Origin of the sequence: Variovorax sp. LjRoot130 (assembly GCF_964253755.1) — a bacterium.
Classification (GTDB): Bacteria; Pseudomonadota; Gammaproteobacteria; order Burkholderiales; family Burkholderiaceae_C; genus Variovorax.
In genome coordinates this window covers 726346-782375 of the sequence record NZ_CAXURM020000002.1, presented here as the reverse complement: position 1 = coordinate 782375, position 56030 = coordinate 726346, and the positions used below count along the sequence as shown (strand labels likewise).

General features: G+C 66.1%; 54 protein-coding genes and 2 pseudogenes (1 of these 56 running past the window's edge). 18 read left to right on the top strand and 38 right to left on the bottom strand.

What is annotated here, in order from left to right:
• The 20 genes in view from ACSQ86_RS33530 to ACSQ86_RS33435 are tightly spaced (at most 59 nt apart) and all read right to left on the bottom strand, a layout consistent with a single transcriptional unit that may run on beyond the window.
• Positions 1–29 carry the 5' portion of an NADP-dependent oxidoreductase gene (locus tag ACSQ86_RS33530; RefSeq protein ID WP_436306912.1) on the bottom strand. 874 nt of this gene lie to the left of the window's left edge, so only the first 29 of its 903 coding nucleotides appear in the window; it begins with the start codon at positions 27–29; the stop codon falls past the left edge of the window.
• 31 nt (positions 30–60) lie between these two features.
• Positions 61–1035 (bottom strand): NAD-dependent epimerase/dehydratase family protein, encoded by a 975-nt coding sequence (locus tag ACSQ86_RS33525; RefSeq protein ID WP_436297658.1) that lies wholly within the window; start codon positions 1033–1035, stop codon positions 61–63.
• A gap of 2 nt (positions 1036–1037) precedes the next feature.
• Positions 1038–2027, bottom strand: coding sequence for a fumarylacetoacetate hydrolase family protein (locus ACSQ86_RS33520; protein ID WP_436310582.1), 990 nt, complete (start codon positions 2025–2027; stop codon positions 1038–1040).
• A 23-nt stretch (positions 2028–2050) separates the two neighbouring features.
• Complete coding sequence (locus ACSQ86_RS33515) at positions 2051–2629, bottom strand: cupin domain-containing protein (protein ID WP_436297656.1); 579 nt, start codon at positions 2627–2629, stop codon at positions 2051–2053.
• Between the two features lie 59 nt (positions 2630–2688).
• The gene (locus tag ACSQ86_RS33510) at positions 2689–3480 is read right to left on the bottom strand and encodes a cyclase family protein (RefSeq protein ID WP_436306915.1); all 792 of its coding nucleotides are present in this window, start codon (positions 3478–3480) and stop codon (positions 2689–2691) included.
• Positions 3481–3508: 28 nt separating this feature from the next.
• A complete protein-coding gene (locus ACSQ86_RS33505; protein ID WP_436310581.1) occupies positions 3509–4729 on the bottom strand; it encodes an MFS transporter in 1221 nt (406 codons plus the stop codon).
• Positions 4726–5856, bottom strand: a complete 1131-nt coding sequence (locus ACSQ86_RS33500) for an FAD-dependent oxidoreductase (protein WP_436310580.1) — start codon at positions 5854–5856, stop codon at positions 4726–4728. Before ACSQ86_RS33500 ends, ACSQ86_RS33505 begins: the two co-directional genes overlap by 4 nt.
• The gene (locus ACSQ86_RS33495) at positions 5853–6254 is read right to left on the bottom strand and encodes a Rieske (2Fe-2S) protein (protein WP_436306918.1); all 402 of its coding nucleotides are present in this window, start codon (positions 6252–6254) and stop codon (positions 5853–5855) included. Before ACSQ86_RS33495 ends, ACSQ86_RS33500 begins: the two co-directional genes overlap by 4 nt.
• Complete coding sequence (locus ACSQ86_RS33490) at positions 6247–7188, bottom strand: VOC family protein (RefSeq protein WP_436306919.1); 942 nt, start codon at positions 7186–7188, stop codon at positions 6247–6249. Before ACSQ86_RS33490 ends, ACSQ86_RS33495 begins: the two co-directional genes overlap by 8 nt.
• 27 nt (positions 7189–7215) lie before the next feature.
• The gene (locus ACSQ86_RS33485) at positions 7216–8385 is read right to left on the bottom strand and encodes an alpha/beta hydrolase family protein (protein WP_436310579.1); all 1170 of its coding nucleotides are present in this window, start codon (positions 8383–8385) and stop codon (positions 7216–7218) included.
• Between the two features lie 7 nt (positions 8386–8392).
• Positions 8393–8563 (bottom strand): hypothetical protein, encoded by a 171-nt coding sequence (locus ACSQ86_RS33480; protein ID WP_436310578.1) that lies wholly within the window; start codon positions 8561–8563, stop codon positions 8393–8395.
• A gap of 17 nt (positions 8564–8580) precedes the next feature.
• Positions 8581–9537, bottom strand: coding sequence for a PDR/VanB family oxidoreductase (locus ACSQ86_RS33475; RefSeq protein ID WP_436310577.1), 957 nt, complete (start codon positions 9535–9537; stop codon positions 8581–8583).
• Positions 9534–9944, bottom strand: coding sequence for a universal stress protein (locus ACSQ86_RS33470; protein WP_436306922.1), 411 nt, complete (start codon positions 9942–9944; stop codon positions 9534–9536). Before ACSQ86_RS33470 ends, ACSQ86_RS33475 begins: the two co-directional genes overlap by 4 nt.
• A gap of 13 nt (positions 9945–9957) precedes the next feature.
• Positions 9958–12336, bottom strand: coding sequence for an efflux RND transporter permease subunit (locus tag ACSQ86_RS33465; protein ID WP_436306923.1), 2379 nt, complete (start codon positions 12334–12336; stop codon positions 9958–9960).
• Complete coding sequence (locus ACSQ86_RS33460; protein WP_436310576.1) at positions 12333–13367, bottom strand: WD40/YVTN/BNR-like repeat-containing protein; 1035 nt, start codon at positions 13365–13367, stop codon at positions 12333–12335. The genes ACSQ86_RS33465 and ACSQ86_RS33460 overlap by 4 nt, the downstream gene beginning before the upstream one ends.
• Positions 13364–14401 (bottom strand): Rieske 2Fe-2S domain-containing protein, encoded by a 1038-nt coding sequence (locus ACSQ86_RS33455; RefSeq protein ID WP_436310575.1) that lies wholly within the window; start codon positions 14399–14401, stop codon positions 13364–13366. Before ACSQ86_RS33455 ends, ACSQ86_RS33460 begins: the two co-directional genes overlap by 4 nt.
• Positions 14402–14416: 15 nt before the next feature.
• A complete protein-coding gene (locus ACSQ86_RS33450; RefSeq protein WP_436297643.1) occupies positions 14417–15166 on the bottom strand; it encodes an EthD domain-containing protein in 750 nt (249 codons plus the stop codon).
• 25 nt (positions 15167–15191) lie between these two features.
• Positions 15192–16547 carry a DUF1329 domain-containing protein gene (locus ACSQ86_RS33445; RefSeq protein ID WP_436310574.1) on the bottom strand — a complete coding sequence of 452 codons (1356 nt, stop codon included), beginning with the start codon at positions 16545–16547 and terminating at the stop codon, positions 15192–15194.
• Positions 16548–16563: 16 nt separating this feature from the next.
• Positions 16564–18255, bottom strand: a complete 1692-nt coding sequence (locus ACSQ86_RS33440; RefSeq protein ID WP_436306927.1) for a DUF1302 domain-containing protein — start codon at positions 18253–18255, stop codon at positions 16564–16566.
• 45 nt (positions 18256–18300) lie between these two features.
• Entirely contained in the window at positions 18301–19470 is a 1170-nt protein-coding gene (locus ACSQ86_RS33435) for an FAD-dependent oxidoreductase (RefSeq protein WP_436310573.1), read from the bottom strand.
• 232 nt (positions 19471–19702) lie between these two features.
• On the opposite strand from ACSQ86_RS33435, the gene ACSQ86_RS33430 reads away from it, so the two are divergent.
• From ACSQ86_RS33430 to ACSQ86_RS33380, 11 genes are all read left to right on the top strand, one after another.
• Positions 19703–20617, top strand: a complete 915-nt coding sequence (locus ACSQ86_RS33430) for a LysR substrate-binding domain-containing protein (protein ID WP_436306929.1) — start codon at positions 19703–19705, stop codon at positions 20615–20617.
• A 214-nt stretch (positions 20618–20831) separates the two neighbouring features.
• Entirely contained in the window at positions 20832–21347 is a 516-nt protein-coding gene (locus tag ACSQ86_RS33425; RefSeq protein ID WP_436297638.1) for a hypothetical protein, read from the top strand.
• Between the two features lie 10 nt (positions 21348–21357).
• Positions 21358–22980: an FAD-binding oxidoreductase gene (locus ACSQ86_RS33420; protein ID WP_436310572.1), complete on the top strand. Its 1623-nt coding sequence runs from the start codon at positions 21358–21360 to the stop codon at positions 22978–22980.
• On the top strand, positions 22977–23390 hold the full coding sequence (locus ACSQ86_RS33415; protein ID WP_436297636.1) for a c-type cytochrome: 414 nt from the start codon (positions 22977–22979) through the stop codon (positions 23388–23390). The genes ACSQ86_RS33420 and ACSQ86_RS33415 overlap by 4 nt, the downstream gene beginning before the upstream one ends.
• The gene (locus ACSQ86_RS33410) at positions 23390–24424 is read left to right on the top strand and encodes a quinone oxidoreductase family protein (RefSeq protein ID WP_436310571.1); all 1035 of its coding nucleotides are present in this window, start codon (positions 23390–23392) and stop codon (positions 24422–24424) included. The genes ACSQ86_RS33415 and ACSQ86_RS33410 overlap by 1 nt, the downstream gene beginning before the upstream one ends.
• Positions 24425–24468: 44 nt before the next feature.
• On the top strand, positions 24469–25176 hold the full coding sequence (locus tag ACSQ86_RS33405) for an EthD domain-containing protein (protein ID WP_436310570.1): 708 nt from the start codon (positions 24469–24471) through the stop codon (positions 25174–25176).
• Between the two features lie 44 nt (positions 25177–25220).
• Entirely contained in the window at positions 25221–26060 is an 840-nt protein-coding gene (locus ACSQ86_RS33400; protein ID WP_436310569.1) for an SDR family NAD(P)-dependent oxidoreductase, read from the top strand.
• A gap of 80 nt (positions 26061–26140) precedes the next feature.
• Positions 26141–27001 (top strand): NAD(P)H-binding protein, encoded by an 861-nt coding sequence (locus ACSQ86_RS33395; protein ID WP_436310568.1) that lies wholly within the window; start codon positions 26141–26143, stop codon positions 26999–27001.
• A 66-nt stretch (positions 27002–27067) separates the two neighbouring features.
• Complete coding sequence (locus tag ACSQ86_RS33390) at positions 27068–27451, top strand: c-type cytochrome (protein ID WP_436310567.1); 384 nt, start codon at positions 27068–27070, stop codon at positions 27449–27451.
• On the top strand, positions 27448–28005 hold the full coding sequence (locus ACSQ86_RS33385) for a BBE domain-containing protein (RefSeq protein ID WP_436306933.1): 558 nt from the start codon (positions 27448–27450) through the stop codon (positions 28003–28005). Before ACSQ86_RS33390 ends, ACSQ86_RS33385 begins: the two co-directional genes overlap by 4 nt.
• A 28-nt stretch (positions 28006–28033) precedes the next feature.
• Entirely contained in the window at positions 28034–29731 is a 1698-nt protein-coding gene (locus ACSQ86_RS33380) for a CocE/NonD family hydrolase (protein ID WP_436306934.1), read from the top strand.
• Between the two features lie 64 nt (positions 29732–29795).
• Here the strand turns inward: ACSQ86_RS33380 and ACSQ86_RS33375 are convergent, their stop codons facing one another.
• From ACSQ86_RS33375 to ACSQ86_RS33335, 9 genes are all read right to left on the bottom strand, one after another.
• On the bottom strand, positions 29796–29999 hold the full coding sequence (locus tag ACSQ86_RS33375) for an alpha/beta fold hydrolase (protein ID WP_436297627.1): 204 nt from the start codon (positions 29997–29999) through the stop codon (positions 29796–29798).
• Positions 30000–30300: 301 nt separating this feature from the next.
• Entirely contained in the window at positions 30301–31341 is a 1041-nt protein-coding gene (locus tag ACSQ86_RS33370) for a Rieske 2Fe-2S domain-containing protein (protein WP_436310566.1), read from the bottom strand.
• A gap of 149 nt (positions 31342–31490) precedes the next feature.
• Complete coding sequence (locus tag ACSQ86_RS33365) at positions 31491–32594, bottom strand: Rieske 2Fe-2S domain-containing protein (RefSeq protein ID WP_436310565.1); 1104 nt, start codon at positions 32592–32594, stop codon at positions 31491–31493.
• Between the two features lie 97 nt (positions 32595–32691).
• A complete protein-coding gene (locus tag ACSQ86_RS33360; RefSeq protein WP_436310564.1) occupies positions 32692–33741 on the bottom strand; it encodes an AraC family transcriptional regulator ligand-binding domain-containing protein in 1050 nt (349 codons plus the stop codon).
• A 14-nt stretch (positions 33742–33755) separates the two neighbouring features.
• Positions 33756–34709: a Bug family tripartite tricarboxylate transporter substrate binding protein gene (locus tag ACSQ86_RS33355; protein WP_436310563.1), complete on the bottom strand. Its 954-nt coding sequence runs from the start codon at positions 34707–34709 to the stop codon at positions 33756–33758.
• Between the two features lie 23 nt (positions 34710–34732).
• A complete protein-coding gene (locus ACSQ86_RS33350) occupies positions 34733–36202 on the bottom strand; it encodes an NAD-dependent succinate-semialdehyde dehydrogenase (protein WP_436297622.1) in 1470 nt (489 codons plus the stop codon).
• A gap of 13 nt (positions 36203–36215) precedes the next feature.
• Positions 36216–37235: a dihydrodipicolinate synthase family protein gene (locus ACSQ86_RS33345; protein WP_436310562.1), complete on the bottom strand. Its 1020-nt coding sequence runs from the start codon at positions 37233–37235 to the stop codon at positions 36216–36218.
• Between the two features lie 17 nt (positions 37236–37252).
• Entirely contained in the window at positions 37253–38263 is a 1011-nt protein-coding gene (locus ACSQ86_RS33340) for an ornithine cyclodeaminase family protein (protein WP_436306940.1), read from the bottom strand.
• A 113-nt stretch (positions 38264–38376) separates the two neighbouring features.
• The gene (locus ACSQ86_RS33335; RefSeq protein ID WP_436310561.1) at positions 38377–39342 is read right to left on the bottom strand and encodes a LysR family transcriptional regulator; all 966 of its coding nucleotides are present in this window, start codon (positions 39340–39342) and stop codon (positions 38377–38379) included.
• A 117-nt stretch (positions 39343–39459) separates the two neighbouring features.
• Between ACSQ86_RS33335 and ACSQ86_RS33330 the strand changes: the two genes are divergently transcribed.
• The 5 genes and pseudogenes from ACSQ86_RS33330 (at position 39460) to ACSQ86_RS33310 (ending at position 42909) form a co-directional block, all read left to right on the top strand.
• Positions 39460–39684 (top strand): hypothetical protein, encoded by a 225-nt coding sequence (locus ACSQ86_RS33330; RefSeq protein WP_436297618.1) that lies wholly within the window; start codon positions 39460–39462, stop codon positions 39682–39684.
• Positions 39685–40234: 550 nt separating this feature from the next.
• Positions 40235–40621, top strand: coding sequence for a molybdopterin-dependent oxidoreductase (locus tag ACSQ86_RS33325; protein WP_436310560.1), 387 nt, complete (start codon positions 40235–40237; stop codon positions 40619–40621).
• Positions 40622–40632: 11 nt separating this feature from the next.
• The gene (locus ACSQ86_RS33320) at positions 40633–40842 is read left to right on the top strand and encodes a hypothetical protein (RefSeq protein WP_436310559.1); all 210 of its coding nucleotides are present in this window, start codon (positions 40633–40635) and stop codon (positions 40840–40842) included.
• 11 nt (positions 40843–40853) lie between these two features.
• A pseudogene (locus ACSQ86_RS33315) lies at positions 40854–41685 on the top strand (ABC transporter ATP-binding protein).
• A 282-nt stretch (positions 41686–41967) separates the two neighbouring features.
• The gene (locus tag ACSQ86_RS33310; RefSeq protein WP_436310558.1) at positions 41968–42909 is read left to right on the top strand and encodes a LysR family transcriptional regulator; all 942 of its coding nucleotides are present in this window, start codon (positions 41968–41970) and stop codon (positions 42907–42909) included.
• Between the two features lie 173 nt (positions 42910–43082).
• On the opposite strand, the gene ACSQ86_RS33305 is transcribed toward ACSQ86_RS33310, so the two are convergent.
• The 7 genes and pseudogenes from ACSQ86_RS33305 to ACSQ86_RS33275 all read right to left on the bottom strand — a co-directional run bounded on the left by ACSQ86_RS33305 (position 43083) and on the right by ACSQ86_RS33275 (position 50388).
• Positions 43083–44171 carry a phenylacetaldoxime dehydratase family protein gene (locus ACSQ86_RS33305; protein WP_436310557.1) on the bottom strand — a complete coding sequence of 363 codons (1089 nt, stop codon included), beginning with the start codon at positions 44169–44171 and terminating at the stop codon, positions 43083–43085.
• 23 nt (positions 44172–44194) lie between these two features.
• Positions 44195–44896 (bottom strand): ABC transporter ATP-binding protein, encoded by a 702-nt coding sequence (locus ACSQ86_RS33300; RefSeq protein WP_436306945.1) that lies wholly within the window; start codon positions 44894–44896, stop codon positions 44195–44197.
• Positions 44897–44926: 30 nt separating this feature from the next.
• The gene (locus ACSQ86_RS33295; RefSeq protein ID WP_436310556.1) at positions 44927–45697 is read right to left on the bottom strand and encodes an ABC transporter ATP-binding protein; all 771 of its coding nucleotides are present in this window, start codon (positions 45695–45697) and stop codon (positions 44927–44929) included.
• Entirely contained in the window at positions 45694–46698 is a 1005-nt protein-coding gene (locus tag ACSQ86_RS33290; protein ID WP_436306947.1) for a branched-chain amino acid ABC transporter permease, read from the bottom strand. Before ACSQ86_RS33290 ends, ACSQ86_RS33295 begins: the two co-directional genes overlap by 4 nt.
• A 22-nt stretch (positions 46699–46720) precedes the next feature.
• Positions 46721–47602, bottom strand: coding sequence for a branched-chain amino acid ABC transporter permease (locus tag ACSQ86_RS33285; protein ID WP_436297611.1), 882 nt, complete (start codon positions 47600–47602; stop codon positions 46721–46723).
• 24 nt (positions 47603–47626) lie between these two features.
• Positions 47627–48820 (bottom strand): ABC transporter substrate-binding protein, encoded by a 1194-nt coding sequence (locus tag ACSQ86_RS33280; protein WP_436310555.1) that lies wholly within the window; start codon positions 48818–48820, stop codon positions 47627–47629.
• A gap of 703 nt (positions 48821–49523) precedes the next feature.
• A pseudogene (locus ACSQ86_RS33275) lies at positions 49524–50388 on the bottom strand (IS5 family transposase).
• A 628-nt stretch (positions 50389–51016) separates the two neighbouring features.
• On the opposite strand from ACSQ86_RS33275, the gene ACSQ86_RS33270 reads away from it, so the two are divergent.
• Entirely contained in the window at positions 51017–52294 is a 1278-nt protein-coding gene (locus ACSQ86_RS33270) for a hypothetical protein (RefSeq protein WP_436310554.1), read from the top strand.
• Between the two features lie 78 nt (positions 52295–52372).
• Here the strand turns inward: ACSQ86_RS33270 and ACSQ86_RS33265 are convergent, their stop codons facing one another.
• Positions 52373–53611, bottom strand: coding sequence for a RidA family protein (locus ACSQ86_RS33265; RefSeq protein WP_436310553.1), 1239 nt, complete (start codon positions 53609–53611; stop codon positions 52373–52375).
• The gene (locus ACSQ86_RS33260) at positions 53608–54933 is read right to left on the bottom strand and encodes an amidase (protein ID WP_436310552.1); all 1326 of its coding nucleotides are present in this window, start codon (positions 54931–54933) and stop codon (positions 53608–53610) included. The genes ACSQ86_RS33265 and ACSQ86_RS33260 overlap by 4 nt, the downstream gene beginning before the upstream one ends.
• 106 nt (positions 54934–55039) lie before the next feature.
• Between ACSQ86_RS33260 and ACSQ86_RS33255 the strand changes: the two genes are divergently transcribed.
• Complete coding sequence (locus ACSQ86_RS33255) at positions 55040–55939, top strand: LysR family transcriptional regulator (protein WP_436310551.1); 900 nt, start codon at positions 55040–55042, stop codon at positions 55937–55939.
• Positions 55940–56030: the final 91 nt, after the last annotated feature.

The following is a 56030-nucleotide window of genomic DNA, read 5'->3' as shown; positions in this document are numbered from 1 at the left end:
CCGTACGAGTGGAGACGAGCAGCTTTCATGGATTGGTACCTCGAGAAGTTGGGAGTGTTGTCAGACGCCGCTGGCGTCGCCCTGCAACGCCAGCCTGACCAGGTCGGCCAGACTCGCATCGCGCTCGAAGCCGGCGGCCAGCGCGGCGTCGGTGCGCAGCTCGCCGAACGACCCGAACAAGGCCTCGATGTGCGGCTCAGGCTGGTAGGTGACCAACGGGTGCACAGCCGCTCCGCGGACCTCGCCGATCGCCGTGACGAGCTGGCGCATCGAGAACCGCGACGTCGGCAGCGTGAACGTGCGCCGGCTCTCCAGCCCCGGCAGCGACGGCGCCGCAGCGTGAAGCAGGTTCGACACCACGTTGGGCAGCGACGAAGCCCAGGTCGTGGCTTCGGCCGACATCGGGCATGTGAAGGGCCGGCCGGCAGCAAGCTCGCGGATGATGTCGCTGAGAAAGGCCGAGAGCTGGCCGGTCCGTGCCGGCGGCCGCGCGAGCACGCCGGGGATGCGCAACGAGCGCCCATCGATCCAGCCGCGGCGGCTGAAGTCGTCGATCAGGATCTCGCCCACCAGCTTCTGTGCGCCGTAGGTCATTGCCGGCCGCGGCAGGGCGTCGTCAGTCACCAGGGGCGGCATGGCGCCGAACACCGCGATCGTGCTCGCGAACACGAACACCGGCGCCGGGCCACCGGCCGCCGCTTGCGCCTGCCCGCGTTCCAGCAGGTCGATCGTCGCATTCAGATTCACGCGGCGGGCCAGCGCGTAGTTGGCCTCGGCGCTGCCGCCCGGGATGCTGGCGAGGTGGAACACCACGTCCACTGGCCAGGCTGCCAGCACGGACGTCAGCCACGCCGGATCGGCCAGGTCGCCGGCATGGCGGCGCAGGACGCCTTGCGCAGACGGCGCGTCACCGAAATCGAGATCGAGCGCGCTCAGGCGCTCGATGCGGCGCCCCTGCAGCGTGCCGTCGGCGAGCAGGCGCGCGCCGAGGGCTCGGCCGACAAAGCCGTTCGCACCGGTGATCAGCACGTGCATAGTCATTGCTCCTGCGCGCGCACGACACGCTGGTCAATGACGCCGAACGGCCCCTCGCGCCCATCGGCGAAGCGCGCCTGCATGCGCAGGCGGTCGCCGAACTTCATGAAGCCGGTGAGGATCTCGCCCACGTCCAGCTTCTCGATCACGCGACGTTCCGCGATGCACGCCGATCCGGCCGTGCGCGCGACGTTGGAAACCGTGCCCGAGCCCAGGATCGTGCCGGCGGTGAGCTTGCGCGTGCGCGCGGCATGCGCGACGAGCTGGCCGAAGTCGAAGTTCATCTCGCCGCCCGAAGGTTCGCCGAAGCGTTCACCGTTCCACTGCACGTGCAGCGGCATGCACACGCGCCCACCGTTCCAGGCGTCGCCCAGTTCGTCGGGCGTGATCGCGATGGGGGCGAAAGCGGTCGATGGCTTGGCCTGCAGGAAGCCGAAACCCGTCTTCATCTCGCGCGGGCCCAGCACACGCAGGCTCCAGTCATTGGCCTGCACGATGAGGCGGATGCATTGCAGGGCCGCCTCGGGCGTGACGCCCATCGGCACCGGGCCGCAGACCACGCCGAACTCGCCTTCGAAGTCGATGCCGTGCGCTTCGTCAGGCAGCGGCACGTCGTCCATGGGGCCGAGGAAGTCGTCGCTCGCGCCCTGATACATCACCGGCACGTTCTCGAAGTCGGGGATGGGCGGCGTGTTGAAGGCGCGCTCCATCAGCCGGCCATGGTTGAGGAAGGCCGAGCCGTCCAGCCATTGCGGGCTGCGCGGCAGCGGCGCAGCGCACGCGGCGGGGTCGAAAGGAAACACGCCGTCGACGACGCCCGCGTTCAGCGCATCGGAAAGATCCTGCAATGCCCGGCGCACGGCGTCCCAGCGCTGCAGTGCGTCGAGCAGGCTGGGCGCGACCCTCGGCGCGGCGACGGCATGCTTCAGGTCCTGCGAGACGACGACCAGGCGCCCATCGAGCGAGCCGTCTTTCAGTGTGGCGAACTTCATCGTGATTGCTCTTTCGCAGCGGCTCAGCGCCCGGCCAGCGCAGTCGCAATCGACGGCTCGTAGGCGCCGTCGATCAGCACGAAAAGCATCCGGCAGGGCCGGCCCGAGCGGTTGGCCCACGCGTGGTTGGTGCCGCGCTGAATCACGACGCTTCCCGCCTTGAGCGACACCTCGGAATCGTCGAGCACCAGCGTCATCTCGCCTTCGATCACCACGCCGTAGTCGATCGACTCGGTGCGATGCATCAGGGGGTGCGGCGAGTCGCGCTTGACGGTGGAGGCGGCCACGTCACCCGCCTGCGTGAAGGCATCCTTCATCTGCGCGGCGCCTTGCGCCAGGAACTCTTTGGTGTCCGGCGGGATGTCGACGAAGCGAATGCGCGTGCCGAGCTTGGGCGGCGGCAGCTTCAACGGACCGGTGGTGGGGTCCGCCGCGTTGGTCAAAGGCGCCGGCGTGGCGTGCGTCTCCCACACCTCATGGAAGACGGTGCCGGGGATGGCCTGAAGCTCGATCACGGTGGGCAGCGGGCCATTGCTGGTGACGATCGCCTTGCCTTCGGCATCGTGGCCGGTGACGACGCGGTGGATCGGGGGAAAGCTCATGGTGGACTCCTGGAGAGATGTGAGATGGGAGACGCTTCGTGAACGCAGGTCAGCCCTGGTCACTCTTCGAAGATGGCGACCGCGCGAGTCCATCCGGCGCTCGCGCCGCGGATCTTGTGCGGGAAGCAGCTGATCGTGAAGCCGTGTGGCGGCAGCGCCTCGAGGTTGTGCAGCTTTTCGAGGTGGCAGTAGCCGATGTCGCGGCCCGCCTTGTGCCCTTCCCAGATCAGCGCCTTGTTGCCGGTCTCGGCGACCTTCTTCGCGGTGTAGGGGAACGGCGCATCCCAACTCCACGCGTCAGTGCCGGTGAGCCGCACGCCGCGCTCGAGCAGGAACATCGTCGCCTCGTAGCCCATGCCGCAGCCCGAGGACACGTAGTCCTTGTGGCCGTAGCGCGAGCCGGCGCGGGTGTTGACGACGACGATGTCCAGCGGCTCCAGCACGTGGCCGACGCGCTTCAGCTCGGCCTCGACGTCGGCCGCGGTCGCGACGTAGCCGTTGGGGAAGTCGCGGAAGTCGAGCTTCACGCCGCGCTGGAAACACCACTCGAGTGGCACCTGATCGATCGTGATCGATGGCCGACTGCCGCCAAGCTTCGCATCCTGCGTCGAATGAAAGTGGTACGGCGCATCGAGGTGGGTGCCGTTGTGCGTGGCCAGCGTCACCCACTCGGCGGCCGCGGCCTCGCCGTCCGGATAGTCCTCAGGCTTCGTGCCGGGCAGCATCGCGATGAACTCGGGCAGTGTGTCATGCTTCTGGTAGGTGATCTTCGGCGCCAGCGGCGGCGGATCCGACAGCACGTCGTTCTCGAGGTAGATCGACAGGTCGACGAAACGGCGCCGAATCTTCATGGCGAGGGGACCTGAATGAAGGAAGAGTTCAGGCCTGCGCCGGCGCAGGCGTGGGCCTCGGCGCGGCAGCGCTCTGGCGTGGCAGGCGCGAGTAGCACAGCACCGCGCCGCAGCACAGCACGATCGCGGCGATGCCGAGACTGCCGTAGCCGAAGAACTTGATCAGCGTGCCTCCGAGCACCGGCCCGATCGCCGCGCCTGTCATCAGCATGGCTGGCGTGGCCGACAGCGCGCGGCCCGTGGGCTCCAGCCGCGCGAGCAGGCCGAATGCGAAGGTGTGCGAAAAGATCGCGACCGCGACAATGACCGACGCCGCGGCGCCATAGGCGAAGAAGGCGGTGGTGTTCATCACCGTCACGGCCAGCGCCGCCTGCACGACCGGCGCGCTCACCAGCACGAGGCGCGCCGGCAGCCGCCGCTCCAGCAGCGCGGCGAGCGGGGCTGGCAGCAGGTTGACGAAGCCCAGCGCGATCAGCACACCGGCGACCGCCTCGGCACCGAAGCCGCGCGCGTTGCCGACGCGCTCGACGAAGCTGAAGACCATCGCCTGCGTGACCGTCACCAGCGCGATGCCCGCGATGCCGAACCACACCGCGCGCCCGAAGCGCGCCGGCGCCTGCATCGTCGGCGCGCCGGCGACAGCGGCAGCCGCCGGTGCGGTCTCGGCGGACGGGAATGCAAAGAGGCTGACCAGTGCGGCCAGCGCCATCACGGCGCCGAACACGAGGAACAGCGCCGGGCCGCCCGCCTTCGCGACAATCTGGGGCGTGATGCCGAGATAGAAGACGGCGGCGATACCGAGCGCGGTGTTGACGATCGCGAACAGCCGGTGCGGTCGCGCGCTCAGCGCAATCGTGCCGTGCGTGACGCTCAGCGCCGCGCCGGTCGCCGCGCCGCACAGCGCGTGAACGAGCGCGAGCATCACGAAGTCGGTCGTCAACGACGCCGCGCCGAAACCGAGCGCGCACGCGAGGAAGCCCAACGTCGAAACCGCACGGCCCGACAGGCGGTTGAAGCGCGGCGCGAGCAGCACGCTGGCCACCACGACGCCGCCGAGAAAGAGCGTGACCAGCAGGCCCGCCTGCTGCGGGTCGAAGTGGTACGCCGCCACCAGCGTGCCCACCCAGACGGGCAATGCCACGGTGTCCAGCATGCCGGCGCAGTGCGCCACCATCAGCCCAATGCGGCCGCGGGTCGAATCGGTCTTGATCATCGTCTTCTCCTGCGGCACAGGGGCCGTGGTTTTCATATCGGCTGCGCCAGCGCCATCAGCGAGTTGCGCATGATCCCGGTGTGCTCCTCTTTGTCGCCGCCGTCGATCTCGATCTCGCCGAGGCGGGCCGAGTTCTCGACGACCATTCGGCAACGCTCCCAGCGCCGTGCCTCGAACGCCGACAGCGCGGCTTCGACACGGTCGTGCCGTCCGACCTCCTCGGCCAGCACGAGTGCATCCTCGATGCCGATGCAGGCACCCGACGCCAGGTGCGGCGTGGTCGCATGCACGGTGTCACCGATCAGTACGATGCGGCCCTTGGACCATGGTCGCGGCATCAGCAGCGCTTCGAGCGGGCGGAACACGACCTGAGATGTCGGCCCGAGTCCTGCGCGAATCGCCTGCAGCTCCGGCGCGGGAAAGTCGGCGAGCAGGCCGCGCAACTGATCGACAAAGGTCGCCGGATCGACATGCTCGTTGACCGGCCGCGGCTCGAGAAGGAAGAGGTACATCTCGGTCTTCGACACCGGGTTGACGCCCGGCTTGACCTGCGGACCGATCCACATGGTCGCGTTGCGGATTTCCGGCGGACGCGGCACCACGGCGCGCCAACAGGCCTGGCCGGTGTAGCGCGGCTTGGGCGCGTCGGGGACGAGGGTCTCGCGCAACTTCGAATACAGGCCGTCGGCTCCGATGACGAGGTCATAGCGGCGGCGCTGTCCGTCGGTGAAGCTCAGCTCCACGCCTTCGGCATCCTGCTCGATGGAAGTGAAGGTACAGCCCAGGCGCACCGTGGTGCCGGCGGCACGTGTCGCGTCGGCCAGCAGCCGGCCGAGCACCGGTCGCATGATAGCGCCGCCTCCTGGCACGTCGGGGCCTGCGATGCGCGGCGTCGGCAGCTCGGCGACCTGCGCCCCATTGGGCAGCCGCAGCGAGACGCCGTCGTGCGCGGCGCCGTGCTCGAGGAAGGCGTCGAGGATGCCGAGCTGGCGGAACGCGCGCAGCGTCGCGCCGCCCAGGCTGATACCGGCGCCGTAGTTGCGCCAGCCTGGGTCGATCTCGACGAGGTCAACCTCGGCGCCGAGCTTGCGCAGCTCGATCGCGGCCGACATGCCGGAAAAGCCTCCGCCGACGATGAGGATGTGTTGGGCTGCAAGGGTCATGCCGAGTCTCCTGAAGTGGTGATGTTGCTTTGCATGGCGGCTGCGACCAGCAGCAGCTCGCCCTGATCGGTGAGCGCGAACGGTATCGGCCACAGCCGATCGCCGAGGCACGGGCCGTGGACGCACAGGCCGCTGTCGATCTCGAACAGCGCGCCATGCGCGGCGCAGACAATACGGTCGCCGGCCGCGTTGAGGTAGGCATCCTTGCGCCACGGCAGCGGCGTGCCGTGGTGCGGGCAGCGGTCGGCCCATACGCGCACCGTGTCGCCGCGTCGCACGGCGAACACGGTGTGGCGCCCGCGATCCAGCGGATCGAAGCCGCGCGCGCCGCCGTCGGGCAACTCGGCGAGATGGCACAGCCGCCGTGGCGGCGGCGTACGGTCACCGGCCTCAGGCATAGTCGCCGTCCTCCGTCGTGCCCGGCCCCGGCGACCACTTCTTGCGGTAGCCGAGCAGGAAGGCCTGCGAGTTGTCGGCACCCATCGCCATCTCGCGCGGCGTCCAGGTCGCATCGTGCAGGTCCATGTCGGCGTCCATCTCCATGTGGCAACCGAATGGGCTGTTGAAGTACCAGAACCAGTTCGAGCCCAGCTGGTGCCGCCCCGGGCCCCAGAACGGCTGGTAGCCCTTGGCGACGAATCGCCAGCCGTTCTGCAGCATCTCGCCCGGGCCGGCGAAGTGGAAGGTGAAGTGCTCGCAGCCCTTCATGAACGCAGGCGCCTCGATGAAGAAGTGGGTGTGGTGATCGAGCGTGCCGGCAGGCTGCAGGAACGGGCCGACGCCGGTGAAGCGATCAGTGCAGCGGAAGCCGAGGCGTTCGACGTAGAAGGCTTCGGCCTTTGCCGCGTCGACGACGAAATAGACGACGTGAGAGAGCGTGCGCGGCTTGATCTGCGGCGCATCGGCGTCGACGCCGAGCTGGTTGGCCGGCCGCCTGAACGGCGAACCCGGCGCGTTTGCGATCTCGCCGGCTCTCTCGAACGAACGGCGCATGCTGACCTGGAAGGCGATCGCGAATCCTTCGTCATCAATCGACTCGATCGAGCCGTCGGGCCGCTCGCGCACCTCGCGGTCGCGCTTCAGTTCGGCGGCGATCGCGTCGAGGTCGGCGCGACTGGCAACGCCCATCACGGTGCGGCGCAGGCGGCAGCCAGGTGCCGGCGGCGCCGGCAGCGTCGGGTCCTTCTCGTCGATGATGACGATCGCGGTGCCGTCCATCGCCTCGAAGCGGCCGCCACCGGCGTCGGCCAGGCCATAGTCGCGGAGGTACTGCGCGCCATTCGCCAGATCGTCGACGGCGAAGACGAGTGTTTCCAGTCCGATGATGTTCATGAGAGTCCTTGCTTGCTGGTTGAGGGATCAGCCGGCCGTGGCTGCGATGCGGCCGCCGAGGGTCTCGGCCACCCAGTCGGCGATGTAGTGGCCGGCGTTGATGCTGTTGTCGAAGCTCGCGTGCTGCGCGCCGCCTTCTCGATCAGTGAAGACCTTGAGTTCACGCTTCGGGCTGTTGACGAGCTGGTCGTAGGTGCGCTGCGCCCACTTCAGCGGGATCTGCGTGTCCTTCTCGCCGTGCGTGACCAGGAAGGGAACGCGGATCTTCTCGACGACTCCGTCCAGGTGCACGTTCTCGGCAATGCGCATGAAGTCATGGACGTCCTTCGCGCCCCAGACCCAGCACACGTGTGCCCAGTAGTGCGGCACCGGAAAGTCGCCTTCCTTCTGCAGGCGCTTCTTCTGCACGTCGCGCCAATCGTGGTTGGCGCCCCAGCAGACGCCGGCGGCGAAACGCGGCTCCATCGCCACTGCGCGTGGGCAGTAGTAGCCGCCCAGGGACACGCCTTCGCAGCCGATGCGCTTCGGATCGACGTCGTCGCGCGTCCACAGCCAGTCGACGATGCGACTGGCCCAGTGCTCGCTGTCGTAGCGCGCCGTCATCCCGTGCAGACGCAACGCCTCGCCAGTGCCGGGCTGGTCCACCACGAGCGAGGACACGCCGCGCCGGGCCAGCCACCCCGGCAGGCCGACGCGGTATTTCATCTCCTTGGTCGAGTCCAGGCCGTTGAGCTGCACCAGGATCGGCGCCCTGCCCTGCACGCCCTCGGCGCGCACGTACAACGCCGCGAGGTGCTTGCCTTCGTAGGGGATCTCGACGCGCTCGCAGTTCTCGCCGACCAGCCGCACGCCCGCGTCGAAGAGGTCGAGCTGGCGGCGATACAGCGCCAACCGGCCCGGCGCGTCGTGCGCCTGAAGCCGCTCGGCCGTGATGAGGTAGCTGGAGGCGCGCGCAAACTTCTCGCCCGCGGAGAGCAGCCGGCCGCGCACCCGGTCCTCCTCGGCCAGCATGCACAGCTTGTCGGCCATGCGTACCCAGGTCTCGCGGAAGGCCTGCGTGCCCGCTGCGTCCGGTGCCTTGGCCGCTTCGTGCAGCGGGGCGCACATTTCCTCGATCTCGCCAATGCGCGCGCCCATCTCGATGGCGAGATCGACCGAAAGGTTCCAGACGTAGTTTGTGGGGAAGTAGCGAAACATGGTCATTTCAGTGCAGCGCCGGCATCTGCCGGACGTACCAGACGAGCAGCGCGAAACCGGCCAGCGCGGCGGCCGCCAACGCGGCGCAACAAAAGCGATCACCCCAACCGCACCATCGAGGTCGATCGCCGCCCTGCGTCGCCGGGCCGTTGTTCGGGTAGTGAGCAGCCATCGTCATCTCTCTCTCGCCCGGATCTACAGATCCAGCACCAGCCGCGGCGACTTCGAGCGTGAGCAGCAGGGCGTGAACTGGTCGCCGCGGGCGCGCTCCTCTTCGGTGAGGAACATGTCGCGGTGATCGGGCGTGCCGCCGATCACGCGCGTCAGGCAGGTGCCGCAGACGCCCTGCTCGCAGGAGACCGGCACCTGCACGCCGGCCGCGGCCAGCGCGGCGACCACGGCTTGATCGGACGCCACGCGGATCACCGCACCAGACGACGCAATCTGCACCTCGAAGGCGTCATCGGCGTCGCACTTCGTTGCGCCGCCGGCGAAGTACTCGCGATGCATCGCCGCATCGGGCCAGCCCGCGGCTCGCGCGGCCAAAAGCACCGCCTCCATGAAGCCCGCGGGTCCGCACACGTACAAATGCGTGCCCGCCTGCGGGTTCGCTACGACGCGGGCGATGTCGATCCTCTGCGCGGCCGGCCCCTCGTCGTGGTGCAGCTGCACGCGTTGCGCGAACGCCGATGCGTGGATGCGCTGCACGAAAGCCGTCCGGTCGGCCGAGCGGGTGCAATAGTGCAGATCGAACGCGGCGCCCTCTCCCCCCAGATGCTCGGCCATGCACAGGATCGGTGTGATCCCGATGCCACCGGCAAGCAGCAGGTGGCGGTTTGCACCGGGCGCCAGCGCAAAGTGGTTCCGCGGCGCGGAGATGTCCAGCTCTTTCCCCGGCTCCAACGCATGCATCGCCCGCGATCCGCCGCGCGAAGCCGGTTCGCGCAGCACCGCGATCTGATAGCGCTGCGTCTCGCGCGAATCGTTGCACAGCGAGTACTGGCGCACCAGACCGCCTTCAAGACGCACGTCGATGTGCGCGCCGGCGGTGAACGGCGGCAGCGCGCCACCATCGGCTGCGACCAGCTCGAAGCTGCAAATGTCCTGCGCCTCGAGCGTCTTGCGCGCAACGCGCACGCGGCGCGTCGTCATGCGGCACGCTCCTTGTCGATCACCGAGCCGCGGATGGCGCCTTTCAGAGCGCGTCGTGCGCGCGGCCCCATGAGCGCTAGGTCGCAGCTGGCATGGATCGCGGCGTCGAGGATCACCTCGTACGGCCGACCCCCTGTCTCCACCATCGAGGCACCGTCGACGTTCGCGGCGCGCGCCGACGCCTCGGCCTTGGCCACCGCCGCGCGCGCGTTGCCCGCGGCGGCCTCCGTGAACATCTCGGGCGACATCGCGTGCAGCAGGGCACCGTTGCAGCTGGCAGCCGCTTCGGCACGCACGTGCAGAAAGGTCTGCCGCGCCCCGGTAGACTTCGCGTATGCCACCGCGTGATCGAGGGTGACGGTGGCCAGCGGTGTGCCGTCGATGAGAACGAGAAGATGCTTGTACATGCATGCACTCCGGTCACGTGGCCGCGGCCTGCCCGGCGAAGACTTCGGCCGTCAGGTCTCCTGCCGCTTTGGGCCGCTCGAGGAGGAAGTGCGCAAGTGCCGGCAGCAGCACCATCGCGCCGAGCATGTTCCACAGGAACATGAAGGCCAGCAGCAGTCCCATGTCGGCCTGGAACTTGATGGGGCTGGCCACCCAGGTGACCACGCCCACGGCCAGCGTCACGCCGGTGAGCAGCACCACCCTTCCGGTGAACAGCAGCGCACGGTAGTAGCTCTGCGACAAGCTCTTGCCTTCGCGCAGCTGCGCAAGCGTGATCGACAGGATGTAGAGCGCATAGTCCACGCCGATGCCAACGCCGAGCGCGATCACCGGCAGCGTGGCCACCTTGACGCCCATGCCAAGGCTGACCATCAGCGCCTCGGCCAGCACCGAGGTCAGCATCAGCGGCAGCACCGCCACCAGCACCGCCCGCCACGACCGGAAAGTGATGAAGCTCAGCAGCACCACTGCGCCGTAGACCAGCAACAGCATGGTGCGCCAGGCATTCTTGACGACGATGTTCGTCGCCGCCTCGATGCCGGCGCTGCCTGCTGCCAGCAGGAACTTCACATCAGCGGTGTCGCTCGCATTCGCGAACGACTCGATGCGATTGACGACGCGCGTCAGCGTCTCGGCCTTGTGGTCACGCAGGTAGACGTAGACCGTCAACAGCGAGCAGGCGTCGTTGTAGAGACCGCGCGGCGCGCCCGCGGTGATCGTGTTGAGCATGTCCTGGTTGGGCAGGAACTCGTACCACTTGGGATTGCCTTCGTTCAGCCCGGTGAGCACGCGTCTGTTCAACAGCGCCAGTGAGTTCGTGGTTTCGACACCTTCGAGCTGACGCAGCTGCCACTCGAGGGCGTCGATCTTGTTCAGCGTCGCGTACTGCGAGCATTGGCCATCGGGCGTCTTCACCATCACCGCCAGCACGTCACTCGACGCGCCATAGGCGGTGTTGATGAATGCGACATCGCGGTTATAGCGGCTGTCGGCCCGCAATTCGGGCGCTCCGGGATCGAGGTCGCCGATGGCCAGTTGACTCGAGACAGCCAATCCGCCTGTCGCGAGAACGGCGCTCGCGGCCACCGCAACCGTCGCCCAGCGGCGCTGGGTGAACCGGTCCAGCCAGCGCCACAGCGGCTGCTTCTGGACAGCCGCCTCGGCGCGCAGGCTGCGCTGCGCGGCGGCCGCGCTGACGCCGGTGTAGCTCAGCAGGATCGGAAGCAGGATCAGGTTGGTGAAGATCAGCACGCCCACGCCGATCGACGCGGCAATGGCCAATTCGCGGATCGCGTGGATGTCGATCACCAGCAGTACCGCGAAACCCACAGCATCGGCCAGCAGCGCCGTCAGGCCCGCCAGGAACAGCCGCCGGAAGGTGTGGCGCGCGGCCACCAGCTTGGGCTGGCCCCGCCCGATATCCTGCATGATGCCGTTCATCTTCTGGGCGCCGTGGCTCATGCCGATCGCGAACACGAGGAACGGCACGAGGATCGAGTACGGATCGAGCGCAAAGCCCAGCGTCGGCAGCAGGCCGACCTGCCAGACCACCGCCACCAGGGACACGGTGACAACCAGCAGCGTGGAGCGCACGCAGCGCGTGAACCAGAAGACCATCGCCGCGGCAATCGCCACTGCGAGGGCGAAGAACACCAGCACGGCACGCACACCGTCGATCAGCTCGCCGACGATCTTGGCGAAGCCGGTGATGTGCACTTCGACGCCCTGTTGCTCGTACTTGGCGCGTAGCTCGTCGAGACGATGAGCGAGGGCGCCGTAATCCAGCGGCTGGCCCTGCGGGTCCTTGGCCAGGAGCGGCACAAAGATCACGCTGGACTTCGCGTCCAGCGCGACGATCTGCCCGACTTCTCCCGAGCGCGCGACATTGGCGCGCATCTGCTCCAAGCTCTTCGGTGAGCCGTCGTATCCATCGGGGACGACCGGCCCGCCTTCCAGGCCCTCCTCGGTCACGCCGACCCAGCGCGTCGTCGGCGTCCACAGCGACTTCATCTGGTTGCGCGCCACACCAGGCACGAGGAACACCTCGTCGCTCATGCGGCGCAGCGTATCGAGGTACTCCGCGTCGAAGATCGTTCCCTTCGGGTTCGCGACCGCGATGCGTACCGCGTTGCCCAGCCCAGTCAGCTCGTTCTGATATTGCAGAAAGTTGCGGATGTACGAATGCTTCTCAGGAATGGTCTTCTCGAAACTTGCATTGAGCTTCAGGTGGGTGGCCTGCCAGCCGAGCAACAAAGTGATCACCGTGCACAGCGCGACCACGAGCAGCCGATTGTTGAAAAGCGCCCGCTCGACGAGCGAGCCGGAGCGTGGGTCGAAATCCTGAGGCGTCATGGCTTGGAGGAAATGGGCATCGCGCCCTGGACAGACAGGGCCAGCAACGCGCCGTTGCGGGCGGCGGCAAGACCGGTGAGCGAAGGCAGCGGATCACGATTGACCGGCGCGAAGGCGTCGCCCCGTCGGGCGAACACGAAGCCGGCCTGGTTGGCCAACAGCAGCGTGCCGTCGGCCGCGAGCTGGCTCGCGACCACGGACACCGGCATCGGGAGCTGCAGCGCCTGCCACTCGCGCCCGCCGTCGAGCGTGCGCCAGACGTTGCCGCGCAGGCCGGCCAGCACGACCTCCTGCTCTCCGGTGAGCTCCAGTGTGAAGAAGCTGCCCTTGTACGGCGTGTCGATGCGCTGGAAGCTCTGGCCAGCATCGTCGGACTTCAGGACCAGACCCTGCTCGCCGGCGATCACGATGCGACTACCGCGCTGACGCACCGCGTACAGATGCAAACCCTTCGGGTTGTCCAGCCGCCCGGCCCACGAGGTCCATGTCTTACCACCGTCCTGGGTGGCCAACGCCAGGCCGTAGGCTCCGACGACCAGTGCACGATCCCGTCCGAGCGGCAGGACGTCGAGAAGCGGCTTGTCGGGCCCGTCGGCGAGCAGCTGCTCGGCCGCCTTCTGCCCGGCCGCGTCCTGACGCGCCTTCGCGTCGGCCAGCATCAGCTCAGCGATGCGCCTCCCGTCGAGGCGGCGCTCCCAACGATGCCCGCCATCCGTCGTGACCAGCACAGTGCCACCGTGCCCGACCGCGATGCCGTTGCGCTCGTCGGCAAAGCGCACGGCGGTCAGCGTCACGCTGGTAGGAACGGGAACCTGCTGCCAACCGCTGCCGCCATCGTCCGAACGCAGCACGAGACCACGCTCGCCGACCGCGACCCACTGCGCGCCGACTTGCGTGGCGCCGAGCAGCACGGCGCGCTCCGGCGCGCGCACCGCCAGCGCAGGACGGTCGAGCGCGGCGCCGACCGGCTCGGCCGCGCCCGTCACAGAGAAGACTGCAAGCGAGGCGATGCCCGCGAGAAGCCGCTTCATCCCGCCTGCTCCTGCGCGATGAGCTGCTCCAGCTTGCGCCGCACGCGCATCGAACCCGGATCGCCCGGGAGCAGCACCGGGTTCAGCGACACGAACTCGGCATCGCCGATGACGCGCTGCTGCGCCTCCAGCATCGGTTTGTCCTGCATCGAGAACGCGTGCTCGACGAGCTTGCGGATGTGCCCGTTGGCTTCCGGGTCGACCGCGAAGTCGCGCGTGGTCCAGAACCAGTAGTGGCAGCTCCTGGACGTTTCCGGTGTCACCAGGTGCAGGTTCAATGAGTCCACGCCACACTCGCGTGGCTCGCCCAGCAGCGTCGATCCGACATTGAGCTGCATGCAACCGGGTGCCGTCCAGATGACTTCGGTCCACTGGTCGGTTGGACGCCCCTGCTCGCGAAGATGCATGTCGAATGCCGGTGGCGTGAGGTCCCCGCTGGAGATCCACGCGATGCCCACGCTGCGCTCACCGAGGTCACTGACTTGCGGCTTGCATCGGGTGAGCGCACCACTGCCCAGCGTGCCGGCATGCAGGTAGTCGGCGTGCGTCAGGTCAAGAATATTGTCGACGAGGAGCTGGTAGTCGCACGCGGTCGGCATGTAGCCGCGCACGGTGGCATCCTCTGACGCCGAGGTCACGTGCGAGTAGTCGGGGATCAGCGACTCGTCGGCACGCGTCGGGTCGCCGGCCCACAGCCACACCAATCGGTCGCGCTCGCGCGCCACGCGCGCCGGCACAGTGGCCGCCTTCGGGAGGCGACCGTCTCCCTGGGGGTTGTGTACGCATGCACCATCGGCCCCGAAGCGCAGACCGTGGTAGGCGCACTCCACCGATCGGCCGCCGTCGCACACCTTCCCGGCCGAGAGAGGTGCGAATCGGTGCGGGCAGCGGTCGGCCAACGCGGCGATCCCTCCTTCGGACGTACGGAATAGCACCAGTTTCTCGTCCAGCAGCGTGCGCGCCACCAACTTGCCGGGCGCAAACTCGTCGGCGAAGCCCGCGACGTACCAGGCGTTGCGCTGATAGGTTTTCATGGATTCAGTCCCAACTCAGTCGTCGAGACGCTCGTAGATCGACACTTCGGTGGCGTAGACGAAGAACGACTGCGCCGGCACGTAGAACGCCGCACCAAGCTCCGCATTGATTGCGAGCAGCGCGCGCTCGTAGTCTCGGTACGCGCCTACCGACGCGGTGTCGGTGAACCAGAGACTTGCGACGCCCTCGTAGATCGGCACGTCCTTGGCACCGAAGTACGCGAGCATTGGGTTGAACTCGCTGACTTGGTGGTTATGCACGCAGCGGCGCATGGCCGCCGCAGCCATGGGAGCGGCCACCAGCGCGCGCTCGTGGGCCCGCGCCCAGCGCCCAAAGAATTCAGTCAGCGTCAGTCCGTCGGCCATGCGCAGGTAGTGCAGCACCTTGGCGCCGGCGGCCCGCCCAGGGTTCGGCACCGGCTGCTCGGCCTCCACGGTCACCACGCTGAGCGTGCGGTTCGTATCGGCGAAGTTCGCACCGTCAGGACCGGTCTTGGTGCGCACATGCTCGTGCGCAAAGGTCGCCTGCATGTCCCCGGGGCTGTCCCACCACAGTTCGGTCACCGAATCGCGCGCTACCGTCATCGCATGGATGGCCTCGGCGCTGCTGCCGAACGCCGCGTCGAAGACGTGGTTCTGCACGTAGCGCCGCAGGGTCACAGGGTTCTCATTGGAGATTGCGCCATGCACATGCTGCACGTAAGCCAGGTACTCCGCGTGTGTCATGCCGGGACGCCGGCAGATTGCGGCCATCATCTTGATCATCTGTAGTCCTCCTTCGGGTTCGCGTTCAACGGGCGCCGGCAGCGACCGCGTCTGGCGTGAACGCGCTCTCCGGGTATGGGGGCATGACCAGGTATTGCTTGCTCTTGGCGTTAAAGAGATTGCCAATGAAGGCCGTGCCCGAGAGCAGGTCGTAGAAGCCCATCGAACCTCCCATCAGGCCGGGGACGTCTGGCGCGACGAAGGTCTGGTTCCAGAGCGTCTTCCAGAGCTGGCCGTTGGCATCCCAGCGGTCGCCCAGCACACAGATCCAACTGTCCTCGTCGCAGTAGTAGCGGCTCTTCGGAGCCTGGTGCCGCTTGCCCTCGCGCAAGGTGGCTTCAACGACCCAGACGCGGTGCAGTTCCCAACGCACGCTGTCAGGGCTCAGGTGGTGTGCGCTCATGACCTCGGCGTCGGTCTTGGGCTGCAGCAGCCGGTTGGAGTTGTACGGGACGATCATCTCCTTCTTGCCCAGGAGCTTCCAGTCGAAGCGATCAAGCCGCCCAGTGAAGACCTCGATCTCGTCGAAGGACATGACGCCCGCTGCAGCCGGCGTCGGCGTGTCGCAGCAAGGGTTGGGCAACTTGCGCACGCGGCGCTGGCCGGTGAGGTAGACCCAGGCCGTGCTCTTATCGGGATCGACGTTCTGGCCGCCGACGATGGCCTCGCCGGCGCGGATCGGCGGACCGTCGTTAAACAGGCGCACCTCCCAGAAGTTGCCCTTGGCCGCAAACTGCTCCGGGGTTCCCTTGGGCAGGTAGTAGGCCATCTGCTGGTCACCCACGCCGTCGGTCGTCAGCACGGCCTTCCCGTCCGTGGTGAGCTGGTACATGTTGACGTGGAACTGCCACGCGGTGCCACGCCAACGCAGCAGATGATTCCACATCACCTCGGCGCCGGTCTTCGGGATGGGAAACGGAATGCCGCCATACGCGCCGTCAACCAGGTCGCCACTGAGCTTGGCGCGGGTCGCGTTCTTGAACGTGTTGTCGTAGACCCATTGCGGCGCCGCCGCGGTGCGATGCGTCTTGTAGACGTCGACGCGATAGGTGCCCGGGTACTTCTTCAACAGCGCCTTTGTGCCGTCGGTCAGCTTCTCGGCGTACTCGTCGACGTTCTTTGCGGTGATGGAAAGGAGCGGCTTCTCGTCCCTGAACGGATCGCCTCGCCTTCCACCCGGGTTGTCACCTGGGATCGGGATCGTGTAGCCGCCCGTCCAGCCGGGAATGCTGCCGTCCTTGTTGCCGGCCTTCTCGCCACCCAGGGGCGTCAGGTCGGTCTTCAGGCGCGCAGCCTCTTCGGCGTTGACGCCGGCTGAAGCTGCAACAGGCCAACCCAGTGCGGCCACACAGGCAGCTGTGGCGACGAAGTATCGTTTCATTCGAGTGTCTCCTTGTTCAGAACGTACGGCGCAACGTGAGCGAGACGAAGTCGCGGTCGGCCAGTGCGTTGCCATGGCCGAAGATCGGGCTGCCGCCATTCAAGGACGGCGAGAAATCGACGAACGGCACGGCCTTGCCGATGAAATGCGTGTAGTTCAGTGCGAACTGCCACACGCCGAGGTAGTTGCCCTCCAGGCCCACGTTGACGCTGCCGTTGCCGCGGGCATCCCAGGCGGTGACCGACGAGCGTCCGTCCAACGTGTACCGCAGGCCGATGGGTATGCTCAGATCGAGTCCGGGCAGCGCCTGACGGTACGTGGGCGTGAAAATCAGCTGCAGCGCGGTGGCGTCACGCGTGCGACCGGCGTCGAGTTCGCCATCTGGATCGGTCTTGTGCAGCACCCGGTTCCACGCGATCTCCGCGACCAGGCTCGACTCGCGCGAGATGAAGCTCGGACCGAAGCTGGCCAGGGTCGACAGGTTCAGGTGCGCCGTGCGACCGGTGGCGTATCGCGGCTGCGGCTGGCCGGGGAAAAAGCCGTACAACATGTTGGTGCTGCGCAGCGGCATGTTGTCGCGAACCGAGGCTTCGCCGGCGAAGTTGAAGTCTCCGACCGAGCGCGAGGCGCTCACGCCATAGACCTTCACCGCCTCGGGAAACACGAAGTACCAGTCGCCAGGCAGCGTGCCGCCCGGCCCCGGAGTGCCCGCCGGGTTGAGTCGGCCGTAAAGCTGACCGCCCTTGTCGTGGTAGCGCGCAGCGTAGAAGCCGAGATCGGTGTCGTCTAGGCGCCACTTCAGCTGCAGGCCAAACTGGCCGGAGTTCTTGGGCTTGCGATCGCCGCCGGGCAGCAGACCGAAATTGCCGACGTTGGGGATGCCGACGAATTCGGGCTGCTCGGATCCCCAGGGGATGTTGGTGGTCGAGAAGTAGCTTCCCGAAGGAGGCAGGCGATCGGCCTCCCAGCGGAACTGCGCGTAGCCGCCAACCGAGACCTCGGGCGTGACCTGAAACTGCGCCGACAGCTGCGGTACTGGGCGGATGATCTCTTTGAACTGCGCGTTCGGCGAACCGAGCAGCTTGAGGATGTCGATCGGTCCTTGGGCGCGCGCGATGCCGTTGTCGCCGAAGAACAGGCTTTCGCCGTACTGCAGCGCATGACGGCCCAGGCGGGTGGTCAGTCGGCGGCTGTCCCCGAGGTCAAAGCTGCCGAAGACGAAGGCATCGAGGACCTCGGCCTTGCGACCGGCGAGCCTGCGCGTGTGCTCCGGGAACTCGTTGATCGGCGTCTGGCCGTTAACCGGATCGGCCGCATCGGTGGTGCCTCGGTAGGCTGCGTCGTACCACGTAGCTGCGCTGAGTCGCAGACCGTAGTCCTTTCGGTACACCGCATCGAACTCGCTGAGCAAGTCGACTCGCTGGGACACGAGGCCGCGCTTGCGGAAGTTGTCATCGCCGGCGTTGAAGTTCAGCGCCTGCGGGAAGGCCGAAGCCGACACTCCAGGCACGAGCAGGCGGAACGAGTTGACCAGCGCTGGATCGGCGTTCTGGGTGCGCGCCATCAGGCCCGCCTTGACCGTGTTGTCGAAGCGCAGCGACCAGTCCGACTCGCCGAGATCGATGCCAACTGCTTGCGCTGCGCCGGCCGCGAACGCGGCGGCCAGCGCTGTGGCAGTGCGGCCGGGCCGCGGTGAAGCTTGTCTCATTTGGGGATTCCTCTCTCTCTGTGGTTAGTGGGGTCGAAGAGGCAGCTAGGCTGGCGTCGCCACAAGCCTGTCAATCTCGCCGGCGAGCTGCAGCAAGTCGGTTGCAGGCTCGGGCTGCGTCGTCCAGAGGGCTGCGCGTTCGGTCAGCTCATGCAGACACCGCACGCGCTCGCTGCGCCGCTCGGTGAATTGCCGCAGCAGGCGCGGGCGGTCGAGCCCCGCGGCCGCCAGCTCGCCCAACACGACGGCGTCTTCCAGGTCCTGCGCTGCAGACTGCCCGAACGGCGGCGCGATGACATGCGCGGACGCGCCGACACACAACACCGCACCACGATGCCAAGGTGGGTCGCGCAACCAACTGGTAACGCGGTGCAGCACGACCGGCGCCGACGGGTCAATCGCCGCGGCGATGCGCCGCGGAAAGGAACCCCACGACTTCAGCTGTCGTGTCAGGGCGTATCCGTCAGTGGGCCCACTCGCCTCCTCAGTGCTAACGACGGCCACGCCCGCTCTCGACATGCTGATTGGCACGAGCAACAACCTGCGACCCACCGATCCGGCCATCCATGTCGAACGGTCCAGCCAAGGTGGACGTGGAAGCAGTGCGTGCCACCAGGCGTGGCGCAGCACGCCCGGTCGCGCCGGGCCGAGCAGCGCACTGGCCAGCGGCGATCCGGCGCCTGCAGCAATCAGGACAAGATCTGCTTCCCATACGCGCCCGTCCTCGGCGATGACGCGCCCGCTCTCGGAATCGACCCTGCTCACCGTGCAGCCGCGGTGCACGTCCACGCTGGATCGCACCGCGGCACCTTCGAGCAGATCCAACAGGTCTGCGAGCGCAATGCCGACGGCGGGCGGGAGCTGCGGCCCCGCGAGCGACGGCGTCGGCAGTCGAAAGCCCTCGTCACCGCGCTCATCGACGACCGACAGACCGCTGTACGCAAAGCCGCGCTGCACACAGGCTTGCGCGACGCCGAGTCGCGCCAGATCGCGAAGCAGATTTGGAACCACATCAATGTGCGCAGGCAGCCGAGTTGCCGATGCATGCGCCTCGATCACTTCCACATGCGCGCCGGCGCGCGCGCAGGCCAGCGCGCAGGTCAATCCGGTGATACCGCCGCCGACAACGACGATGCGACGGACCAGAGCACCCGCCGCGGACCGCCCTCCTGAAATTCCGAGCGAAAGCTCGCCCGAAGCATGGTCGACGACCATTCGTTGTCTCCGCTTATTAGTGTGAGCCCTGTACCGGACTCGGTGCACGGCAGACTAAACTCCGGGCGGATTCAAGAGAAATCCTTTCGATCGAAGCGTCAGTTCGATGGCATGGAATGATCGAGGGCAAACCCGCATCACCCCGTCTCGTTCGGATGACTGGGCGCAGTTGCGCGACCGCGCGTGAGGATTTCTACGCCGCCCAACACCCGGATCGAAAGACGAGGCACACGTGCGATTCCACAATTTCGATCTGAACTTGCTCGTGGCTCTTGACGTGCTGCTGAAGGAGCGCAGCGTGACGCGTGCGGCCGAGGCCCTCAGTCTCAGCCCGTCGGCCATAAGCAATTCGCTGTCGCGGTTACGCGAGTATTTCGACGACGATTTGCTCGTTCAAATCGGCCGCAAGATGGAACTGACCCCGCGCGCCGAGGGCCTGCGAGAGGCTGTGCGCGACCTGCTGCTGCGCTTCGACAGCACGATCGCTGCGCCTCCGGTGTTCGAGCCGCATGCCAGTGATCGGGTGTTCCGCATCTTCTCGTCGGACTACGCGCAACTGGTGCTGGGGCCTGCGCTGATGACGCTGGCAGCACAGCAGAAGGCCAGGGTTCGCTTCGAGTTTGCGCAGCAGGTCGCACAGCCGCACCGCGACCTCGAGCGCGGCGAGGCAGACCTGCTGATCATTCCCACTGGATTCATGTCCCCCGACCACCCGCGCGAGGTGCTCTACAAGGAGGACTTCGTCTGCATGGTCTGGCGCGATGCCGAACTGGCCCGCGGCGAGTTGACATTCGAGCGCTATGTCTCCGCCGAACATGTCGTGATGCAGCCCAGCAACGGACGTGTGGACGCCTTCGAAGGCTGGTTCCTGAAGCGCTACGGCGTCACGCGGCGCGTCGAGGTCCTGACCTACAGCTTCATCACGCTGCTCGCCTTGCTGGTCGGCACCAACCGCGTTGCCACGGTGCACGAGCGCGTTGCCCGTCGCCTCGTCGGCGTCTGGCCACTCGAGATCCGCCCTACGCCGATAAAGATCGATGCCATGGAGCAGGCCATGCAGTGGCACAAGTTCCGTACCAATGATCCGGGGCTGAGTTGGCTGCGCAGCCTGGTTGCAGAAGCAGCAAGTCGCATCGACGAGTACTGATGGCGGCTCATCTCGGCTTCTCCGGCCGGCCGCACGCCAGCCGCATGGCGCGCTGAGCGACGCGATCCCGGCAGCGCGACCCATCCGCATTCTGCAAGACTGCTATTCATCGACGGCAGTGCCCGAGCCGCGTCTTTTTACGTAACGTTCGCCACCCTGCGGTCCGCCCCCTTCTGCGCGTGGCCGCTCCGATATCGATTTCAAGAGGTGGCACATGCGCGCGAACCGCCGAGATTGGTTGCAAACAGTGGTGGCAATCGCCACCGCACTGCCGATCGCCCAGGCAATCGGGGCCCATCGGGCGTCGCAGTCCGGGCCTTCAGTGCCCACGGAGCTGCTCTTGAATGAGCAGGCACTGGTGGAGAGCCGTCTGTTTGCTGCCGCTTGGCGGGGAGGCATCCAGCAAATCAATCTCGGCCCCAGCGTCGACGAGGCGCTGTTCGGTCCCCATGCCGTGAACTGGCGCCGCCTGCGCGGCCCCGTGATCGGCCTCACGACGCCAGCGACGCTGTTTTGCCTGGAGCAAGTCGCAGCGGCAGACGGTGTACGCACCGTCGCGCGTGTCGCAGCGCCGGAAGCCGGCGCGGTTGCCATTGCCGTCGAGCGGCTGCGCGCGCGACTCGGCGCTCCGTCGTCGTGGCGACCACTGGAACCCACCTTCGACGCCGCGCCATATCGATGGGTCGCGTGGCTGATGGCGCCACGCTTGGCGCTGAACTTGGATTCTTGAAAGAAGACGCATGGCCCGACGTTTGCCCCCAGGTGTCAGTGATCGCGACTTTGCGGCCGCGCTGACTCAGTTCGCTGCCGCGGTCGGCAGCGACTGGGTGTTTACCAGCGAGGCTGACCTCGATCTCTATCGCGACGCCTACTCCCCGCTCTGGGGCACACGCGAAGAGCGCCTGGCGAGCGCTGCTGTCGCGCCCAGGTCGGTCGAACAAGTTCAGCAAGTCGTACGTATCGCCAACCGCTACAAGATTCCCCTCTATCCCATCTCGACAGGGAAGAACCTCGGCTACGGTGGCTCCGCGCCGGGCTACAGCGGTTCGATCGTCGTAGACCTCAAGCGCATGAACCGCATCGTCGAAGTCGACGACCGGCGCCACTTTGCGATCGTCGAGCCAGGTGTTTCGTATTTCGACCTCTATAACTACATCCAGGAGCGCAAGCTGCGCGTCTGGATCGACTGCCCGGAGCCCGGCTGGGGCAGCGTGCTGGGCAATGCGCTGGACCGTGGTGTCGGCTGGACCACGGGGCACTTCCGCGACCACTTCGGCTCGCATTGCGGTTTGGAAGTGGTGCTGCCCAGCGGCGAGTTGATGCGCACCGGCATGGGTGCGATGCCCAACGCCGACACCTTCGCGCAGTTTCCCTACGGCTTCGGCCCGACCGTCGATGGCCTGTTCGGGCAGGGCAACTTCGGCATCGTGACGCGCATGGGCATCTGGCTCATGCCCGAGCCCGAGGCCTACGCCACCGGCAAGGTCCGGGTGCTCCGCCGGCGCGACCTGATCCCCTTGATCGACGTCACCAACCGGCTCGAGCATGGCGGGCTGATCGGCCTGCCGATCTACGACAGCCCGCTCGCCAGCCTCATCGACCCCGAGCTCACGGCACTGACCAGCCGCGTGGATGTACCGGACAAAGAGCTCGATCAGTTCGCGGCGCGGCGCGGCCTGCCCATATGGGACTTGACGCTGCAGTTCTACGGCCCGGCGGAGACGGTGGCGGCGAACTGGTCGTATGCGAAGCGCCTGGTGCGCGAAGCGATCCCCGATGCCCGCTTCGAAGACGGCCCGACATTCAGGTTTCCGATGTCCGCACAGGACCAGAAACAAGTGCCATTCCGGGTGTCGATCGGCGCACCGAGCCTGGAGGGCTTTTCCCAGGGGCCGGTACGTTCGCGCTTCAACCCCTATCCGATGGACGGACACGTCTTCTTCTCGCCGATCATTCCCAAGACGGGCGAGGCGGCCCTGGAAGCCACCCGTGTTCTTGCCGATGTGATGGCGGCGATGCGAATACCCGGCTTGAACCCCCTGTTCCGGCCGCCCCAGGCGTCAATCTTCCGGTCGCTGCTGCTGGTGGTCGGCCTGCCAATCTCCCGGACCGACCCCAAGATCAACGAAGCCTCGATGAAGATCTTCCGTCATGCGGTGAAGCTCAGTGCCGAACGCGGTTGGGCCGAGTACCGCACGTCGCCGATCTTCAGCGATCTCATCTCGAGCGTGTATTCGTTCAACGACCATGCCCTTCGCCGGTTCACCGAGGCGCTCAAGGACGCGGCAGACCCGAACGGCATCATCGCGCCGGGAAGGGGAGGCATCTGGCCCAAGCACCTGAGAAAGGGGCGGCAGAAGTGAAGACGTCGTTCATGCTGCGCATGCTGTCGATCCCTGGCCTGGCATTGGCGCTGCTGTGCGCCGGCACCGCCCGGGCCGACGAAGACACGCTGTCGCCGCGCCAGGCCATCGGCAAGCGGGTCTACGAGACCTGGTGCGTGGCCTGCCACGGACCGGGTCCCGGCTACTACGGTCGAGGGCTCACCGGCACAGAAGCACTGGAGGCCAAGTACGAAGGCAAAGTACCGCCGGTGCTCGACCAGCGCACCGACCTCACGCCCGAGTTCGTCACGGTCTTCGTGCGACACGGCGTCTCGGTGATGCCGTTCTACCGGCGCACCGAGATCAGCGATGCGGACCTGGCAGCGCTCGGCGCCTACCTGTCGCGCCGCAATCCGGCGCTTCCCCCCGCCGAGGCAAGCCGCCCCTGATGAACCCGCCCACGATGCGCGCAGTACGCTTTCACGCGACCGGCGGCCCCGAGGTGCTGCGCTGCGAGGAGGTGCCGACACCTAGTGCGGGCCCCGGCCAGGTGCTGGTGCGCGTACTGTCGGCCGGGGTGAACTACGCCGACGTGTTGCGTCGCGCCGGTGAACCCTATCCGGTGCCGACGCCGCTGCCTTTCAATGCAGGGTCCGAGGTGGCCGGCGTCGTGTGTGCGCTCGGCGACGGTGTCGATACCGGCTGGATGGGCCGGCAGGTGCTCGGCGCCAGCATCATGGGCGGTGGCCATGCGCAGTACATCGCGCTGCCGTGTGCCGAGTTGCTGCCCTGGCCCGCAGGGCTGGATGCGCGGCTGGCCGGCACCTTGCTGATCCAGGGGACAACGGCCGCGCTGGCGCTGCACGACTCCGGTGAACTGCGTGCAGGCGAGCGCGTGCTGGTGCTCGGGGCTGCCGGCGGCGTCGGCTCGTGGCTGCTGCAACTGGCGCGTGCGAAGGGCGCCTCACTCGTGATCGGCGGCGCGCGCGGGGCGTCCCGATGCGATCAGGCGACAGCGCTCGGCGCGCACGCCAGCGTCGACTACAGCCACTCGGACTGGCCCGAACGTGTGCTCGAACTGACCCAGGGTCAGGGTGTGGACCTGTTGCTCGATGCCACTGCCGGCGAGTTGCTGCGCCAGGGCAGCGAATGCCTCGCCGCTTGGGGACGCATGGTCGTCTACGGCACAGCGGCGCCCACGCCCGGGGCGCTGGATTTCTTGCGCATCACCAGCCGCAACCAGCGCCTGACCGGCTTCTTCCTGGGCGGCTACTTTCAGCACCGACCGGCTCGTGTCGCCGAAGCGCTGTCCGAATTGGGAGCGCTGGTCCGCAGCGGTGCCGTCGCCCCCGCCGTGCACGGCGTGCTGCCGCTCGAGCAGGCCGCCGAAGCGCACATCCTGATGCAGGGGCGTGACGCCGTCGGCAAGCTCCTGCTCGACCCCTGGCCGGACAGCCACGACATGGACAGTGTCGCGCCGTGAGCGGTCGGCCCAACGCGATCACACCGGCCCTCTGAGGTTCATCGATGCCCAAACTCAACATCTGCGCGGCCCGCCGGCCGGGCATGACCCATGCACAGTACAGCCGCTATTTGCGTGACGACCATGCGCGCCTGGTGCTTGGCACCGAGGCTGTGGCGCGCTATCTGCAGGCCTACGTGCAGCAGCATGTCTACGACGGCTGCTACGGGCCCGAGGCGCCCGCGTGGCGGTATGACTCGGTCAGCCACATCCATGCGGCCACGCTCGCCGACCAGCAGGCCGCCAGCTCGACGCGCGAGTACAAGGAAATCATCGCCCCGGACGAGGGGCACTTTGCCGACCAGCGCTCGCCGCTGTTCCTGATGTTCGACGAGTCGCCGCTGCCGCTGCCGCTGCCCTGCAGCGGCGCGTCGACCCTGCGCCTGCTGCATTACCTTCGTGCGCGCAGCGCCGAGGCCGCCGCGGGCCTGCGCGCCGCCTGGGCCGCAGCGCACCAGGCACTGCTGGACGAAGAACCGGTGCTCTTCGAAGGCGTGCGCCGCGCCACGCTGAACATTTCCCTGTCACCCCCCGACGCCGAGCCGCCGCCTTATGCGGGAATGTGCGAGCTGGGGTTTCTGCAGCCGAAGGACGAGCCGGCCATGGCCGAGTACGTCGCCCGCATCGAACGTCGCCTCGGCCCGCTGATCCAGCGAGATGCAGGCTTCTACCTGCTGGCCGAGACCGTGCCAGTGCGCGGCACCTTGTATTGAAGCGGCCGCGCACGCGGCCCGAAACCCCTGCTCAGGAGACCCAAATGTCTACAGAAAGATCAACGAACTCGCCCGCGGCGCATCCGTGGAAGGGCCGCGTGGCGTTCGTCAGCGGTGCCGCCAGCGGGATCGGGTTCGGCCTCGCCCGCGTACTGGCGTCGCGCGGCGTGCGCGTCGCGATGAGCGACGTGCGCCGTGAAGCGCTCGATAGCGCCTGCGCCCGGCTGGCGGCCGAAGGCGCCGACGTGGCGCCCTTCGTGCTCGACGTCGCCGACCGGGCGGCCTTCTACGCCACTGCCGACGCCGTCGAACAGCGCTTCGGCAAGGTGCACTACGTCTTCAACAACGCCGGCGTGGGCGAAGTCGGCACCCCGCTCGACCAGGTGCCGGATCGCGTGTTCGACTGGGTCATCGACGTGAACCTTCGCGGGGTGTTCAACGGCATCAAGGCATTCGTGCCCAAGCTGCGGCGGCACGGCGAAGGCGGCCACGTCGTCAACGTCTCGTCGATGGCTGCGTTGGTGCCCGACCCCGGCTGGCACCAGGGTGTCTACGCGGCCACCAAGATGGCCGTCACCGCTTTGTCGCTGGACCTGCGGCTCGCGTTGGCCGGCACAGGCATCGAGGTGTCGATCCTCTATCCCGGGCTGGTTCGCACCGACATCGCAGCCAACGTCGGTGCGCTGCGACCCGTGGCCTACGACATGCCGCCCGAGACCCCGGCCTTGCTGGCCGCGGCCGACATGCCGCCCGAAACGGCGGCCGAGATCGTGCTGCGCGGCATGGAGCGCCGGGCTCCGTTGATCGTCACGCACCCGCTGATGTGGCCTGTCGTGGCCCAGTTCCACGACCAGGTCCGCGCGGCGTTCGAGGCTGCTCCGTAGTTCGCGGCTTCGCTACCCATTCCCGCCCATGCACCTGGTGCATCTGGCCATTGATCTGTCAACCCTTGAAAGACCCGTCCATGATCGTCGTCACCGGGGCCAACGGCCAACTCGGCCGCCTTGTCATCGAAGAACTGTTGAAGAGCGTGCCCGCCTCGGGCGTGGTGGCGGCCGTACGGTCACCCGCGAAGGCCCAGGACCTGGCCGCCCGCGGCGTGCAGGTCCGCCAGGCAGACTACGACCGGCCGCAGACGCTGGCGACGGCTTTTCGCGGGGCGGACAAGGTGCTGCTGATCTCCTCCAGCGAGATCGGGCGCCGCGTGCCGCAGCACCGCGCGGTGGTCGATGCCGCGCGCGCCGCCGGCGTCGGGCTGCTGGCCTACACGAGCGTGCTGCGCGCCGACGTCTCTGCTCTGCCGGTGGCCGGCGAGCACCGCGAGACCGAAGTCCTGCTGAAAGCCTGTGGTCTCCCGCACGTCCTGTTGCGCCACGGCTGGTACACCGAGAACTGCCTGATGAGCCTGCCTGCCGTGCTGCAACACGGCGCACTGATCGGCGCCGCCGAAGACGGCCGCATTGCGGCGGCGTCGCGCGACGACTTCGCTGCCGCAGCCGCCGCCGTACTGGTGGCCGACGGTCAGGCCGACGAGGTCTACGAACTTGCGGGCGACAGCAGTTTCACACTCGCTGAACTGGCCGCCGAGATCGGGCGCCAGGTCGGCCGGCCGATCCCGTATCACAACCTGCCCGAAGACGACTATCGCGGGGCCCTGATGGGCGCGGGCTTGCCCGAACCGGTGGCCACCATGGTCGCTCAGTCCGACACGGCGGCGGTAGAGGGTGCGATGTTCGACGACGGTCGGCAACTCAGCCGCCTGATCGGGCGGCCGACAACGCCCATGGCCACCACGCTCGCGGCAGCGCTTGCCGCGGCGCACTGACCCTCACCGCGCTTCTAAGGTAGCCATGTCCATCGCAAAGCTGCTCCCGCCGGCTTGGCCGGCACCATGACCCTGGCTCATGCGGACGCCAACAGCGTGGCAAATGAAGAGCTCGCGTTTCATCGCAACTGCGCTGCATGCCACTCGCTCGAGAAAGGGCAGAACCGGATCGGCCCGTCCCTGACTTCCATCCACGGGCGGAAGTCGGCCATGGCCGAAGGCTACAGCTACTCCGCAACCTTGCGGCAGCTCAACCTGGCGTGGTCGAATGCCACGCTGGAGCCCTTCCTGAGCGACGCGCAGCGGTTCGCGCCAGGCAGCAAGATGTGGGTCGAGTTGGACGACGAGAAGACGCGCAAGCACATCATCGAGTTTCTTCAGTTGCAATCCCCGGCCCGACTGCTAGTCGCGCCGCTTGTCGCGAACCTCAACGAAATAGGGACCTCATGAAGCCAGGCATCTCTCACTGCGCCGCGGGCTTGGTGCTGGGCGCGCTCGCCGCCTTCGCGGCGCTGGGCGGGCGGATCTCGAACGCCTTCGCGGCGGTCAAGGCCGCGGATGCCAAGGCGCTCGAGGCGCTGCTCGGCTGCCCGGTGATCACGCCCGAAGGCGCCAACAAGTACCGCATCGCCCGAGACATCGCCAACACGCCGTCGCCCAAGGCCATGGTGCTGTGGGAGCCTCAGCATGACGCCCCTGCGCGACCGCAGCCCCACCGACACAGCGTTCTTCCACCGCGAGAGTCGGTACAACGGATTCATCCTGACGCGCTGGTCCGACCCCAAGGACGGCCGCAAGAACATCGAATGGGTGCGCAGGCTGTGGGGGGGCACCTGAAGCCCTTCGCCACCGGGCAGATCTTCATGAACTTCACGAGCGAAACTGATCCCGAGTGGGCCGGCATCAGCTACGGGGACAACCTCGCCAGGCTGGCCAAGATCAAGCACCGCTACGACCCGGACAACGGGTCCAACTCGACCGTCAACATTCGGCCGCAGGCTTGAACGGCGATCTACTACCAATCAGACGACCATGCTGGACACCAATGACCTCCCGCCCCTGCGCTATCGGCCGGCGGCCGGGACGGCGCGCACCGGCTACCCTGGCCTGCGACCCGCATCCAAGGTACTCAAACGCGGGCACGTGCACCGCGAAGGCGTCTTGCCGCTGCAGTGCGACGTGCTGTTCGAGCAAGACGCGGAAGTGCAGCTGCGCGACGGAACGCGCATCTACGTGGACGTGTTCCGCCCCGTCGAAGCACACGACTGCCCGGTGCTGATCGGCTGGAGCCCCTACGGCAAGCAGTTCGGCCCGCTGAACCTGGACACGTTCCAGCACCCTGCAAGGATGGACGTGCCGCGGCAACTCGAGGACGGCCTCAACATGTTCGAGGCACCGAACCCGTCGTACTGGGTTTCGCACGGCTATGCCGTCATTTCGCCCGACCCTCGCGGCATCTTCTCGTCCGAAGGCGACATCCACCTGTGGGGGGAGCGCGAGGCGCGCGACGAGTACGACCTCATCGAGTGGGCGGGCACCCGTGCCTGGTCGAACGGCAAGGTGGGCCTGGCGGGCAACTCCTATCTGGCGATGACCCAATGGTTCGTCGCAGCGCAGCGCCCACCACACCTGGCCGCCATTGCGCCGTGGGAGGGCGCCTCCGACCTGTACCGCGACTCGTCCTGCCGGGGCGGCATTCCGGAAACAGTCTTCTCACCGGCGATTCTGGGCACGCTGCCCGGCGAGCGCAGGATCGAGGACGCGCAGGTTATGCAGGCGGAGCACCCGCTATACGACTCGTACTGGCGGGACAAGGCCGCGGCGCTGTCGCGCATCGAGGTGCCAGCGTACGTCACCGCGTCGTGGACCAATCTGGTCCATACCGCGGGCACGCTGCGCGGTTGGTCACAGCTCGGCAGCACCCGGAAGTGGCTGCGGGTGCATAACACGCACGAGTGGAACGATCTTTACAACCCCGCCAACGTCGAAGACCTGCGCCGCTTCTTCGACCACGTCCTCAAAGGGCTGGACAACGGCTGGCAGGCCACCCCGCCGGTGCGGCTGACGGTGCTCGACCCCGGGCATGCCGATGTGGTGTACCGCGCGGAGGACACGTTCCCGCTGGCTCGCCAGGAACTGCTTCCGTTCTATCTCACTGCCGAGGGCAGCCTGGAGCGCGCAACGCCGAAACAGGAGGCAGCGCTGTCGTACGACAGCGCCGACGCCACAGGCATCAAATTCCGCGTCACCTTCGATCGCCTAACCGAGATCACCGGCCACGTGAAGGCCAAACTGTGGGTAGAGGCGCCGGACCATGACGACATGGACCTGTTCGTGACGGTGCGAAAGCTGGACGCCCATGGACAGGTGCAATCGGCGCACGTAGTCACCGGCGCCAGCCACGAAGGACCGAACGGCCGATTGCGGGTGTCGATGCGCCGGCTCGATCCCGAACGATCGCGGCCGGAACTGCCGGTACACGCCTTCGACACGGTGCAGAAGCTCTCGCCGGGGGAGACCGTGCCGGTCGAAATCGATGTATGGCCCATGTCGATGCGCTGGCATGCGGGCGAGACGCTCGAGCTGACGGTCAACGGCGTGGACACGCTGGTGCGACCCGAGTTGCCGCAGCTGCCGGCGCTGCCGACCTTGAACAAGGGCGCGCACGTGCTGCACGTCGGCGGGCGATACGACGCCCACCTGCTGCTGCCGTTCGTCTCGCCCGCCTGACATCAACCGGCCACCGGCGTCACTGCAGTTCCCGCAGGAACTCCAGCACCAGCGTGTTGAAGGCCTACAGATTGTCTCGATGAACGCCGTGGCCGCACCCCGGGACGGTGTGCGTGCGAGGCATCAGTTCTGTCAGAGCCGCGAACGTGGCCCGGTGCACGGGCATGGTTCGCTCTCCCCGAAGCAGCAGCGTCGGCACGCGCAGCGCGGCGAGCGCATCCGCATCGACGATCGGATAGGGGTTCGAGGAGAGCGCCAGCGCGTGCATCGCCTCGGCTTGCACAACCGGCGGGCGAGACCCGACGGCGTCGTCGCCTCGCTCGGCCCCTGCCGTTGATGCCCGTCGTCAGGAGTTCCACGGCACGCCCGGGACGGCCGGCCCGGAAGTCCTCGCCGGACGGTGCAAACACCTCGCGTTCGAACTGCAGTCGGGCTTCCCGGCCCCCGCGCACCCGATCAGCTGAAGGCAAGACCGGCGGCTCGGTCAAGGCCAGCGCTCGCACCTTCTCGGGGTGCGCGATCGCCGCCCACAGTGCCGTGTACGGGCGAGCCCGGCCCTGGGGGCGCTCTCAATGGCCGGCGGCAGCCTCCCGTTCAGCTCTGATCAATCCCTCGATCGTTCGGCGCATGCGCACGGGTCCGGCATCGATGGCCAGCAACGCGGGCTTCATGGCCCATAGATCCTGGTCGCCGACGACCCGCTGCTGGGCGTCGACGATGGGTTTGTCCTGCTCGGCGAATGCGATGCGGCGCAGGCGCGCCAGCTCCTCGTCGGTGGCTGCATCGAACGCCGTGCCGGGCGGCCTCGCGGAGGCAAAGTGATAGTGCGTAGTCGATGAGGTTTCGGGCGTCACCAGGTGGATGCCGTAGTACCAACCACGAACCTCACGCTCGCCGCCCCGCGCCTTCACGCCGGCGTCGAGCAGATAGCAGCCCGGCGCCGTCCAGCGCATGTTCTGCCAAGCGTCCACAGGCTTGCCGTCCTGGCGAAACAGCATGTTGAAGACCGCTGGCACGTCCACGTTGGGCATGTCGCGGTCCACGTGCAGCGCACCGTTTTCCTCGCGGACGACGGGGAGGGTCTGCAACATCTGGGCGCTGCCGAGCAGGCCCTTGTGCAGGTATGCCACATGGCTGAGGTCGAGCAGATTCTCGCCCATCAATATGTAGTTGGCGGCGATGTTGATCGCGCCCTTGGTGGTGTGGAAGCCCGAGCCGGCGTCCAGCATGCTGTAGTCGGGAATGAGTGCGGCATCGGCCTCGCGATCGCCCATCCAGATCCACACGATGCCGTGCCGCTCCACCACCGGGTAGCTTCGCACATTGGCGGCGGCCGGTATCCTGCCGTCGCCGTGCGGATTCTTGATGCAGCGGCCCGTGCAGTCGAACTGCAGGCCGTGATAGCAGCATTCGATCGTGTCACCCTTCAGATGCCCAAGGTGCAAAGGGATGAATCGATGCGGGCAGCGGTTGAACAGAGCCACCGGATCGCCATCGGCCTTGCGATAGAAGACCACGTCCTCTTCGAGCAGCTTGCGACGGAACAGCTCCCCCGCTTGGACGTCTTCGCTCCAGCAGGCCACATACCAGGCATTGCGCAGAAATCCCATGCTTCTCTCCTGTTCCGGTATTCGATTCAACGGGGCGCGATGAAGACGTGCCCCTGCTCGATCCACACCAGGGTAGGCGTCGATCGGTACGCCGCGGGCGCACAAGTGGGTTGGCCGTTCCGCACATCGAACCTTGATGCAGCGGACATTCACGGACGCGGCTGCCCGCCGGGCCGCAGCACGGCCGTCTCGCGCGCGATCTGCTGCGACAGCATGCGGCGCACGCGAATGCCCGCAGCATCCTGCAGCCCGGATTGCTCTTGCGCCGTGGTTGCGCGTGCCGCGGCCGGCTCGATGGCCTCCAGTGCGTCGATGTCCTCCTGCCGAATACCGCGGTCGATCTGCGCAAACTGCTGCGAGAACGCCTCATCATCGAGCCGGTAGTCACGCGAGAACGCGGAGAAGTAGTGCGTCGAGGAGCGGGTCTCCGGGGTGACGCCATGAAAGACTCGCAGCGCTCCGCCGCGCTGGCCGTCAGGATGCATGATGGCCAGCGACCCGGCCTTCTCGTCGTGCAACCGGTGAACCGTGCCGGTCACAATCAGTGCCGGCCCATGGTAGTCGGACGGCGAGTCGAGATCCATCGTGCCCTGCCCAGGGCCAAACTGCAGCGTGGCGTAGTCGTCATACGGCACGCCGCACAGCGGCCGGGCGGCGAAAAGGTGGTCGCCCTCCACGCGCAGTGACAACGGCGCGTCGAAGCCCGGGGGGTCCTCGCCTTCGGGGAAGTTGAACACCGAGGCATGCACGTAGGCTACGTGAGTCAAGTCGAACAGGTTGTCCAGAAGCAGCGTGTAGCGCGCCTTGATGTGCGTGGTGATGCCATGCCAGAACAGCCAGCCGGGCCCGGCGCAAGCCGGACGAGGAAGCAGCGCCGGATCGGCCAGCGTGGGATCGCCCATCCAGACCCATACCCAGCCCATATGCTCGGCCACCGGGTACTGGCGCACCCGCATCGACGTGGGCACTTTGTCCTGTGTGGGGATGTGCACGCAGCGGCCGTCACCGCCGAAGACGAAGCCGTGGTAGCCGCAGGCGACGTCGTCGCCCATCAGCTTGCCATTGACGAGGGGAAATAGCCGATGTGGGCAGCGGCCGGCCAGTGCCACCGGCTCGCCATTGGCCTTGCGGTAGAACACCAGCTCTTCCTCGAGCAGGGTGCGCGCCAGCAAGGTGCGGCCCACCTCGCCGCTTTGCGCCGCCACCCACCACTGGTTGCGCGGAAAGAGTTGGCCATCTTCGAGCGGATACATCGGGATTTCCTGACAGAAGCGATGCAGCACATTATGAAAATCCGGACCGGCGGCGTCATCGCACTTTCGGCACGGTGCGCGCCAAGCAGCTCAGCGTTTACCCGCTCTCGCCGTCGTGCCCCGGGGCAACGCCGAAGCACTGGCGATAGGCACGATGGAAACTGGCCGGATGGCGATAGCCGGCAAGGGCCCCCGCCTCGGCCGCGCTGACCCCCGTGCGAGCCAGGTGGCGCCGCGCCATGTCGAGCCTGATTTCCAGCAGCAGCGCGCGGAACGACACGCCGCGGGCCGCCAGCCGTTGCCGCAGCGTGCGCGACGCGATGCCGATGCGCCGCGCCACCTCTTCCAGCGACGGGAAGCCGTCGTCGCATTGCGCCATCAACAGTTGCCGAACCCGCCCCTCGATCTCGACCGGATGCTGCTGTCGCTGCCAGGCGCCGAGGGCGCGCAGGGGCGCGGCCGACACGACCGAGCACGGGTCACGCGGCTGTTCCAACCATGCGGCCGGCTGCCGCACCTCATGCCAAGCATGGCCGAATTGCACGCGACACCCGAGCCGCCGGCGGTATTCGGAAGCGTCGGGCGGGGTCCGGAAACCGTAGCGCACTTCAAAGCGATCCGGCTCGACGCCTGGCACCAGTTCGCGCGTGACCGCGGCGCTCATCGCCGTCATCGCCTGGGCCAGCGGCACCGGATGACATACCGCAGAGGGTTGTGGGAGATAGCGGCAGACCACCATGTCGCGTTCGCGGAACACCTCCAGACGCACATGCCGCCACGCGGAGCCGTAGAAGCGCTGCGCGAGATTCAGCGCCTCCCCAGACCTCCCGGCGCCCAGCAGGGCTTGGCCGAAGATGCCGAAGTCGCGCAGGCTCAGTCGCAAGCCCAGCTGCAGGCCGGGCACCGGCAGGGCATGCGACGCATGCAGCCAGCTGAGCAAGGCATAGAAGGCGTCGAAGCTCAGGCGTTCCGACGCGGTAGCGACGTCGTCGCGCGTGAGGCGAACACGGCACAGCGCTTCCTCGGCCAGCCCCACACCTTGGCGTCGCAGCAGGTACAGCAGGTTTTCGAAGTAGGTACGCAGGATCTCCCGCTCGGGCGCCTCCCCGTCGCTCGGAGGGTCGTGCCTGCACGAATTCGGCAACATACCGAGGAACCCCGCTACTCGAATCGCAGCCGGGCCCGTTCCGCTATCTGCCGGTGCAGCCGCACATCCTCACGGATCTGGCGCAGCATGCGCTGGGCATCACCGCCCTCAGGCGTCAACCCCATGTCCTGCAGCCGCTGGCGCAGTGCCGGTGCTGCCAGTGCTTCGTTCAGCGCGGTGTTCAGGCGCGTCACGGTGGCAGCCGGCGTGCCCGCCGGCGCCAGCAGACCGACCCAGCTCACGACCGCGAAGTCCTTGAGCCCCGCCTCCACCGCCGTGGGCACGCCCGGCATGCGAGGATCGCGGTGCACGCCTGTGACGGCCAGCATGCGCACCTTGCCTGCCTCGGCATATGCCTTCGCGGTGGCATCGAAAGCCATGTCCAGCGTACCGCCGGCCACGTCGTTGAGTGCGCCAGCGGTGGACCGATAAGGAACGTGAACGATGAACGTGCCCGTCAGCGACTTGAAGTACTCGCCGAGGAAGTGCGTGCCGCTGCCCGGGCCCGAGCTGCCATAGCTCAGCTTGCCGGGATGGCTGCGCGCATAGGCCACCAGCTCGGGCAGCGACTTCACGGGCAGCGCATTGGCCACCACCAGCGACAGGCCATAGCTGGCCAGCATGCCCACCGGCAAGAGGCTCTTGTCGGCCTCGTACTTCACGGCCGGATCGACGATCGGCAGGATGGTGTAGCTGGTGTTGGTAAACAGCAGAGTCTGCCCGTCCGGCGCAGCCTTCATCACCACGTCAGTGCCGATGCGCGAACCACCGCCAGGCCTGTTCTCAACGATCACGGTCTGCCCGAGCGCCGGGCCCAGCCGTTCGGCCAGCCCGCGCGCCGCCAGGTCTGTCACGCCACCAGCCGGGAACGGAACGACCAGCCGAAGCGTGGCCGGAACCGTCTGCGCGGCGCACGACAGCGAGACCACCGCTGTGGCCAGTCCCATGAGGAATCGATGTTGTCTCATGCCCCAGGTTCTCACGCGCGACCTCATACTGCGTCCAGCCCGTCCCAGCAGAGGTACTTCACCTCCACGTACTCGTCGATCCCCAGGTGCGAGCCCTCGCGGCCCAGGCCGCTTTGCTTGATGCCGCCGAAGGGCGCCACCTCATTAGAGATCAGCCCGCAGTTGATGCCGACCATGCCCGCCTCGATGCGCGCGGCATTGCGCCAGATGCGTGCCGCATCGCGGCTGTACAGGTAGGCGGCCAGGCCGAACTCGGTGTCGTTGGCCATCGCGATGGCCTCCTCTTCGGTCTCGAAGCGGAAAAGCGGCATCACCGGGCCGAAGGTCTCCTCGTGCGCGATGCGCATCGCGCTCGTCACGTCGGCCAGCACGGTCGGCTCGAAGAAATTGCCCCCCAGTGCGTGGCGGCGCCCGCCATGCAGCAACCGCGCGCCCTTGGCAAGCGCATCAGCCACGTGCTCCTCGACCTTCTCGACGCCGGCGGCGTCGATCAGCGGGCCGAGGTTCACGTCTGGTTCCAGGCCGTTGCCGACCCGCAGCTTCGCCACGCGCTCGACGATGCGTTCGGCCAGCGCGTCGTAGACGCCGGACTGCACCAACACGCGGTTGGCGCCGATGCACGACTCGCCGGTGTTGCGGAACTTGGCCGACATCACGCCGTCGGCAGCGGCATCGAGGTCGGCGTCGTCGAAGACGATGAAGGGCGCATTGCCACCCAGTTCCATCGAGCACTTCTTGATGGTCTGCGCGGCCTGCGTCAGCAATACGCGGCCGACTTCGGTGGAGCCGGTGAACGTGATCTTGCGCACTGCGGGGTTGGAAGTGAGCTCGCCGCCGATGGCACGCGTGTCGTTGCCGGTGAGTACGCTGAACACGCCCGCTGGCACGCCGGCGCGGTGGGCCAACTCGGCCAGCGCGAGCGCCGTCATCGGCGTCTGGCTGGCGGGCTTGACCACCATCGTGCAGCCGGCGGCCAGCGCCGGGCCGGCCTTGCGCGTGATCATCGCGGCAGGGAAATTCCACGGCGTGATCGCGGCGCATACGCCGACGGGCTCGCGCAGCGCGACGATGCGTTGCGTCTCCTTGACGCCCGGAATCATGTCGCCGCGCACGCGTGTGGCCTCTTCCGAGAACCAGCGCACGAATCCGGCGGCGTAGTCGATCTCCCCGCGCGCCTCGGCCAACGGCTTGCCCTCCTCGAGCGTGATCAGCGTGGCCAGGTCTTCCTTGTGCTGAACGATCAGCTCGTACCAGCGACGCAGCACCTCGCCGCGCGCCTTGGCGGTGGTGCGCCGCCAGGGGCCGAAGGCGGCCTGCGCGGCATCGATGGCGCGACGCGTCTCGTCCTCCCGGCAGCGCGGAAGCTCGACCAGGCGCGAGCCGTCGGCCGGGTTGTGCAGCGCATAGCGGCCATGCGGCGTCGCGGCCACCCATTCGCCGCTGATGAAGGCGGCTTCGCGCCAGAGCGTGGCGTCTTTGAGCAGGTGTTTCATCGTGGACTCTCGCTCAGCACGGGTAACGGCCGACGATGAAGGCCGAATCGGGGTCGGGCGTGACTTCGCAGCCCGAGGCCACCAGCCCCTGGCGCAGCGACTTCATCCAGCGGTCGGGGATGCGCAGCGACGGCGCGCGCAGCGGCCCGCCGTTGAAGCCGGCCAGCCAGTCCTGATACTTCCACTGCGTGCGGTTGAGCGCGCCAATGGCGGGCGCCGAGGCCGCCGACGCGGCTGTGTTGGCCTGGCGGGCGGGGTTGACCTTCCAGTAGAGCTTCATCGCCTCTTCGAAACGGCCGGTACGGGCCAGTTCGAAGGCGCGCGGATAGTAGTCCCCCATCCACTGCGTGTTGCTGGTGCCGGAGAACTGCAGCTTCATCAGGCTCATCAGCGGGATCGCGTCGGCCTCGATCGGACAGCTGATCACCACCTCGTCGCGGAAGTGGTGGTACATCTCGCAGATACCGGCAGGCAATGGGAAGCCCTGCTCGGACTTGATCGCAACGACGTTGGGGCAGTCCTTCAGCACTCGGCGCATCAACTCCAGCGACATGCCGGCCGGGTGCACGCGCTCGAAGCCCCAGGTCGGGATCGGGAACAGCATCACGCCCAAGTCGGTCGCGTCGCAGAAGGCCTTGGTGTAGTCGTAGATCTCCTGCTCGCTGGTGGGCCAGAAGTTCGACGGGTACGACAGCAGCACCAGGTCTGCACCGGCCTTCTCGGCCAGCTTGACGGCCTCGATGTTGTCGGCCAGCGTGCCGAATGCGGCGTGGAAGAACAGGCCAAGCTTGCTGCCCGCGGTGTCGCGGGCCCAGTCGGTGAACTGGGCGTTCTCCTCGGCGGTGATCGCCACCTCGGAACACAGCAGTGTGTAGGTGAAGCCCAGCTTCACGACGCGCTCGATGTCGTGGCGGATCCCGAGCTCGTTCAAGCGCTTGAGGTCGGCGCTGTAGCTGGGGATGGTGACTGCCGAGCAGCCGACGAGGTGCTGGCGCGCCCATGCGCGGACGTCGGTCTTCTTGTAGTTGGGCATTCGATTCTCCTTGAACTTCACTTGGCAATGGGCACGATGCTGGCGGGCATGTCTACACCGCGGCCGAACTGGCGCGCACGGGCAAACAGAATCTCGGCCACGACGATGTCCTGCAGCGCCGAGCCGACCGACTTGTAGAGCACGATGTCGGCGGCGCTGCGCCGTGGCGCAATGCGGCCGGCCACCAGATCGGAAAGCGGCACCAGCTTGCCAGACAGATCGACGCCCGCATTTGTGGCAGCAATGCCGTCACCCGTGTCGTGCATCACTTCCTCGGGCATGTCGGCGACGATGCAGGCGGCGCGCGCCATCGTCTCTTCGTCGACCTCGCGCTGCTCGGGCAGAGTCGAGCCAAGCGAAACTACGGTGGTGCCGGCAGGCAGCCAGGCGCCGCGAAGCACCGGCGATTCGTCGCGGCTGCGCGCCGCGCACAGCACGACATCGGCCGCGCGGACCGCGGCCTCGGGGGAGTCGACGGCCGTGATGTCCAGCGCGGGGCGGAAGCCCTGCGCGAAGCGTTCGCGGCTGGTCGGCGTTGGGCTGAAGACTCGCACCGACTTCAGTGTGCGCACGGCCGCTAGGCATTCGAGCGCACCGCGCGCCTCAAAACCCGAGCCAACGACGCCCACGGTCAGCGGCCGCTGCGGTGCCAGCCGGTCGACAGCCAACGCTGCGGTGGCTGCGGTGCGCAGGCCGGTGACGCGGTTGCCGTCGATCAGCGCCGTGAGCGCCATGGTCTGCTGGTCGAACAGCGAGATGAGGTAGCTGGCGCGGCGCGCGCGCGGTGAGGCCGCGATGAGCTTGCAGCCCATGGTCGCGCCGCTGGGAGAGATGGCCGTCAGGCTGCGCAGCCAGAAGCCTTCGCCGCGCGCCATCGAGCGCGGCGGCACCATGGCAGCCGAGACCGGCAGGCCGTAGGCGCGGGCCAGGGCGTTGACGGTCGAAGGCCAGTCGGCGAGCGCAGCGACGTCGGCGTCACCGAGGAACAGGGTGGGCGCGGGCGGCGCCAGGGTAGCGGTGTCGGACACAGGACGGCGGCAGTGTTGGGATGGATCGGAACATTAACGACTTAGCCGCGGTCCGGGCACTGCTGCCAGCGCAAGGCAGACTTGCGAAAAACGGATGGAGCGTAGCGCCCTCGTCAGCGGGCGGTGATCTTGTCCGCGAGCGCGCAGACTAGCCGATGCACCTCTCGTGAGGCGCGCGTGTGAGGCCGGCGCGGCGATTCGGCGAGCACGACGAAGCGCTCGAGCTGGGGCTGCACGATGCACGCGGAAGCGAGCCGCGCGTCGCCCGCACCGTCAGGGACCGCCGCAATCGCATAGCCACCTCCCGCCGCCGCGACCTCGTACTGCAGGTGCACCGAGTCGGCCTCGATCACGACGTGCAGGCGCAGTCCGTGTTCAGCCGCCAATCGATCCAGGCGCGTGCGCAATAGGTGCGGTCGGGCAGGCAGGATTAGCGGCAACTCGGAGATCCTGATCAGTGGCACCTCCCCTCCCGCCAGCACCGCGTCACCGAGACGGCCGATCAAGTGCAATGGCACCCGCGCAAGGATGCGCTCGTCGCCAACGCTTGTTGCGTCCTCACGCAGCACCACTGCCATGTCGAGCCGGCCTTCGCGCAACTGTTCCTCGAGCTGCGCGCTTGCCCCTTCGACCAGGTGCAGCCGCACACCGGGCATGCACTCACGCACCGTCGACGCCAGCGGCCCCGCGTAGCGCGGCACCGCTGATGGCAGCAGCCCGATCAGCACGTCGCCCATCGGCTGACCCCGCGCAGCCCGGATGTCTTCGACTAGCGTGTCGGCGTCCGCCGCCAACCGAACCACGCGCGGCAATAACTGTGCGCCGAACTCGGTGAGCACAACGCCGCGGCCCGTGCGCACGAATAGCCGCTCACCGCATTGCCGCTCCAGGTGCGCGATCGCTCGGCTGATCGCCGACTGCGGCATTGCCAACGCGGCGGCCGCCTTGTTCAGACTGCCGGCCTCGACGACGCGCAGAAACACCCGCCAGCGAGAGTCGATCACTGCCCAGGCGGGTGCCGCGTCACCGTCTTGGGTGTGCGGAAGCGGCGCGGCCAGATCGGGCCTGTCGGCGCTCACCGCAGCACCTCCGCATCGCCACGCAGCACGTCGCGTACCGGGCCTCCAGCATGCTGCATGAACACGCCGACGCAGTGCGTTCGACCCAGGTGAGGATGGACCAGGGAATCGGTCGTGGTGAACCTGATCGTGCCAGTCAACTCAGTGGCCCTCACGTCGATGGACCGCCGCGCGCTCGCGACAACGATCTCGATCGAAGCCCGGCATCAGCCGGTTGCCGGCCCCCTCAGTGAGCTCGTGGTGCAAGCGGTAGAACAATGGTGCGCCGATGGCCTGCTCCAGTGCCTGGATGCGCAGGGCCGTGGGATCAGAGACACCCAGCATGCGTGCCGCCGCCGGTGATCGCCACCACATATCGAAGGTCGCTCCAGTCATTGCTTGTCCATTTCCGCATGGCCGGTTGACAGGCTTGTGCACACTCGGAACCCGGACGCACCGAACACTCCGTCGTATCCTTCCGCGGTTCTGAACCTGGGGTCGCTCTCCAAGCCAGCATCTGGGTGGCCCGGCTCCTAGCCTTCGCCTCCGGCCTGACGGGCGTAATCAAACTCACCAAACCAATTGCCGAACTTGCGGCGATGTTGCCCTGGACCGGCGAGGTCTGCGCCCCCATTGTGCACACGATGGGTCAGTCAGTGGCCCGGTGATCGATTCCATGCCCATCTCGGCCATGCGCCGCATGTATCCGCGCCGTCCCTCGATGCTGCGATCGTGCGTGGGGTCGTGTCCGGCAGGAATTCCGATCACCCCCTCGGCGCCCCTTCTTCAGCGCTGACGCGCGCAGACGCGCGCCGGGCAGGAACCGAGCGCCCATCATGTCGCGCAGCGCAACCTCGAAACGCTCGCCGAGTGCGCCGGCGGAATAGGCGCTGCGAACCCATGGTCCAGCGTGATGCGCGCGTTCTGCGCGGTGATGAGCAAGTGCTTTTCGGGCGGCAGCTTCATCGTGTGCATCACCCGCTCCACTGAAGAGGGCCAGGTCAGATGCGCCGCGGGGCACCCGTTGCACCCTACGGTGCCGGTGCGCCGTGTGGCGAACGTTGTCTGGCGCGGTGTGCGTTTGTCCGAAGTGCTGAAGCAGGCGTGCGTATCGCCTGCCGCGCGTTTCGTCTGGTCCTACGGCGCAGATGGAGGCGACTACCACGGCATCGATATTCCCGCCTATATCAAAGACATGCCAGTTTCGGAGCTGCATGGCGGCGAGGCGATGCTCTGCGGACGCCATCATCGCCAAGGCCTCAGCCAGTGCGCCGATGCTTTCCGGCAGCAGCTCCCATGATTCTGACTGGAATGCGCATCTCGATCGGCATCGCCTGGCTGGTGATCGTGGCGGCGGAAATGGTGGTGGGCCAGAGCCGCATCGGCTTCTTCGTCTGGAACGAATGGAACAACTTGCAGATCTCCAGCATCATCGTCGCCATCGTCATGATTGGCATTGTCGGTCTGGTGCTCGACCAGGCGCTCGGCGCATTGATGAAGCAGTTGAGCTTCCGTGAATGAGAGGTCAGACGATGTTGCGGCCAACTTTCTCAACTGTCTCGACCACCACGCCCGGGTTTCTGCGCGTTTGCAATGTGCGGCAGACCTTCAGCACGCCCAAAGGCGAATTTTCCGCGCAGCGAGATCAACCTCGAGATCCGCAGAGGCGAGTTCGTTGCCCTGATCGGCCATTCCGGTTGCGGCAAATCCACGCTGCTCAATCTGCTCGCCGGCCTGGCATCCCCGACCGCTGGAACCGTCTCGTGCGATGGGGAGGTCATCCGTGGGCCGGGACCTCGGCGGGCGATGGTATTCCAGAACCATTCTCTCTTGCCGTGGCTCAGCTGCTTCGACAACGTGCGCATGGCCGTGTGCAGCGTGTTTCGTGCCGAGTCCGCTTCCGCGGTCGATCACCGCACCGAAGCGGCGCTTGCGATGGTCGGCCTGGCTCATGCCGCGCACAAGAAGCCTAGCGAAATCTCCGGCGGCATGAAGCAGCGCGTCGGCATCGCCAGAGCGCTGTCCATGGAACCGCAGGTCCTGCTGATGGACGAGCCATTCGGCGCGCTCGACGCGCTCACGCGCGCCAAGTTGCAGGACGAACTGCTCGGCATCGTCGAGAAAACCGAAAGCACCGTCGTCATGGTCACGCATGACGTGGACGAGGCGGTACTCCTTGCGGACCGCATCGTCATGATGACCAACGGTCCCGCGGCACGCATCGGGGAGATCCTCGACGTCCCGATCGAACGCCCGCGCGACCGCGTCATCCTGGCAACCGACCCCACCTATGCGGAGTGCAGGCGCGCACTCATGGACTTCCTGTACCGACGCCAGGCGCACGTCGAGCAGCCCACCGGCTGAGTTCTTCCGGCCCCGTTCTCCAGCCCGAACCTTCAACTTCGGGTGGAGAACCCTCTTCGCCGGAAAACGGCCGCTTGCCCCGCAGGCGCCAGCCCATGCGTCAAACGCCACGGCCTAGCGACGGCCATGGCACACCGCCGCCGGCGACGGAACGCAAATTGCTTTCCCGCTCCCATCGTTGTCGTTCAAGCGCAGTGTTCTTCTGTATTGCGCATCACCATACAAACTGATATCTAAGCCACGAGGAGCAACATTGCACACGACCACGCACAAGAAGGCCGCATGACGACCAAGAAGGTACCTCTCACCAATCTCAATTGGGACGATGTGCGCCTGTTCCTGCATATCAACCGCACCGGCAGCCTGTCCCAGGCGGCTAGACAGCTCCACATCGATCACTCCACGGTCAGCCGCCGGCTGTCACAGTTGGAGCTGTGTTTGGGCGGTCCCCTGTTCGAACGTCGCCGCGCCGGACTCAAGCCCACCGAGCTGGCTCATGTCCTCGCGCTCCAGGCCGAGAACATGGAGCGCGCGATCCTGTCGCTGCAGGAGGAACTCGGCGGAACCGACAGAGAGCCGTCGGGCAGCGTGCGCATCGCGATGATGGAGGGGATCGGTACCACCTTCGTGGCTCGCCACCTCGCCTCACTGCTGCGCAAGTACGTCAAGCTGCGGGTGGAACTCGTAACTTCCCCATCCATTGTCAATGTCAGCCGCAGAGAAGCCGACGTCTTCGTCAGCTTTTTCAAACCGATCGGACAAGGATTGGCATGCGAGACAGCGGGCTCGTTCGCGCTGTACCTGTATGCCTCGCGGAGTTATCTCGAGAACCACGGAACACCCGCGAGTCTGGCCGACCTTCCGAAACATCAGTTCGTGGGATATCTGGACGACCTGATCCAGCTCGACGCCGTACGCTGGCTCGATGAGCTGATCACAAGACCGAACATGAGCTTCCAATCCAACAGCATGCTGGCGCAGATGGCCGCCGCAGCCTCTGGACTGGGCCTGGTGTTGCTTCCCAAATTCTCCGTCGTGAAAGAGGACACGCTGGTGCCGGTGCTCGCCGATACGGCAAGGGTGATGCGAACGCTCTGGGTGAGCGTGCACCATGACCTCCAATACTCGTCCCGGATCCGAGCCGTCACTGAATACCTGCAGCGGCTCTTCGAGTCGAAGCAAGAATGGCTCAACGGCCCCCCAGACGTGGAGCCGCGCGGCTAGCCGACGCGCCCGCACCGTGGCCTCGTCTGCGGGCATGCAGAATGCAGCACCGGCAACGGGATCCTCAGGACCGCGCCCGGTTCGTTGCCCGCGGACTTTCCCTCACGTGCATGGACTTTGCCAGTGCGGGCCCCTCGCGTGGCGGAAGCCCCGGCGCCGCGAAACAGGCTTTCTCAGCCCACACGCTCGCCGTCGAACCATCGCAGCAGACCGGTTTTCGGGCCGCAATGGATGTACTCGAAGAGCTGATCGCCGGCCGGAAGCACATAGACCTCATGCCAGGTACGCAGCTGATTGTCAGTGCCGTAGCGCTTGTAGCGAGATATCGCGGCTTTGAAGATTGCCGCATGCGTCGCGTGGTTCTCCGCCCAAGCCTCCATGTGGCGTAGCGAAAGAAAATGCCCGAGCGCATGCTCCTCGGGCAGTGGGCGCCCCTGCGCGTCGAACTTGCGTTGCATGCGCAACGAGGCGCAGCCGGTAGGCAACGGTGATTCGCGCAAGTAGGCCATGCCGTTCTCCAGCGGCTGCCTGAGATTCTTCTCGTAGTCGGCCAGTTGCTCCTCGTCCATGCGTCCCCACGTATTGGCTGAGCGGATCACGGCCAGATTGTGAGGCGGGGTGATACGCCAGCGTTCGCCGTATCCAGCACGCCCGGTCGGCTCAACAAGCCCGGAGTCTTCCGGCCCATCCAGGGGATCACGCGCGGCCAGCGGAATGCGGTCGCGCATCGCACCGTAGTAGCCACAGTAAGGGGTCGGATAGATCGCCACCTCGTCGCTCGACATCAGCCCTGCCGGATAGTCCCGCCAGTAGATGCTCTCCTGGCGTTCACGCGGCACGCGCAGTATCTCGCGCCACACGCCCGTCTTGTCGTGCAGACGTTCATTCGAGGCCCACCACGACTGCAGCACGTCGTCGGAGCGCCAGCGTTCGAACCGACGCTCGTCAACCCAGTAGGCCGCGATCACGTGATTGCGCAATCCCTGCGCGTCGGTGAATCGAGCGTGATCGAAAGTCGTCGGACCGGCAGCATGCGACAGCGCACTCTGTGCCCATCGAAAGAAGGCGCTTTGCTCGAGCGCTGCATCGTCCAGGCCTTGCACCGCCAGGAAGCCCACGCGCATCTGCATGCAGTCGGGCGGCAACTGGAAGGACCAGCGCTGCACTTGGGGGACGAATCCCTCGCGCTTGCGCAAGGGAATTCGGCGATCTGAGGGACCGTAGGCTTCTGCCGGCGCTTTCTCGGTGATCCTTGCTGTCATATGGTTTTCTTCAATAGTGTGAATCAGTGCCCTACGCCAAGCAGCCTCTTTTGCAATGCAGCATCGCTCGAGAATGCGGAGGTTGTTCCGCTGTAGCGCACGTGTCCTTTCTCAAGCACAACGACCCGGTCAGACACTGCCAGGCAGAATGCGAGGCTCTGCTCGGCCAGCACCAGGGTCAGCCCAGACCGCTTGAGTTCCCGGATCTGGTCGCGCAGCCGCTGCACGACGATCGGGGCGATTCCTTCCGACGGCTCGTCGAGCAGCAGGAGGCGGGGGGATGTCATTAGCGAACGTGCAATGGTCAGCATCTGCTGCTGTCCACCCGACAGCAGCCCACCCTTGCGAGTCGCGAACTCCTGAAGCTCGGGAAAGAGCGCATATACGCGTGACAGCGTCCATTCTCCGCGCGCGTCCGCAACTCGCAGATTCTCCTCGACGGTCAGATCAGCAAAGATGCGTCGGTCCTCTGGGACGAGGCTGATGCCCAGCCTGGCAACCTCGAAGCCCGATGCTCGGCCAAGGTCGCGACCGCGGAAGCGCACGCTGCCACCGAGGCGGCGTGTCAGGCCGAGCACGCTGCGCATCGTGGTCGTCTTGCCCATCCCGTTACGGCCGAGCAGGCAGACGCATTCACCGTCATAGACATTGAATGCAATGTCAAAGAGAATTTGGCTAGAGCCATAGCCGGCCTTCAGCGCAAGAACTTCGAGGATTGGTTCCATGGTCGGATAAGTTCGGAGAAGGCCTGTTGGTCACTGCGGTGCCGACGCCTCGAGCGCATCGCTCTGGCCGAGATAGACAGCCTGCACCCTCGAATCGGTACGGATCTGCGCCGCTGGCCCACTGGCGATCAAGCGCCCCTTGTCCAGTACCACGATCACGTCGGCAATCTCGAACACCACATCGATGTCATGCTCAGTGAACAGGAGCGTGATGCCGCGCTGGCGAACCTCGTCGACGATGGCTGCGACGGCTGTTCGTGTCTCCACCGGCGACATTCCTGCCAAAGGCTCGTCCAGCAACAGCACCTTGGGCGTCTGGGCGACGGCCATGGCCAGCTCGAGCTGCTTCTGATCGCCGTGCGACATGGTCTTGGCCTGCAGATCCAACGCGTCGCCGAGCTCGAAGCGCGACGCGAGCGCCTGGACGTCCGACTCGAAGAAGGCAGTTGCCGCGCGCCAGAACGACCAGACGTGACGTCCCTGGCACAACAGCGCGGTCCGAAGGTTCTCCCGCACGCTCATTTCACCGAACACACTGGTGCGCTGGAAAGTCCTGCCGAACCCGCTGCGTACCCGCGCCTCCGGTGGCAGCGTGGTGATATCGCGGCCCCGCAGTCGGATTGCCCCGCTGCTGGGCACAAGCTTGCCCGTGATGAGGTTGAACAAGGTCGACTTCCCAGCACCGTTCGGGCCAATGACCGCCGTGATCTTGCCTTCGGGGATGGCAAAACCCACCTCGCTCAGTGCCTTGAATCCGCTGAAGGTCTTGCTCAGGCCCTCGATCTCGATCAGCACGCTCATTGAGGCCTCCGGAGATCGGCTTCAAGATCGGTCACGGATTGGCCGGCTTTGCGTGCACCCTTGCGCTTGGTTAGCTCGAACAATCGCTGCAGACCGCCCGCAAGACCGCCGGGCGCGAAGAGGATCAGCGCACCAAGCATCACACCGGTCACTGCGGACCAGTACTCGGTGACGGCGGTAGCCTCCTGATTGATGAACAGCAGCGCGGCGGCTCCGAGCACAGGTCCGAGCAACTGATTCATGCCGCCCAGAACGACCATGTTCAGCGCCTCGGCACCCTTTGTCCAGAACAGATAGTCGGGAAACAGTCCCCGGGTATGGAAAGCGAACAGCGCGCCAGCGAGTCCCGCCAGCGCACCGGCGATCACGAAGGCCACCAGCTGCACCCTCGGCACCGAGGTACCCAGGAACTGCACCCGCTCCGGGTTGAGCTTCGCCGCATTGAGCAGGGTGCCAAATGGAGAGCGCGCCAGGCGATACAACAAGTACAGGACGGCGCACAGCAGCACGAGGCAGATCCAGTAGAACCAGCGCTGATTGGTCCACCCCAGCAGGTTCTCGAACTGCGGCATCGGCAAGCCATTGATCCCCTGATCACCGCCAGTGAGGTCGTTCCATCGGAAGGCCACCGCCCACACCAGCTGACTGAATGCGAGTGTCAACATCGCAAAATAGACCTTCGATCGCCGCACGCACAGCATGCCGAACAGCAACGCGAAGAGTGCCGCCAAGCCCATGCCGATCAATGTGGCCGGAACGAGCCCGATGCCCCAGCGCATGGCGGCGAGCCCCGCGCCATAGGCGCCGAGGCCGAAGTAGGCGGCATGGCCGAACGACACCATGCCGCCAAAGCCGACCAGGAGATTCAGACTGACGGCGAACAATGCCCAGATCGCCACCTCGGCACCAAAGTTCAACCAGAGGCGGGAGCCGAAGATGCCGATGCCGAGCGCCAAAGGAAACAGGATCAGCGCGAGCGTGGCTTCAGTATGACTCTTCATGATGCACCTATCTGCGGGAGCACTAGCCAATCCGCCGACCGAGCAGGCCCTGCGGGCGCAAGGTGAGGGTGATCACCATGAGGGCTGCGACAACGAACAGAGCAAGCTGAGGGAAGAAGTACACGGTGAATGAGTAGACGACGCCGTAGACGAGCGAACCCACAAGCGTGCCGGCCAGTGAGCCAAGCCCGCCGATCACCACGATGATGAACAGTACGATGATGATCTCGGAGTCCATGCCTGGAACCACCGACACCAGCGGCGCCATCAGCGCACCCGACAAGCCGGCGAGGAAGGCCCCCAGCGCGAAGACGCCGGTCTGAATCCAGCGCACGTTCTTGCCGAGCATCAGCAGCATTTCTCGATCCTGCGACGCAGCGCGGATCAGCTCCCCGATGCGGGTGCGGTGCAGCAGGAACCACAGACCGAGCACAATGGCGAATCCCACGCCAATGAGCAGCAGGTTGTAGTGGGAAAGCGTCGCACCAGCGAGTTCGAAGGATCCGGACAGCATCGCCGGTCGCATCACGGATTGCTGGTTGACTCCCCACACCATCCGGACGCAGTCGGCCAGCACCAGGACCAGCGAATAGGTGAAGAGCAGCTGAAACAGCTCCTCCTTGCCGTACAGACGTGAGATGAGCCAGCGTTCCAGAGCTGCACCGATCACCCCCACCGCGACTGATGCGATGAACAGCGCGGCCACGAAGCCGACGCCCGACGCGCCAAGCAGCCGCGCCAGCGAGGCGAGCAGGAAAGCGCCCAGCATGAACAGACTGCCATGAGCGAAGTTGAGAATCCCCATCACACCGAAGATGAGCGACAGGCCTGAGGCCGTGACGAACAGCGTCATGGCCGTCGTCAGTCCACTGACCAGCTGCGCCGGAACAAAAGAGAGGTCCATGGCCGCGCTCCCGAATCCGACTGACTAGTCCATCAGGCCGCCGACGGCGATGCTGCGGATGTTGGTGAGAACCGGGGTCTCCGAGCCGGCGACCTTGGCCGCTTGGCCCCATAGATGCGCCCGATCGGCCTGCTGATCCTTGGCGCGCATCGTGATCGGCCCTTGCGGCGAAGCGATGGTCAATCCCTTCATCGCCGCTGAAACCTTCACGGCATCGACCGAGTTGGCCTTCTTGATCGCCTCGACCAAGAACTGCATGGAGATATAGCCCTGGATGACCCATGAAGAAGGAACGGCCTGCTTGGTGACTTCGCGCACGCGCGAGAGGTATGCCTTGTGCGCCGGCGATGACTCCCAGTTGTCGGCGTCGTAGGTGTTACCCCAGATCCCCAGCGGATATTCGTCGCGCAGCGCTTTCAACATCTCCACGGAGCCCGCCTCACCGACGGCTACCAGACGCGGCCCCAGCTGCTTGAAGTAGCCAAGCGCGCTGGCCTGCTTGGCGAAAGCGTCGAAGTTGCCGCAACAAATTACCGAGAACACTGCCTCCGGCTTCGCCGCAAGCTGTGCGGTGACGAAGGCCGTGTAGTCGGACTCATTGAGCTTGGGCCATTGTTGGTCCACGATTTGCACATCGGGCACCAGCTTGCGCAGATGCGTGGCAAAGGCCGTCACCGCGTCACGGCCATAGGCAAAGTCCGGCGCGATTGTCGCGATTCGCTTGACCTTCATCGAGGCGACGATCTCCGCCGCCACCCGGCCCTCGGTGGTCGTGTTTCCGGAAGTGCGGAAGATGTAGGGATGCAGCTGATCTGGCGCGGTCAGGCGGTCGGTCTTGGGCCCCGGAACGATCGTGACGATCTCGTTCTCTTTTGCGACCTGCGAGATCGCCGTTCCCTCGGCCGAAGTGAAGGTGCCGACGAGAAAATCCACCTTGTCGCGCAGGATCAGCTCCCGGGCCACCCGCACGGCTTCTTCCGGGCGGGACTTCGTGTCGCGCGGCACCAGTTCAATCTTGCGGCCAAGCACGCCGCCACTGGCGTTCACCTGATCTGCATACAGGCGCGCGCCATCCAGAATCGGGGCGCCGAACTGGGCGCCCGCCCCGGAAAGGATCATTGGGACGCCGATCTTGATGGGTTGGGCCGAGACTTGCGCTGTAGCAGCGAACAGCACGCCTGCTACCAAGAACAGAAACCTCACAGATTTCGCGAGCATGTCTTCTCCAGCGTCTTCGCCGAATGCCACAATGGAGAGGCCCATCCTCTCCGCATCAGCAATCGAGCGCGGCGTCGCAGTATGTTGGCCCGCACAGGCTGCACGCAATGTGAATCTGCGCAATGACACTTGCAGCAAACGGCCAAGCGATACAGCGCCAGCTCAGAGCGCGAGTGCGCCTACTTGGACCTTGCGCTTCGGTCCGGGCCCGATCTGATGACGCCCGACGACTTCATCGAGGTCAATCAGGACCTCGATACACTCACGGGCGAGTCCCGCCACCCGCTTTCACCTCCGGTTGTTTCGCGCCCGGCAAGACGTCAGATCGATCATTCGCAAGCACTCCCCAAGGGCAGCGAGGCGGACTACCTACTCGGACCTGAGGGTGACCGGCAGATCGAAGGTGCGGCGGAGTCCTTGTCAATTGCTCGTCTCGCGCCCCGGGGATTGATAGGCGCGCCCTCCCCGCAGCACTTGCGGCGCTCTGGAGGCAAGTTCCTCAGCGCGGGTAGTGAACGTGACGTTCAAGAATTCGACGTCAGCCGAGCTGAGGTCGACCGACCACCTGCATGTTCGTCGCAGGCAGCATCATGCCAGCCACCGCAGAGATCGCCGACACTCCGGCCATGATCGCGGTCGAATGCCAGCTACCTGTCGTGCCTGGAAGATAGGTCCCGATGATGGGCGCCGTAGCACTAAGAAGTTATCCGTAAATAATATTCACCGCCAGCGGCACCTTTCGGTAGGCAATGATTGCGGCGGCAAGATGATTCAGTGCGAGGAAGCTGCGTTCGAGCTTCTCGTAGCGCACCAACAGCTTGCGGAAGCGGTTGAACCAACTGTGGCATACCTCGACCACCCAACGGCGAGCCTTCTTCCACGGCTGGCGCCGTTTGGCCTCAGTCTCTTGCCTACGGTCCACGACATGAGGGATATAGCCGTGCGACTCAATGATGTGAAGGGCCTCCGCGCTTCGGTAGCCGGCATCTGCGCACAGGTGTTTGCTGCGTCGAATTGGCGTCCGCTCGCGCTCGACCACGATGGCGCTGAGGACCTCATCGATTCGCTTGCCGTCATTCACGTTGGCCCCGGTCACGATGAACGACAACGGGACGCCACGGCCGTCCACCAGCAGGTGGCGCTTGCTCCCCTTTTTTCCCCCGGTCCGTCGGGTTCGGTCCGACAGATTCTTGCGCCAAGGGAGCCTTGAACATCGCCCCGTCAACGCTCTGCCATCGCCAGGCGATGCCTTGCATCTGGTCATACTCCGCCAGCCCTGCCTTCCACAGTGCCTCGAAGAAGCCTGCCCTCTCCCACTCGAGAAAGCGCTTGTGGATGGCGCTGGCGCTGCCGAAGCGTTCCTTGGGCAATGCTTTCCACTGGCACCCCGTGCGCAGCACGTACACGATGGCCTCGAACACCTGCCGCGCAGGCTTCGGCGGTCGTCCTGCGCCAGGACTTCGAACGTACGCCTTCTTCGGCAATGCGGCGCGCGCCGGAATCAGCGGTTCGACCCGCTGCCAGAACTCATCCGTCACCACCCAGGACTCGACTCGCTTTGCCGTCATCGTCTCGCTCCGACACCGCGCTCAATGCGGCTCGGAGGCGTAGTTTACTATTTACGGATAAGCTCTAAGGCGCACGACGGATCGCCGCATCGCCGGATGACTTCAGACAGGGAGCCCTGCACCATGGAACGTCCGGCCTGCTCAAGCTCTTCGATGGTGCGCAGCATCTGAAGCCCCCTCCCTGCAACGGCGGCGACTGGTAAGCGCAAGGCGACGCCCTGTGGCCCTGACACCAGTGCCGATCGCTGGCTCGTTGCATTTGGAGGCAAGTTCAGCGAGGTTGCGCGAAACGGCAGTCGTTGGAGGCGCGCCGGCAAGCCAGGTGCTCTTAAGCAGCACGTTGTTGGCGACAGGTCCGCAAAGGCCGTTCCCTCCACCACGCAGGACGGCCTGCAATCTTCGAAATGGGACCGCTGTAGCCGCGGCGCTGCGGTGAGGGTGCCGCCGCGGTTCTTGTCGGGCAGGCTGAGGGAAGTTCGTCAAACTTGGATGTTGCCCGGTTAAAGGGGCGGAGCCTGCCTATCGGCCTATACCGCCGCTGTATAGCTCTGCCATGAATCGCCATTGGCGCTATTGGGCGTCGGCTCCTAGACTCGCAGCGACAGCACATCCCCACTTCCCTGCGCGCATGACCACCATCTTCAACCCGCCTTCCTGCCGGCGTGTCGGCAGCGACGACCAGCACTACTTCTTCGGGTACTACAACAAGTCCAACTGGGACCGCGAGAACCGACTGGTGCTCGCGCTTCAAGTGCCCTGGGCCGACCGCGAGCTCACGCACGACCTGGTGGCCGGCGTTGGCTACTTCGACACGCAAGACGGGGACCGTTTCGTGCGCGTCACCGAAACAGGCGCTTGGAACTGGCAGATGGGCGCGCAGCTCCAGTGGCTCGACAACGCTCCGGGGCAAAAGATCATCTACAACGTGCGCACCGCCGCGACAGGGACTCGCTACCCCGGTTTCGGCAGCGAAATCTGCGACATCCTGACCGGTGAAAAACGAAGCCTACCCATGCCTGTGTACGTCACGGCGCCCAACAGCAAGTGGGCCCTGTGCGTCAACTATCGGCGCCTTTGGGTCACGCACCAGACCATCGGCTATAGCGCCGATCAAGACGCCCCTCCGGACGGCGATCTGGCGAAGCATCCGGCCGACGACGGTATCTACCGCATGGACTTGGCCACCGGCACCGCCGAACTCGTCGTGAGCTATCAGGCCCTTCGCGACTTTCACGCACGCCAGTCAATGGAAAATGCACTGCACTGGGTAAGCCACGTCGAGATCAATCCTGCGTCAAGCCGCATCCTGTTTCTGCATCGCTGGACCGAACGCGTGGCCGATGAAACCTGCTTCCTGCACCGGCTCATCACCATGAACCCGGACGGCTCCGACCTGCGGCTGCTCGAATGTTCGGACCATCCGCTGCCCCAACTGGCCGACGACTTCGACCCGAGCGCCGTCGGCACCTTCGACTATGAAAAATCGGAATACCAGATCTCGCATCCGCTTTGGCAAGACGACACGCACATTGTCGTGTGGGGTCCGCATCTGGGCGAAATTCACTACCACCTATATACCGACGCGCCCGACGGCCACGTGCAGGTGATCGGCAAGGACGTGCTGACCGAGAATGGCCACATGAGCTTCTCGCCGGTGAGCACGCGATGGCTGCTGAGCGACACATACCCGGACGCCCGCACCCACCAGCGCGATCTATTTGTCTACGATATGCAGACCGGCCAGCGGGTCGATATCGGGCGCTTCTACACCAGCCCCGATCTGAGCAAGGAGAATCGCTGCGATCTGCATCCGCGCTGGAGCCGGGACGGCCGTCAGGTGTGCATCGACTCGATACACGATGGCGAACGCCGGATCTACATCCTCGACCCCGGACTGCCCCGCTGAATCAAGCGCGAGACGGTTCACGCCGTCCCGCTGAGACAAGACCTCCGGCGCGCGACGGCGAGCCGGAGGTCTTGTCTCTTACGCTGCCAAGGCAATCACCTCGACCGCGATTCTTGCACCCTGCACGGGCAGTGGCGATGCCTTGACTACCGAGCGGGCCGGCGCCGTTTGAAAGTGCGCGCGCCACACGTCATCGAAGATGGCAAAGTCGTTGAGGTCCGTCAGGAAGACCTGCGCCTTGGCAACGTGTGCGAGGTCGCTGCCGACCCTGCGCAGCGCTGCGTCCAGGCGGGCCAGCACCCATTCGGTCTGCAGCTGGATGGACGACGCGTAGTGCGGATATGCGGCATGCACCACGCACTCCGGCGGCATCTCGCCGGTGTCGAAGCCCGGGAAGATGCCGGCAGAAAACACCAACTCGCCGCAGCCGATGGCCTCCGGGCCTCGCGAGCCAATTTCCGGCGGCAGCCGCAGTGCATCGCCGGTATACGCGGTGAGGTCGATCTCAATGATCGTCCCTGTCACAAGCAGTGAGCCGATGCCCGTCACCGCGAGCGCGGGTTTGCGCGGGAAGGTCTCGCGCCAGGCGCAAAGGAAGTCGTGTTCGTTGCTGGTGTCGAGCAAGAGCGCCTGGCCCTTGACGACTTCCGTGGGCTTGGCGCCGGCGGCAGCCAGCGAACGCGCCATGTTCTGCAGGGTATAGATGGTCTGTTTGGCGAGGTCGACCTGCCCATCCGGTCCCGCGGCCTCGGGCGGCACACCGGCCACGGCATTGTGTGCCAGTTGACCCGAGGTGAACACAAAGTCGCCCGCTCGCATCGCTTCGACTTTCTTGGTCAGCGGACGGGGCGCATCGGAAACTGCGGGCCGCATCGGAATGTCGGCATCAGATGCGACGGCGATCAGCGCGATCTCCAGTCGCGCGCCGGGAATCAGCAGCCCAGCGGCGCCGACGGTGGTGCGTGTCGGCGGATTGGGAAAGTAGCGCTTCCACACGCGATCGAAACCGGGAAAGTCCGTGCTGTCGAGCAGGAACACGTGGGCCTTGATCACACGGTCCAGCGCGCTGCCGGCTTGCTGTAACGTTTTCGAGAGCGTGCGCAAGATGTAGTCGGTCTGGAGTTCGGCCGCCGAATCGAAATACGGAAACTGTGCATCGATGACGGCTTCGGGTGCGATCGCATGAACCCAGTCGGTGGCCAGCACGGCGGAGGTGAAAACGAAAGCGCCGGCCCGCACGGCTTCGGTTTGCCAGATGGGGGCCGGAGATTCGTGGCTGCGGGTGTGCGCAAAGTTGCGGCTTTGAGGGAAGTTCATTCAGGATTCCTGGAGTTGAGGGAGAGAGAGGCAATTCGTTCGATCCAGTGCGCGGCTTCAAGCAGCTGCCGGTCGCCATGCCGCGCACCGACGAGTTGGACGGACAGGGGCAGTCCCAGTGGCCCCCGGGCTACGGGAAGCGAAAGACAAGGTAGCCCGAGCAACGACCAACTCAGATTGAAAGTCGCGTCGCCGGTCGATGCGAGTCCGGCTGGCGCCTCACCTGGAGTGGCGAGCGTCAGCAGCACATCGTGATCGGCGATCAAGGCCTCGATCGCGACGGCCAAGTCGAGGCTGGCGGCCTTAGCACGGACGTAGCTTTCGTCGTCAACATGCCGACCGCGCTCGATCTCCGACAGCAGCGTCGGGCCGAGTTCGCCGGCTTGGGCGCTGCATTGTTCGGGCAGCAGCGATCGGCCCATTTCGTAGCGGGAAACAGTGCGATGCCAGTCGAGGGACAGCTCGAATCCACCCGGCCATCCGGGGCTGCGGACCATGGCCCCAGCGCGGCTGCATCGAGCGGCCACCTGGTCCAGCACCGCCATCGCAGCGGGGTCGGCCCGGTCCGCGAACGGACCGGGGAAAAAGCCGATGCGGGGCGCGGGCCCCGCAGATGACAGCGGTGTCGATTCGTCACGTCCTCGCAGCACGTCGAAGAACAGTGCGACATCAGACACGCAGGTCGCGAAGGCGCCGACGGTGTCGAGCGACCACGAATAGCCTTTGGTGCCCGCGGGAGAGAGGGCACCAAATGTCGGCTTGAAGCCGACCGCGCCACAGAATGCGGCCGGACGAATGATCGACCCGCCGGTCTGCGTGCCTGTGGCCAGCAGAATCTGGCCGTCAGCAACAGCGGCAGCCGAACCGGCTGAAGACCCTCCGGGTGTGTGCAGCTTGTTGTGCGGATTCGTCGTCGCACAGGGGCGCGTCGCACCGAACTCCACGGTGGCCGTCTTGCCCAATATCACTGCGCCCGCCGCACGCGCCAGGGCCACGCACGCGGCGTCCATGAACGGACGATGACCCGCATAGGCGGGCGACCCATACGCCGTTGGCAGTGCCTGTGTGTCCGACAGATCCTTGATGCCGATCGGAAGACCATGCAACAGCCCGCGGCGCGTCTGGCGATCACGCTGGCGCGCTTCCTTCATTGCTTCCTCCACACCGAGGCAGGCCCATGCATGGAGGTCCTCTTCTCGCGCTATCGCTCTTTCAAGGCTGGCACGCACCATCTGCTCGGAAGTCCATCGGCCGGACGTGATGCCGCGCACGCAGTCCGTGGCAGTGGAGGCAAAAGCGTCGGCGGCTGAGGCGTTGGGCATGCGGACAAGTCTAGAAATTCAGACATATATCCACAAATGATTTATTGCCACACCTCTATTCAGCTTTCACATACATTCGGCCATTACCCATCCCACCGGAGTTGCCATGGGCCGCCCCTTGAATTCACGCCAGATCGAAGCGTTTCGCGCCGTCATGCTCAGCGGCACCACCACGGCCGCCGCGCAGATCTTGCACACCACACAGCCGGCGATCAGCCGCACGCTGGCCCAACTGCAGTCGGCCAGTGGCATCCGGTTGTTCGAGATCCAGCGCGGCCGGCTGTTGCCGACGCCAGAAGCGAAGGAGCTGTTCGACGCAGTGCAGCGGCACTTTCTCGGTCTCGAAAAGGTGGAGCAAACGATCGCGTCGTTGAAGCACACGGGCGTCGGGCTGCTGCGTATCGCATGCACGCCAGTTCTGGGCCTCGCCGTACTGCCTTCCGTGGTGCACGGCTTCAAGCTCGACTACCCCGGCACGCACATCACGCTGCACACCATCGGCACGCACCTCATGCGCGACGGCCTGCTAAGCGGCATGTACGACATTGCGCTGTCGACCAGCGACATCAGCACGATCGGCCTGGATCCCGTGCTGATGCACCAGGACCGGTCGGTGTGCGTCATGCACAGGAAGCATCCGCTGGCAGGCAAGCCCAGCGTGCACGTGCGCGATCTGCAGCACTACCCTTTGCTAGCCCACCATGCGGACGACGCGCAACACCAGATGCTCCAGCAGGCCATGACAAAGCACGGGGTCGTACCCCCGTCGATCGTCGAGACCAACTATTCGGCCACGATCTGCAGGCTCGCGGCCGAAGGCGTGGGCATCGGCCTTGTGAGCACCTATGCGGCATCGGTCTTCGCGGACCTGGTGCGTGCCGTCCCTTTCACGCCGGGAATCGTGGTCCAGACGCACATGGCTTATGCACCCAACCTGGCGCCGTCGAAGCTCACGACGGAATTCGTGGCGCGCCTGGAGGCCTATTTCAAGACCCTGAAGAGCTGAGGCGCACGAGGCGGAGCGGCTTGATTTGGCTCATACCAAATTTACATAGACACCCCGCGATAGATCATTTGTGCGCATTCGTTTCCACTCC

Excerpts from the sequence above, each read along its gene's own strand:
- ACSQ86_RS33395 (WP_436310568.1), top strand. The coding sequence starts at position 26,141 with ATGATCGTCGTCACCGGGGCCAACGGCCAACTCGGCCGCCTTGTCATC.
- ACSQ86_RS33455 (WP_436310575.1), bottom strand. The coding sequence starts at position 14,401 with ATGAAAACCTATCAGCGCAACGCCTGGTACGTCGCGGGCTTCGCCGAC.
- ACSQ86_RS33390 (WP_436310567.1), top strand. The coding sequence starts at position 27,068 with ATGACCCTGGCTCATGCGGACGCCAACAGCGTGGCAAATGAAGAGCTC.
- ACSQ86_RS33265 (WP_436310553.1), bottom strand. The coding sequence starts at position 53,611 with ATGAACTTCCCTCAAAGCCGCAACTTTGCGCACACCCGCAGCCACGAA.
- ACSQ86_RS33520 (WP_436310582.1), bottom strand. The coding sequence starts at position 2,027 with ATGAAGTTCGCCACACTGAAAGACGGCTCGCTCGATGGGCGCCTGGTC.
- ACSQ86_RS33500 (WP_436310580.1), bottom strand. The coding sequence starts at position 5,856 with ATGACCCTTGCAGCCCAACACATCCTCATCGTCGGCGGAGGCTTTTCC.
- ACSQ86_RS33370 (WP_436310566.1), bottom strand. The coding sequence starts at position 31,341 with ATGGGATTTCTGCGCAATGCCTGGTATGTGGCCTGCTGGAGCGAAGAC.
- ACSQ86_RS33405 (WP_436310570.1), top strand. The coding sequence starts at position 24,469 with ATGCCCAAACTCAACATCTGCGCGGCCCGCCGGCCGGGCATGACCCAT.
- ACSQ86_RS33325 (WP_436310560.1), top strand. The coding sequence starts at position 40,235 with ATGCGCGCGTTCTGCGCGGTGATGAGCAAGTGCTTTTCGGGCGGCAGC.
- ACSQ86_RS33440 (WP_436306927.1), bottom strand. The coding sequence starts at position 18,255 with ATGAGACAAGCTTCACCGCGGCCCGGCCGCACTGCCACAGCGCTGGCC.
- ACSQ86_RS33490 (WP_436306919.1), bottom strand. The coding sequence starts at position 7,188 with ATGAACATCATCGGACTGGAAACACTCGTCTTCGCCGTCGACGATCTG.
- ACSQ86_RS33505 (WP_436310581.1), bottom strand. The coding sequence starts at position 4,729 with ATGAAAACCACGGCCCCTGTGCCGCAGGAGAAGACGATGATCAAGACC.
- ACSQ86_RS33350 (WP_436297622.1), bottom strand. The coding sequence starts at position 36,202 with ATGAAACACCTGCTCAAAGACGCCACGCTCTGGCGCGAAGCCGCCTTC.
- ACSQ86_RS33310 (WP_436310558.1), top strand. The coding sequence starts at position 41,968 with ATGACGACCAAGAAGGTACCTCTCACCAATCTCAATTGGGACGATGTG.
- ACSQ86_RS33435 (WP_436310573.1), bottom strand. The coding sequence starts at position 19,470 with ATGGTCGTCGACCATGCTTCGGGCGAGCTTTCGCTCGGAATTTCAGGA.
- ACSQ86_RS33465 (WP_436306923.1), bottom strand. The coding sequence starts at position 12,336 with ATGACGCCTCAGGATTTCGACCCACGCTCCGGCTCGCTCGTCGAGCGG.
- ACSQ86_RS33260 (WP_436310552.1), bottom strand. The coding sequence starts at position 54,933 with ATGCCCAACGCCTCAGCCGCCGACGCTTTTGCCTCCACTGCCACGGAC.
- ACSQ86_RS33305 (WP_436310557.1), bottom strand. The coding sequence starts at position 44,171 with ATGACAGCAAGGATCACCGAGAAAGCGCCGGCAGAAGCCTACGGTCCC.
- ACSQ86_RS33400 (WP_436310569.1), top strand. The coding sequence starts at position 25,221 with ATGTCTACAGAAAGATCAACGAACTCGCCCGCGGCGCATCCGTGGAAG.
- ACSQ86_RS33420 (WP_436310572.1), top strand. The coding sequence starts at position 21,358 with ATGGCCCGACGTTTGCCCCCAGGTGTCAGTGATCGCGACTTTGCGGCC.
- ACSQ86_RS33345 (WP_436310562.1), bottom strand. The coding sequence starts at position 37,235 with ATGCCCAACTACAAGAAGACCGACGTCCGCGCATGGGCGCGCCAGCAC.
- ACSQ86_RS33295 (WP_436310556.1), bottom strand. The coding sequence starts at position 45,697 with ATGAGCGTGCTGATCGAGATCGAGGGCCTGAGCAAGACCTTCAGCGGA.
- ACSQ86_RS33365 (WP_436310565.1), bottom strand. The coding sequence starts at position 32,594 with ATGTATCCGCTCGAAGATGGCCAACTCTTTCCGCGCAACCAGTGGTGG.
- ACSQ86_RS33445 (WP_436310574.1), bottom strand. The coding sequence starts at position 16,547 with ATGAAACGATACTTCGTCGCCACAGCTGCCTGTGTGGCCGCACTGGGT.
- ACSQ86_RS33485 (WP_436310579.1), bottom strand. The coding sequence starts at position 8,385 with ATGTTTCGCTACTTCCCCACAAACTACGTCTGGAACCTTTCGGTCGAT.
- ACSQ86_RS33360 (WP_436310564.1), bottom strand. The coding sequence starts at position 33,741 with ATGTTGCCGAATTCGTGCAGGCACGACCCTCCGAGCGACGGGGAGGCG.
- ACSQ86_RS33510 (WP_436306915.1), bottom strand. The coding sequence starts at position 3,480 with ATGAAGATTCGGCGCCGTTTCGTCGACCTGTCGATCTACCTCGAGAAC.
- ACSQ86_RS33385 (WP_436306933.1), top strand. The coding sequence starts at position 27,448 with ATGAAGCCAGGCATCTCTCACTGCGCCGCGGGCTTGGTGCTGGGCGCG.
- ACSQ86_RS33410 (WP_436310571.1), top strand. The coding sequence starts at position 23,390 with ATGAACCCGCCCACGATGCGCGCAGTACGCTTTCACGCGACCGGCGGC.
- ACSQ86_RS33375 (WP_436297627.1), bottom strand. The coding sequence starts at position 29,999 with ATGCACGCGCTGGCGCTCTCCTCGAACCCCTATCCGATCGTCGATGCG.
- ACSQ86_RS33460 (WP_436310576.1), bottom strand. The coding sequence starts at position 13,367 with ATGAAGCGGCTTCTCGCGGGCATCGCCTCGCTTGCAGTCTTCTCTGTG.
- ACSQ86_RS33285 (WP_436297611.1), bottom strand. The coding sequence starts at position 47,602 with ATGGACCTCTCTTTTGTTCCGGCGCAGCTGGTCAGTGGACTGACGACG.
- ACSQ86_RS33495 (WP_436306918.1), bottom strand. The coding sequence starts at position 6,254 with ATGCCTGAGGCCGGTGACCGTACGCCGCCGCCACGGCGGCTGTGCCAT.
- ACSQ86_RS33480 (WP_436310578.1), bottom strand. The coding sequence starts at position 8,563 with ATGACGATGGCTGCTCACTACCCGAACAACGGCCCGGCGACGCAGGGC.
- ACSQ86_RS33355 (WP_436310563.1), bottom strand. The coding sequence starts at position 34,709 with ATGAGACAACATCGATTCCTCATGGGACTGGCCACAGCGGTGGTCTCG.
- ACSQ86_RS33320 (WP_436310559.1), top strand. The coding sequence starts at position 40,633 with ATGCGCATCTCGATCGGCATCGCCTGGCTGGTGATCGTGGCGGCGGAA.
- ACSQ86_RS33470 (WP_436306922.1), bottom strand. The coding sequence starts at position 9,944 with ATGTACAAGCATCTTCTCGTTCTCATCGACGGCACACCGCTGGCCACC.
- ACSQ86_RS33280 (WP_436310555.1), bottom strand. The coding sequence starts at position 48,820 with ATGCTCGCGAAATCTGTGAGGTTTCTGTTCTTGGTAGCAGGCGTGCTG.
- ACSQ86_RS33380 (WP_436306934.1), top strand. The coding sequence starts at position 28,034 with ATGCTGGACACCAATGACCTCCCGCCCCTGCGCTATCGGCCGGCGGCC.
- ACSQ86_RS33425 (WP_436297638.1), top strand. The coding sequence starts at position 20,832 with ATGCGCGCGAACCGCCGAGATTGGTTGCAAACAGTGGTGGCAATCGCC.
- ACSQ86_RS33450 (WP_436297643.1), bottom strand. The coding sequence starts at position 15,166 with ATGATCAAGATGATGGCCGCAATCTGCCGGCGTCCCGGCATGACACAC.
- ACSQ86_RS33515 (WP_436297656.1), bottom strand. The coding sequence starts at position 2,629 with ATGAGCTTTCCCCCGATCCACCGCGTCGTCACCGGCCACGATGCCGAA.
- ACSQ86_RS33525 (WP_436297658.1), bottom strand. The coding sequence starts at position 1,035 with ATGCACGTGCTGATCACCGGTGCGAACGGCTTTGTCGGCCGAGCCCTC.
- ACSQ86_RS33290 (WP_436306947.1), bottom strand. The coding sequence starts at position 46,698 with ATGAAGAGTCATACTGAAGCCACGCTCGCGCTGATCCTGTTTCCTTTG.
- ACSQ86_RS33300 (WP_436306945.1), bottom strand. The coding sequence starts at position 44,896 with ATGGAACCAATCCTCGAAGTTCTTGCGCTGAAGGCCGGCTATGGCTCT.
- ACSQ86_RS33270 (WP_436310554.1), top strand. The coding sequence starts at position 51,017 with ATGACCACCATCTTCAACCCGCCTTCCTGCCGGCGTGTCGGCAGCGAC.
- ACSQ86_RS33255 (WP_436310551.1), top strand. The coding sequence starts at position 55,040 with ATGGGCCGCCCCTTGAATTCACGCCAGATCGAAGCGTTTCGCGCCGTC.
- ACSQ86_RS33475 (WP_436310577.1), bottom strand. The coding sequence starts at position 9,537 with ATGACGACGCGCCGCGTGCGCGTTGCGCGCAAGACGCTCGAGGCGCAG.